This is a genomic window from Agrobacterium albertimagni AOL15 (assembly GCF_000300855.1).
In the GTDB taxonomy this organism is placed as follows: Bacteria; Pseudomonadota; Alphaproteobacteria; order Rhizobiales; family Rhizobiaceae; genus Allorhizobium; species Allorhizobium albertimagni.
In genome coordinates this window covers 444,930-500,793 of sequence record NZ_ALJF01000013.1, presented here as the reverse complement: position 1 = coordinate 500,793, position 55,864 = coordinate 444,930, and the positions used below count along the sequence as shown (strand labels likewise).

The following is a 55,864-nucleotide window of genomic DNA, read 5'->3' as shown; positions in this document are numbered from 1 at the left end:
CTTACAGCGAGGCGGGCAAGGCGGGCGACGCGCTTGACGGTGGCGAGGTCAACAGACATGGCATTCTCCGGATAAGCTGTTTTCTTCGCTATAATGGCCGTCAAGCGCTGAGGCAACGGGGTTTGTCAGACCTCGACGGCCGTGCCGGCCTGCGGGGTCGCCACACGGGTGCGGGTTCCATCCATGCCGGCGACGAATTTCTCCGGCGTCTGGTCGATGATCGGGAAGGAGCCGTAGTGGCAGGGGATCGCCGTCTTGAAGTCGAAGAAGCGCTGGCAGGCGAGTGCTGCCACCGCACCGCCCATGGTAAAGCGGTCGCCGATCGGAACGATGCCGACATCGGGCTGATGCAATTCGTGGATCAGCTTCATGTCGGAGAAGATGTCCGTGTCGCCCATATGAAGCACCGAGGCTTCGTCGTCGAAATGCAACATCAGGCCGTTGGCATTGCCAAGTGCGTGCGACACGCCGTCTTCGGTGATCTGGGCGGAGGAATGCAGCGCATTGGTGAATGTCACCGTGAAGCCCTCGAAACGGATGGTGCCGCCGGTGTTGCCCATTTCCAGCTTGTCGACGCCCTTGCTGCCGAGCCAGGCGGCGAGATCGGCATTGGCAAGCACCGTCGCGCCAGTTTCCTGCGCGAGCTGCACCGTATCGCCGACATGGTCGCCATGCCCATGAGTGAGCAGGATGTGCGTCACACCCTTGGTCATGTCCTTGCGGTCGAGACCGGCAAAGCCCGGATTATGGGTGAGGAAGGGATCGATGAGGATCGAGGCCTTGGCCGAGTCGAGACGGAAGGCGGCGTGGCCGAGCCAGGTGATTTTCATGCGTTGAGTCTCCGGTCCTTGAATATCGTTCGCAATATATGGCGGGGCGCTCCATCGGCAACAGTCGCGCCGAGTTGCTTCTATGCCCATGCTGGTCTAAGCGACCAGCATGACAGCCGTAGCGCCGAGCGCAAGAAAGGAACCACCATGGCCGATGACGACTACGTGTATGACGAGGCGACCGGCGAATGGCGTCCGGCGTCCGAAGTTGCAGCAGCGGCCGCCGCCAAGCCCATCGCCCGCGACGCCTCCGGCACCGAACTTGCCGACGGCGATTCGGTCGTGCTGATCAAGGATCTCAAGGTGAAGGGTGCCGGCCAGACGCTGAAGCAGGGCACGGTTATCCGCTCGATCAGGCTGACGGATGACCCCGAGGAAATCGACTGCCGCTTTGACGGGATCAAGGGTCTGGTGCTCAGAACCGAATTCGTACGCAAGCGTTGATCGGCGAGACAAGATGGCCACGCTGACGATCGAGGAACTGGCTGAACGGTTGAAACCCGGTGAAGCCATTGCCGGGCTTGACCTCGGCACAAAGACGATCGGGCTTTCGGCGTCCGATCTCGGCCGGCGCTTTGCCACCCCTCGCCCTGTCATCAAGCGGGTGAAATTCACGCAGGATGCCGAGGTTCTGCTCGCCTTTGCGGCGAAGGAGAAGATTGCCGCCTTCGTCATCGGCCTGCCGGTCAACATGGATGGCTCGTCGGGTCCTCGCGTCCAGGCGACACGCGCCTTCGTGCGCTCGATGTCGGAGAAAACCGACATACCCTTCATATACTGGGACGAGCGGCTGTCGACGGTCGCTGCCGAAAGAGCGCTTCTGGAAATGGATGTCTCTAGAGCCAAGCGCAGCGAGCGGATCGATTCCGCCGCTGCGAGCTTCATTCTTCAGGGAGCGCTCGACAGGCTCTCAGGGCTTGCCCGCACCTCGGACAATTCCGCCGACTTCGCCTGACGGGCGGCCCACCAGGCCTTGATCTGCTTGCGGCGGCGAAAGCCGATGATCGCAAACAGGATCAGGCTGTCAACGACGATCGCCCGCGCGACCAGAGGCGGGATCGTTTCGGGCGCAATGCCCAGGACGTTGCCATAGATCTGGAAGACCAGATCGTGCGCGTCCCGCGTCAGCATGAAAATGCCGAAGCTCATGTCGTAGTAGGACAGACCGTACCAGGCGCCCAGGATCGTGATGGGCAAAGCCCACAAGAGCAGAAGTGTCTTCATGCCGTTTCCGCCTTTCGATCGAACGACAAGTCATTTGTCGCCGGCCAGTTTTCCACCAGCCATTTCAGGGAAGCCATGACGGTCAGCACGGCAGCCGGGAAGGCGATATCGAGCGCCAGCCCCGAGAAAAATACCATCATCATGATGGTTGCCACCGGTCGTGCAACAAGCGCGTCCGTCACCACTTCGCCCTTTAACGTCTGTCCCGTGCAAAAGGTGGCCTGTTCGGCACGAACACGCAACGTAAACCCTTTGTTAAGGTTAACAGCGCCTGTGGATGAGCAGTTACAGCCACTTGGCCGAAAATGTCGTCGGGACAAGATTTTCGATTGAAAGCAGGGGTTGCCGGGTCTACCCCTCCCCTGCCCGCCATCCAGGACCCGCCATGCTCATCATATTCGAAAGCATTCTGCCGATCTTCCTGCTCGTGATTCTCGGCGTCGTGTTGAAACGCACCACGCTCATCAACGAGAGCTTCTGGAGCGGGCTCGAGCAGTTCGGCTATTTCGTTTTGTTTCCGGCGCTGCTCTTCCAGACACTGTCGACCACGAACTTCTCGGCACTCGACAGCGGCAGCGTCGGCCTCGTCTCTCTGCTCGCGGTCGGGGTGATGACTGCTCTTGTTCTTGCCATATGGCCGCTTCTCAAGGCGCGCGGCATGGGCGGGCCCTCTTACACCTCGGTTTTTCAGACATCGACGCGCTGGAACGGCTTCATGGCGCTCGCCATTGCCGAGAAACTGACAGGACAGACGGGCCTATCCGTTATCGCCATCATCATGGCATCGATCATCATACCGCTCAATCTCATCAATGTCGGGGTGATGGTATGGTTCTCCGGCAAGAGTCGGGGTCTGAAGACCTTTGTCTTCAGGATCATCACCAATCCGATCATCATCGGTGCCTTGCTGGGTGTGCTCGTGAACTTTGCGGGGATTTCGATCTATGCGCCTGTCATGACCGCGGTCGACCTGATTGCCAGCGCTTCGCTCGGCCTGGGTCTCGTGACCGTCGGCGCAGGTCTGCGTGTCGCGGATGCCCTGAAGCCGCAGCCGAGCGTGTTGATGACGGTCGTGCTGAAGCTCCTGGTCTTCCCGGCTGTCGCGGTGCTGCTCGCGCTTGCCTTCGGTCTCTCAGGCGAAATCCTTGTGATGATTGCATTGGGCGCCGCAGTGCCGACCGCGATGAACGGCTACGTGCTCGCCAAGCAGATGGGTGGCGACGCCGATCTCTATGCGGCAGCGGCCACCGTGCAAACGGTCGCCGCCTTCTTCACCATCCCCGTCGTGCTCTATCTCGCCGCTCAGGCAGCCGGCGGATAGAGGAGATCCAGCACGTAGCGCGAATCGAATCGCGCATCGAGCACGCCATAGGTATGGCGCCAGCCACCCGCGAGGCGTGATTCGAGGAAGGCATCGGCGATCTTGCCTGCCCCCAGACGATAGAGTTCGGCGGCACCGGCCGCGAGCGCGAGCTGCTCGATGAGCAGGCGACCGGCGGCTTCGTCACGTTCGGCAAGCGCTGTTGCAGCACGCAAGACTTCGACAGTCTTCTTGCCGGACGGGCCGAGATCCCGCTCAAGCCCGGCAAACAGAGTCTCGAAGAGATCCTTGCCACGGCTCAGCACACGCAGGACATCCAGCGCCATGACATTGCCGGAGCCTTCCCAGATCGCGTTGACCGGAGCTTCGCGGTAATGGCGGGCGATCGGCCGCTCCTCGACATAACCGCTGCCGCCGATGCATTCCATGGCCTCGTAGATGAGGGACGGGGCGATCTTGCAGACCCAGTATTTGGCAACGGGGGTCATGACACGGGCATAGGCCGCGTCGATCGGGCTTTCGCGCGCCTTGTCGAAGCTGTCGGCGAGACGGAAGGCGAGTGCAGTCGCTGCCGCAACATCGAGCGCCATGTCGGCGAGCACGCGGGTCATCATCGGCTGGTCAATAAGGTTCTTGCCAAAAACCATGCGGCCGCGCACGTGATGGACGGCCTCGGCCATGGAGGCGCGCATCATGCCGGCGGAGGACAGCGCGCAGTCGAGGCGCGTCAGCGTCACCATGTCGAGGATGGTGCGCACGCCGTCCCCCGGCGTGCCGAGCAGGAAGCCGAAGGTTTCGGAGAACTCGACTTCGGAAGAGGCGTTCGACCGGTTACCGAGTTTGTCCTTCAGGCGCTGGAATTCCAGGCCGTTGGCGGAACCATCCTCAAGGAGACGCGGCACGAGGAAGCAGCCCATACCGTCCTTGGTCTGGGCGAGCATCACGAAGGCGTCGCTCATCGGAGCCGACATGAACCATTTGTGGCCGGAAAGGCGGTAGATCCCCTCACCCACCCGCTCGCCCATGGTGGTGTTGGCGCGGACATCCGTGCCGCCCTGCTTTTCGGTCATGCCCATGCCGATGGTGACGGCACTCTTCTGCATCGGCGGCTTGTTGCTGCTGTCGTATTTGCGCGACAGGATCCGCGGAGTCCATTCCTTCTGGACGGCCGGAGATGCGACGAGGGCGGCGACCGAGGCACTGGTCATGGTGAGCGGGCAGAGATGGCCCGATTCGAGCTGGGCCGTCAGGAAAAAGCGGACGGCACGGGCCTTGTGCTCGTGGCCACGGGCTTCCGGCGCATTTTCCCAGACGGAGGAATGCAGGCCCGAGGCCATCGAACGGCGCATCAGGGCATGCCAGGCGGGGTGGAATTCGACGACATCGAGGCGCTCGCCGCGCACGCCATGGGTCCTAAGCTGCGGCGGGCTGGCATTGGCCATGCGCGCCAGTTCCTGTGCTTCCGGCGAGGTCACGTATTTGCCGATGACGTCGTATTCCTCGCGTAGCGGACGCGACAGTGAGGATGTCAGATCAACAAGCAGCGGATCGGCGCGGTAGGCATTGATGCCGGACCAGGGCTTGGGCTGGTTGAGCGCTGCGAGTTTTTCTTCCGTCCGGTTCATCAATCCTGCCGATCTTGTGGGAGACGCAGGTTGGCCAACCAACGCTTCGTCTTCGTCATCCATTGCGGTTGGAGCATCCAGGGCGAAACCGCCGGTGTTCCCTACCGTGCATTCGCTCCTATTACATGGGGACCGTGCGTCAATCCACCTAGCATGTGCTTGCCCGGCCCGATCCCACACTTTATAGACCGCGTGACATCTCAGGAGGACGTCCATGGTCTTCTTTCCCCATCGCCATCTCATCGGCATCAAGGGCCTTACCGAGCAGGACATCACGTTCCTGTTGGACAAGGCAGACGAAGCCGTCAAAATCAGCCGCCAGCGGGAGAAGAAGACTTCCACGCTGAGGGGCCTCACCCAGATCAACCTCTTCTTCGAAGCCTCGACGCGGACGCAAGCCTCGTTCGAGCTTGCGGGCAAACGCCTCGGCGCCGACGTGATGAACATGTCGGTCGGCAATTCCTCCGTGAAGAAGGGCGAAACGCTGATCGACACGGCGATGACGCTGAACGCCATGCGCCCGGACGTGCTGGTCGTGCGTCACTCCTCCGCCGGTGCTGCTGCCCTGCTTGCGCAAAAGGTTGCCTGCTCCGTGGTCAATGCCGGTGACGGACAGCATGAGCATCCGACCCAGGCGCTTCTCGATGCGCTGACCATCCGCCGCGCCAAGGGCAAGCTGTCGCGGATTATCGTCGCGATCTGCGGCGATGTGCTGCATTCGCGCGTGGCGCGCTCCAATATCCTGCTGCTCAACGCCATGGGCGCCCGCGTCCGCGTCGTCGCACCGGCGACGCTGCTGCCGGCCGGCATCGCCGACATGGGCTGCGAGGTCTTCCACGACATGAAGGAAGGCCTGAAGGATGCGGATGTCGTGATGATGCTGCGCCTGCAGCGCGAGCGCATGTCCGGCTCCTTCGTGCCGTCGGTTCGTGAGTACTTCCACTTCTATGGCTTGGATGCCGAAAAGCTGAAGGCCGCCAAGGAGGATGCGCTCGTCATGCATCCGGGCCCGATGAACCGCGGCGTGGAGATCGCCTCCGAGGTCGCAGACGGCCCGCAGAGCGTGATCGAGAGCCAGGTCGAGATGGGGGTTGCGGTTCGCATGGCCGTCATGGAAACTCTGCTTGTCTCGCAGAACCAGGGACCGCGTTCGGAGGGGATGGGCGCATGAGAAAACCTCTGGTTCTCAAGAATGCTCGCATCGTCGATCCCTCGCGCAAGCGCGACGAAATCGGCACCATCATTGTCGGTGCCGACGGCAAGATCCTCGCCTCAGGTGCCGATGCGCAAAACCAGGGCACGCCCGAGGGTGCCGAAATCCGTGACTGCAGAGGCCTCACCGCCATCCCAGGTCTCGTCGATGCCCGCGTCTTTGTCGGCGAACCGGGTTCGGAACATCGCGAGACGATAGCATCCGCCAGCCGGGCGGCTGCGGCCGGCGGCATTACCTCCTTCATCATGATGCCGGAGACCGATCCCGTCATCGACGACATCGCGCTCGTCGAGTTCGTCAAGAAGACGGCCCGTGATACGGCCGATGTCCGCGTCTATCCGGCAGCGGCCCTGACCAAGGGCATGATCAGTGCCGAGATGACCGAGATGGGCCTTCTGCAGCAGGCCGGTGCGGTTGCCTTCACCAATGGTCGCCACGGGCTGAACGATACGCAGGTCCTGCGCCGGGCCATGACTTACGCCCGCGAATTCGGCGCCGTGATCGCGCTGGAAACGCGGGAGAAGTATATCGCTGCCAATGGCGTGATGAACGAGGGACTGCTCGCAAGCTGGCTTGGGCTCGGCGGCATCCCGCGTGAAACCGAGCTCATTCCGCTGGAGCGGGACCTCAGGATCGCGGCGCTGACGCGGGCCAAGTATCACGCCTCGCAGATCTCCATTCCAGAATCGGTCGAGGCGATCGAACTAGGCCGCAAGCGCGGTGCCAAGGTCACCTGCGGCATCTCGATCAATCACCTGAGCCTCAACGAAAACGACATCGGCGAATACAGGACCTTCTTCAAGCTCTATCCGCCGCTGCGCTCGGAAGACGATCGCATGGCGATGGTCGATGCGCTGGCCAAGGGCCAGATCGACATCATCGTTTCCTCGCATGATCCGCAGGACGTCGACACCAAGCGCCTGCCCTTCGGCGAGGCTGCCGATGGCGCAATCGGCCTCGAAACCATGCTGTCGGCAGCCCTTCGCCTTCACCATGCCGGCCAGGTTTCGCTGATGCGGCTGATCGATGCCATGTCGACGAGGCCGGCCGAAATCTTTGGCCTTCCCGGTGGCACGCTGAAGCCGGGTGCTCACGGCGACATCACGCTCGTCGATCTCGACGAGCCGTGGCTCGTGTCGCGCGACAGTCTTCTTGCACGCTCGAAGAACACGCCTTTCGAAGATGCGCGCTTCTCGGGCCGGGCCGTTGCAACCTATGTTGCAGGCCAGTGCGTCCACTCGCTCTAGACCACAGGGGACAGGGATACACATGATCGACATTTCCGCCCTCGGCTGGGGCAACCTCGCCATCGTCCTCCTGTTCGGTTACCTGCTCGGCTCCATCCCCTTCGGACTGGTGCTGACCAAGATGGCTGGCCTCGGCGACCTGCGCTCGATCGGCTCGGGCAATATCGGCGCGACAAACGTGCTGCGCACCGGCAACAAGAAGCTCGCGGCCGCCACCCTCCTCCTCGATGCGCTGAAGGCCACGGCTGCTGCGCTGATCGCGCATGCGGTCTTCGGACAGAACGCTGCTCTCTTCGGCGGCTTCGCAGCCTTTATTGGCCACCTCTTCCCGGTCTGGCTCGGCTTCAAGGGCGGCAAGGGTGTCGCAACCTATATCGGAACGCTGCTCGGGGTTGAGCCTCGGATGGTGCTGGTGTTTGCCATCGTCTGGCTCGCGGTCGCCTTCATCACCCGCTACTCTTCGTTGTCCGCGCTCGTCGCAACACTTGTCATCCCGGTTGTATTGTGGATACTTGGGGTTGAAGAGGCTGCGGTCGTGACGGCCGTCATGACAGTCATCACTTACTGGCGTCACAAAGAGAATATCGGGCGGCTGATCGCGGGAACCGAGAGCAAGATCGGCAAAAAGGGCTAGAGGAGAGCCATGGGGTCAGGCGGCGCAAGACGAAAAGGGATTGCGCTGACGGACCGCCAGAGGATCGCCTGGCTGAGGCTGATCCGCAGCGATAATGTCGGTCCAGCCACTTTCCGGGACCTGATCAACCACTTCGGCTCGGCCGAGACGGCGATCGAGGCTCTTCCGGAGCTTTCGCGGCGCGGCGGATCGACCCGCAGCATTCGCATCGCAACCATTGGTGATGCCGAGCGCGAAATCGAGACTGCCACGCGTTTCGGCGCCCGCTTCATCGGCATCGGCGAGCCCGACTATCCGGCCGCACTCCGACAGATCGATGCCGCCCCTCCCCTGGTCGCAGCCAAGGGCGACCTCGAGGTCGCGAGCCTTCCGGCCGTCGGCATCGTCGGATCGCGCAACGCCTCGATCAGCGGTGCGAAATTCGCGGCGATGATGGCGCGGGAGATCGGACGTGCCGGCTATACGATCGTGTCCGGCCTTGCACGCGGCATTGACGCCTCAGCCCATCGGGCCAGCCTCGACACCGGCACAATTGCAGCCATGGCCGGCGGCCTCGACCAGCCCTACCCTCCCGAGAATATCGATCTTCTGGACCAGATCTGCGGCGGTCGCGGTCTCGCCATTTCCGAGATGCCCTTCGGCTGGGAACCGCGGGCGCGCGATTTTCCCCGACGCAACCGGCTGATCGCTGGTGTGGCTCTGGGCGTGGTGGTCATTGAGGCGGCAGCGCGCTCGGGTTCGCTGATCACCGCAAGGCTCGCGGGAGAATTCGGTCGACAGGTCTTTGCGGTTCCCGGCTCCCCCCTCGATCCGCGCTGCGAGGGCACAAACGGCTTGCTCAAGGACGGTGCGACCGTCACCACCAGACCACAGGATGTGCTGCAGGCGCTGGCGCCGATTTCCGAACTCGATCTCTTCGGTCCGACCGAGGCAGACGAGCCTGCCGACGAGGCGGGAGACAGACCGCTTGCTCCTCCGCCGAATGATGACGAACGGCTCGTAATCGTGCAGGCGCTCGGCCCGACACCCGTCGAGATCGATGACATCATCCGCCACACGGCCCTGCCGGCGTCCTCGGTCTATCTGGTTTTGCTGGAACTTGATATCGCCGGGCGCCTAGAGCGGCATGCGGGAGGGTTTGTCTCGCTGAGCATGATGGATTGAGAGCGCACGGCGGCCGGACTGGACATCGCCGGCTTCGACATAGGCCATCTCGATCAGATAACAGAGCATCTCGGCGCCTTCATTTTCGGCAACCAGCCGCAACTCGGCGAGCATCTGGCGGATGTAGGCGATGTTTTCCATCGTGCGGGTTCCGCGACCGTTCATGTCGACTGTGTCTCGTGCCATCGCTCTTGTCCGTCTTCTGAAAAGGCCGTCACTACCCGGCCTCGCCATCCCCTGTGAAATACAATAGATCATTTATCTAGGATTGCAATCTACCTATGATCCCCCTCAGGTTGCATATATCCATAGGTCGGAAAATAGGCCGCGCCTCTTGACCGCAGCCGTTTCGCCCTCCATGTCGGAAAACCGTGTTCCGAAGACTGTGGTGCGGTGCCGCTGATCGGATGCGTTGAAGGTATAGCTGTCCAATGAACGTCGTAGTCGTAGAATCCCCGGCCAAGGCCAAGACGATCAACAAGTATCTGGGTCCCGGATACAAGGTGCTCGCCTCGTTCGGCCATGTGCGCGATCTGCCGGCCAAGGATGGCTCCGTTCTGCCAGACCAGGATTTCGAGATGTTCTGGGAGGTCGATACGGCCTCGCAGAAACGCATGAGGGACATTGCCGATGCGGTAAAATCCTCTGACGGCCTGTTTCTCGCAACCGACCCCGATCGCGAAGGGGAAGCGATTTCGTGGCACGTGCTCGACCTTCTGAAGAAGAAGAAGGTGATTGGTGACAAGCCGGTGAAGCGCGTGGTCTTCAACGCCATCACCAAGAAGGCCGTGCTCGATGCCATGGCCAATCCGCGTGATATCGATACGCCGCTGGTTGACGCCTATCTCGCCCGCCGTGCGCTCGACTATCTCGTCGGCTTCAATCTGTCGCCGGTTCTCTGGCGGAAGCTGCCGGGGGCCCGCTCGGCCGGCCGCGTGCAGTCGGTGGCGCTGCGCCTCGTCTGCGACCGCGAGACCGAGATCGAACGTTTTGTCGCCGAGGAATACTGGAACATCTCCGCCCTTCTGAAGACGCCGCGTGGCGACGAGTTCGAGGCGAGGCTCGTTTCGCATCAGGGCAAGCGCATGCAGCGCAACTCGGTCACCAATGGTGATCAGGCAGCCGGCATCAAGGCCCTGCTCGAAGGTGCAGCCTTTGCTGTCGACAGCGTCGAGGCGAAGCCGGTCAAGCGCAATCCGGGACCGCCCTTCACCACATCCACCCTGCAGCAAGCCGCATCCTCGAAGCTCGGCTTCTCGGCATCGCGCACCATGCAGATCGCCCAGAAGCTCTATGAAGGCATCGACATCGGCGGCGAAACCGTTGGCCTCATTACTTATATGCGTACCGATGGCGTGCAGATGGCACCGGAGGCGATCGAGGCGGCGCGTGCCGCGGTGCTCGACCAGTTCGGCCCGCGCTACGTGCCCGAAAAGGCGCGCCTCTATTCGACCAAGGCGAAGAACGCCCAGGAAGCCCACGAAGCCATTCGTCCGACCGATTTCAACCGCTCGCCCGACAAGCTGCGCCGCTTCCTCGACAGCGACCAGATGCGGCTCTACGACCTGATCTGGAAGCGCGGGATCGCGAGCCAGATGGCGTCTGCCGAAATCGAGCGTACGACGGTCGAGATCCTGGCTGACAACAACGGCGAGAAGGCAGGCCTGCGTGCAGTCGGCTCCGTCATTCGCTTCGACGGCTTCATCGCCGCTTATACGGACCAGCGCGAGGAAGGCGAAGCACCTGAAGATGGTGACGACGAGGATGGTCGCCTGCCCGAGATCAATGCGCGTGAGGCTTTGGCCAAGCAAAAGGTGAATGCCAGCCAGCATTTCACCGAGCCGCCGCCGCGTTACTCGGAAGCATCGCTGATCAAGAAGATGGAAGAACTCGGCATCGGCCGGCCTTCGACCTATGCCGCGACGCTGAAGACGCTGAGCGACCGCGAATACGTGGTCATGGACAAGCGAAAGCTCATCCCGCATTCGAAGGGTCGGCTGGTCACGGCCTTCCTTGAGAACTTCTTCAACAAGTATGTCGAATACGACTTCACCGCCGATCTGGAAGAGAAGCTCGACAAGATCTCGGCCGGCGAGCTGAACTGGAAGGACGTGCTGCGCGCCTTCTGGCAGGACTTCTTCGCCCAGATCGAAGACACCAAGGAACTGCGCGTCACCAATGTGCTCGACGCGCTGAACGAGGCGCTGGCGCCACTCGTCTTCCCGAAGCGCGAGGATGGGTCCGATCCGCGCATCTGCCAGGTGTGCGGCACCGGCAATCTCTCGCTGAAGCTCGGCAAATACGGCGCTTTCGTCGGCTGTTCGAATTATCCGGAATGCAACTTCACCCGCCAGCTGACCAGCGAGGGCGGTGCCGAAGCCGAAGCCGGCGGCAATGAGCCGCGGGCACTCGGCAAGGATCCGGTCACCGAGGAAGAGATCACGCTGCGTTCGGGACGTTTCGGACCCTATGTCCAGCGCGGTGAGGGCAAGGAAGCCAAGCGCTCCTCGCTGCCGAAGGGATGGGCGCCGGCGGATATCGATTTCGAAAAGGCGCTGTCGCTTCTGTCGCTGCCGCGCGACGTGGGCGCGCATCCCGAAACCGGCAAGATGATTTCGGCCGGTCTCGGACGCTACGGGCCTTTCGTGCTGCATGACGGCACCTATGCCAATCTCGAGGGTATCGAGGACGTGCTCTCGATCGGCCTCAACCGCGCCGTGACCGTGCTCGCCGAAAAGAAGGCCAATCCGGGCGGCCGTGGCCGCACGGCGGCAGTTGCGCTGAAGGAGCTCGGAGAGCATCCTGATGGTGGCGCGATGACGGTCCGCGAAGGTCGTTTCGGTCCCTATGTCAATTGGGGCAAGGTGAATGCCACCCTGCCGAAGGGCAAGGATCCGCAAAGCGTGACCGTCGAGGAAGCCCTCGTGCTGATCGCCGAGCGCGCGGCCAAGGACGGCGGCGGCAAGAGCAAGGCCAAGAAGGCTCCGGCCAAGTCTGCCAAGGCAAAGTCGGAAGACGGTGCGGCGGCAAAGCCGAAGAAGACGGCCGCGAAGCCGAAGGCCGCTGCCGCCAAGAAGGCGCCGGCAAAGACCGCGACGAAAGCAAAGACAACGAAGAAGAGTGCGACTTGAGCAAGAGATACCGCGACCCCTCCGAGACACCCGGCTCCGGCAACCGCAAGAGCCGGCGGGCGGAAGGCGCGGCCAAGGCGAGGAGCGAAAACCCCACCGCCCTCATCCACGGGGAAGTGCCTCCCCGTGACGTGCTCATGCAGTTCATCACCGACAATCCGGATCGCGCCTCGAAGCGCGAGATCGCCAAGGCCTTTGGGTTGAAGGGCGAGCAGCGCGTCGAGTTGAAGCAGGCGCTGAAGGATCTCGAAGAAGACGGCCTCGTGCAAAAGAGCCGCAAGTCCCTGACACGACCCGGCGCCCTACCCCCGGTCACAGTTCTCGATATCACCACGCGCGACAAGGACGGCGAGTTGATCGGCCGACCGGCGGAGTGGCCCGAAGAGGCAGGCGCGGCACCGGCCGTTCTGATCCGCCAGTCGAGCTCCGACCGCTCCAAGGGCAAGGCGGCCGTCGGCGGCCTCGGCGACCGTGTGCTCGCCAAGATCTTCGCCAACAAGGACCGCTCCGGCCCGGCCTATACCGCCCGCGTGATCAAGATCCTCGATCGCCATGTCGGCGCCGTCATGGGCGTTGTCAGGAAGATGCCTGACGGTGGCGCACGCCTGATGCCGATCGACCGGCGCGGCGAGGAAATGCAGATTGATGCCACTGATATTGGCGAGGCCAAGGATGGCGACCTCGTCGAGGTGGAGGTCGGCCGCAGCGCCCGCTTCGGCCTGGCGCGGGCCAAGGTGCTCAACGTCGTCGGATCGGTTGCCTCGGAAAAGGCGATCTCGATGATCGCGATCCATGCGCATGGCATCCCGCATATCTTCCCGCAGTCGGTGATCTCGGAGGCCGAGGAAGCCAAGCCCGCCTCGATGTCGCATCGGGAAGACTGGCGCGACCTGCCGCTCATCACCATCGATCCGCATGATGCCAAGGACCATGACGACGCCGTCTATGCCGAGCTCGATACGTCGCCGGACAATCCGGATGGCGTGATCGTCACTGTCGCTATTGCCGACGTCTCCTACTACATCCGGCCGAAATCGGCGCTGGATCGCGAAGCCTTGAAGCGCGGCAATTCCGTGTATTTCCCCGATCGTGTCGTGCCGATGCTGCCCGAGCGGATCTCGAACGATCTCTGCTCGCTGCGCGAGGGCGTCGACCGGCCGGCGCTCGCCGTGCGCATGGTCTTCTCGCATGAGGGCCGCAAAGCGAGCCACACCTTCCATCGCATCATGATGAAGAGCGCGGCCAAGCTGTCCTACCAACAGGCGCAGGCCGCCATCGACGGCAAGCCCGACGACAAGACAGGCCCGTTGCTGGAGCCGATCCTGAAGCCCCTGTGGCATGCCTATGCGGTGATGAAACGCGGCCGTGACCGTCGCCAGCCGCTCGAGCTCGACATGCCCGAGCGCAAGATCATCCTCAAGGAAGACGGTACGGTCGATCGCGTGCATGTGCCCGAGAGGCTCGACGCCCACAAGCTGATCGAAGAAATGATGATCCAGGCGAACGTCGCGGCTGCCGAGACGCTGGAGAAAAAGCGCCAGCCGCTGATCTACCGCATCCATGACGCACCGACACTCGCCAAGCAGGAAGTGCTGCGGGAATTCCTCGCCACGCTCGGCATGTCCTTGGTGAAGGGCGGCAACATGCGCTCCAACTCCTTCAACGGCATTCTGGCGAAAGCCGAAGACACGCCACATCAGGTGATCGTCAACGAGATGGTGCTGCGCAGCCAGAGCCAGGCGATCTACAGCCCTGACAATATCGGCCATTTCGGCCTCAACCTGATGAAATATGCCCATTTCACCTCGCCGATCCGCCGTTACGCCGACCTCATTGTTCACCGGGCTCTGGTGGGTTCGCTGGGTCTGGGCGAAGGTGGGATCACGAAAGAAGAGGAAGCGAGCCTCGAGGATATCGCCGCTGAAATCTCGACCTTCGAGCGCCGCGCGATGGCGGCCGAGCGCGACACGGTCAACCGCCTGATCGCGCATCATCTTGCTGGGCGCATCGGCGATGAGTTCGAAGGACAGATCAGGGGCGTCACAAAGTCCGGTCTGTTCGTTGCCCTGCCGCAATTTGGCGCAGATGGCTTTATCCCGGTTTCAACACTGGGCCGGGACTACTATATCTACGACGAAGCGCATCAGGCCCTGACGGGCGAGAAGTCCGGGCTCGGCTATCAGCTCGGCGACGTCGTCGAGGTCAAGCTTGTGGAAGCGGTCCCGCTGGCCGGCGCGCTGCGCTTCGAGATGCTGAGCGAGGGACGCAAGATGCCGGTGGCGACGCGTTCCTTCCACAAGGCCGGACGACGGAACGGGCGCAAGCAGCCCGGCACACGTCCGCCGCGCTCGCGACGTTGACACTTTCGCCCCGGAGGCAGCACATGAGCGGCAATCAGACCCAGGCAACGATCCAATATGGTGACGGCGAGAAGGCCGATCGTCCGCTGGGGCGCTCGATCAAGCGAGGCATGCTCAATCAATGTCCGTCCTGCGGCTCGGGCAAGCTCTTCCGCAGCTATCTCAAGGTGGTGGACAATTGCGAGGCCTGCGGAGAGGACTATCATCACCATCGGGCCGACGACCTGCCGGCCTATCTCGTCATTCTCATCCTAGGCCACGTTCTCGTCGGCGGCTTCATGGCCACCGATCTTGTCTTCGTCTTGCCGGCCTGGGTGCATTTTGCCATCTGGGCACCGATCGGCGTCGTCACGTCCCTCCTGTGCCTGCAGCCGATCAAGGGCGGCGTGGTTGGCCTGCAATGGGCGCTGCGCATGCACGGTTTCGGCGGGCATGACGAGCAGCCGGACGCCTTTGGCGACAGCCGCGATTAAGTCATAGACCCGTCACGTGACTGTGGCGGTTTGTCGTTAAACGTCGCCCAGAGGCGCAGTCTTGATTCGGACAGAGAGATCAGAAGCGCTTGACAGGCGCGCGGTTTCCAGTCTGAACATGCCGCGCCGATCGACTATGCCCGGGAGCTGGTACGCGCCGATGCCATCACAGATTTCGACACCTGCGCGCCTGCGGTCATGCCTCAGGCAGGAACGCGACATGAACGACCGGGTGTCCGATGTCTGAGACCAATGGCGGCCTGAACGGCGACCGCGAGGACATCCACTGGCCCTCGCTCTTCGCGGCAATCTCGGCGATCTCCGCCGTGGGCATTGCGATCGGCCTCGGCCTGCCGCTGCTCAGCATCATTCTGGAAAAGCGCGGCATCTCCTCGACACTGATCGGCCTCAATTCGGCGATGGCCGGGATCGCCGCAATGGCGGCTGCTCCCGTGACCACCAAACTCGCCCACAAGCTCGGCGTCGTGCCGACAATGCTTTGGGCGGTTGTTCTCTCGGCGATCAGCGCGATCGGCTTCTACTATGCCGAACAGTTCTGGATGTGGTTTCCGCTGCGCATCGTATTTCACGGTGCGACCACGACACTCTTCATCCTCTCCGAATTCTGGATCAATGCGGCTGCCCCTTCGCGCAGACGCGGCCTGGTGATGGGCATCTATGCGACGATGCTCGCCGTCGGGTTTGCTTGCGGTCCCCTGCTCTTCTCCGTACTCGGAAGCGACGGGCTCCTGCCCTTTGCGGTCGGCGCCATCGCGATCCTTGCGGCGGCCATCCCGATCTACATCGCCCGCAACGAAAGCCCGGTGCTGAGCGAAAAACCGGAGATGCATTTCTTCCGCTACATCTTCCTGGTGCCGACGGCGACAGTGGCAGTTTTCGTCTTCGGGGCGGTGGAAGCCGGTGGCCTCTCCCTCTTCCCGATCTATGCCACCCGCAGCGGCTTTACAGAGACGCAGGCAGCGCTTCTCCTGACCGTCATGGGTGTCGGCAACATGATCTTCCAGATCCCGCTGGGGCTGCTCTCCGACCGCATGCGTGACCGGCGCCTGCTTCTGTCGATTCTTGCCATTGTCGGACTTGCCGGTTCGCTGACGCTGCCGTGGCTGTCCGGCCATTGGCAACTGATGGCAGTGGTTCTGCTATTCTGGGGCGGCTGCGTCTCTGGTCTTTATACCGTGGGCTTGAGCCATCTCGGATCGCGACTCACCGGCGCCGATCTGGCGGCTGCCAATGCGGCCTTCATTTTCTGCTATGCAGTCGGCACGGTCGCGGGTCCGCAGGCCATAGGCGCTGCCATCGACATCACCGGCAATGACGGATTTGCCTGGGGAATTGCAGGCTTCTTCGCGCTCTATGTGGTGCTTTCCCTGGGACGCCTGCTTTTTAAGCCGAAACGCACTTGACTTTTCGGGCGCGATTTGTAGTTTCGCGCCAGATTTGCCGTGGGCCTCGTTCGGTCGTCCACGGCTTCGTTTATTAGAGGCAGGACGACCATGGCTAAGGCTACAACCATCAAGATCAAGCTTCTGTCGACGGCTGACACGGGTTTCTTCTACGTGACCACGAAGAACAGCCGCACGATGACGGAAAAAATGACGAAGACCAAGTACGACCCGGTTGCTAAGAAGCATGTCGAGTTCAAGGAAACCAAGATCAAGTAAGACTTGATCGAGGGCTTCTCAAAAAGGCGTGTCGCTTTTAGCGACGCGCCTTTTTCTTTTTCAGCGATCCTCGCCTGCCCGGACACTGACGCCAAACGAAAAACACCGGCTTCCTTGCGGAAACCGGTGTTCGATTAGGGGGTCGGTCGGCACACAACACGGCACGAGGAACCGTTTTTGACGTTGCATACCAACCGACCGACCCCACGACCCAGGAGATGCGGCGGACCTGAGCATCATGGGGTATTGATGACCTCCGAAGGGGTCTTGTCCGATGGCTGCAAGTTCTCTCAAGTAGAGACAAAAATCAACAGTTTATTAACTGCTTAGCGGAACCTCACTGCTTTATGGTTAAATTAGGCTCAGATGAACTTACGATTCACGCGGGATAGTCAGTTCTACACACATTGAGACTTGAGAATACCGGTGAGACATTTCGGATCTTCTCAAGCTTAGTTTGAAAAGATCACAGAGACTGACTTGTCCGGGTGAGATCAGCCAGCTGCAGCGGAACCTAATATTCAATTAAATACAAAATCGAGTAAGCACATTCCCGATCCTGTCGGACGCCATCGGCAGGATCAGCATCAATACTATTCTGGTGACTGAAAATAAGTCGTTTTGTAACTGCTCAAAAAGTCAGCAAGATTACCCGGCATGCCAAGGATGGCGGCAATTGAAAAAGCTGTGAAAATCTTTCCGGAGGCCCGCTGAATGGGGAGGCGGTGGCGCCCCATGCCTTTAATTCACGCGGCAGCGGCGACGACGCGGTTGCGACCGGAGTTCTTCGCTTCATAGAGGGCGCGGTCGGCCTGCTTCAGAAGCTGCTCGGGCGTTTCAACGCCTGGGCCGATCGTGGCGATGCCCATGGATGCCGTCAGCATCAGCGGGCTCTCACCAGAACGAAGCTGGAAGGGACGTGCCTCGATCATACCGCGTAACCGCTCGGCCACCGTTGCCGCGACTTCCGCCGGCGTATCCGGCATGACGACCACGAACTCCTCACCACCGAACCGGCAGGCAAGATCGGCACCGCGCACGGTGGAGCGAATGCGGCCAGCAAATTCCTTCAGCACTTCGTCGCCGGCATCATGGCCGTAGACATCGTTTACCTGCTTGAAGCGGTCGATGTCGGTGATGCATAGCGTCAGCGGCCGGCCACGTACCTTGGCACGGGCAAACAAGGTGCGCAGATGTGTGTCGAGATAGCGGCGATTGTGGAGACCCGTCAGGCCGTCGGTGACGGCAAGCTCGATCGTCTGGCGGACGCTGTTGCGCAGGCGGTCGTTGTAGCGCTTGCGGCGGACCTGGGTCAGCGTTCGCGCAATCATTTCATTCGGATCGAGCGGTCGGACAATGTAGTCGTTCACGCCGAGATCGAGCGCCCGGATGATCATCTGCTCATCCCCCTGCTCGGTGATCAGCAGGATCGGGATGAAGCGGGTGCGCTCCAGCGACCGGATCTGCGAGCAGAGACGCAAGGGGTCGTAGTCCTCGAGATTGCTGTTGACGATGACCAGGTCGAAGGGGTTTTCAGCCGCCTCGAACACCGCAGCCTGCGGATCGGACATGGCGCTGACTTCGGCAATCGACTTCAACGCCTTGATGATGCGTTCCTGGGAAGCACCGCGGCTGTCGACGAGCAGAACCTGCGCCTGCTCTTCGAGGCGGCCCTCCTGCAGCCTCAAGATATCACCGATGCCGGCCTCGCGGGTGGTGTCATGGCGGATACGCAGCTCGTCCGTCAGCGTCTTCAAGCGCACGAGGCTCTTTACCCGCGAGATGAGCTGCAAGTCGTTGACCGGCTTCGTCAGGAAATCATCGGCCCCGGCCTGCAGACCGCGGACGCGATCGGAGGGCTGGTCGAGGGCGGTGACCATGACCACCGGGATATGCGCCGTACGCGGGTTGGACTTCAGCCTTTCGCAGACTTCGAAGCCGTCCATTTCCGGCATCATGATGTCGAGGAGAATGACGTCGACCTGGGTGCGATCGCAAATGTCGAGTGCGTCGCGGCCATTGCTTGCCGTCAGCACGTCGAAATAATCCGCTATCAGCCGTGCTTCGAGCAGCTTCACGTTGGCAGGAATATCGTCGACGACCAGAATACGCGCAGTCATGGCTTTCAGTCCTCACGCATCTCCGAGATAGGTCTTGATCGTCTCAATAAACTTGGGGACCGAGATGGGTTTGGAGACATAGGCTTCACAGCCACCCTGGCGGATTCGTTCCTCGTCGCCCTTCATGGCGAAAGCTGTTACAGCGATTACCGGGATCACGTGGAGATCGGGATCGTCCTTCAGCCATTTGGTCACTTCGAGCCCTGAGACCTCGGGCAACTGGATATCCATGAGGATCAGATCCGGGCGGTGGCGCCGGGCGAGATCCATGGCTTCCATGCCGTTGCGGGTCTGCACTGTCTCATAGCCGGATGCCTCGATCAGATCGCGGAAGAGCTTCATGTTGAGCTCGTTGTCTTCGACAATCATCACTTTTTTCGGCATTCACCCGGTCCTTTGTCTCGCGCATTCACTCAGTCCGGAACACCGGACCCAGCGCGAGTTGCGTCTTCCGTCTTCGAGCATGCTAGTGCTATTTGGTTTCGAAATCGGTAATTTGCCAGGGCGAGAGGAAAAGACTTTATGAAAAACAGAGATATACCTGCCGATGCCGAAGCCACTGCAGTTGCCGTGCTCGGCTGGCTGGCAAACGAACCGGAGATGCTGTCGCGTTTCCTCGCGCTGTCTGGCGTGCAGCCGACACAGTTGCGCCGGGCCGTCGGCGACCCGGCCTTTCTCGCTGGCATGCTGGAGTTTCTGATGCAGCACGAACCGACGCTGATGGAATTCTGCACAGCGACGGACACCAAGCCTGAAACCGTGGTCGAGGCCTATCACCGCTACGCCGGTCCGAGCTTCGATTCGGCCGATTTCTGATGCTGACGGATCTGGACCACATCCGCCTGACGGACAGGCCCTTGATCGTGTGCGACGTCGATGATGTCGTCCTGCAGTTCGCCGCTCCGTTCGAAAGCTTCCTGCAGACCCGCGGCCACAGGCTTCTCCCGCGCTCCTTCAAGCTGACCGGAAACATCGTCAGTGGCGCCGACGAGAGCGTAATCGAAGCGCTAGCCGTCAAGGCGCTGATCGATGACTTCTTCGTCGAGCAGGAGCGTTGGCAGACGCCGTTTGCCGATGCGGTCGATACCATCCACGCTCTTGGCCAGGATGCCGATCTGGTGTTCCTCACCGCCATGCCGCCTCGCCACGCCGAGGTGCGGCGACGCCTGCTCGACCAGTTGACGCTCACCTTCCCGATGATTGCAACGGAAGAGGCCAAGGGGCCGATGGTGGCAGCCTTGCTGGGAAATAGGCCCCTTCCCGTCGCCTTCGTCGACGACATGGTGCACAATCTGCACTCTGTGGGCCAACACGTGCCGGACTGCCTGTTGATCTACCTTCCGCCACCGCTCGAAATCTTCCGCTTCGCGCCCGAGCCACCCGAAACCGTCCGGCGTGTCGGCACCTGGGCAGAGGCGTCCGAGCTGATCCGATCGCATTTTGCTGGCTAATCTGGCGGCGAGCCCCCTTCCCGGCATTGCCGCACTTGCCTGCGTTCAAAGGGCGGCCTATGGTCGCCTTGTTCAACCTTTGTTCTGGCCATGACGCGCGCTGCTCCTGATCATTCCGGCTTTTGTCGTGACTGCCTGACCGGGCAGGCCGATGGTGCGCGGCGTTGCCGCTCCTGCGGCAGCCCGAGGCTCGTCTACCATTCCGAACTCTACGATCTGTCGATCGCCCATATCGATTGTGATGCCTTCTACGCCTCGGTGGAGAAGCGCGACAATCCGGAGCTGATCGACAAGCCGGTGATCATCGGCGGCGGCAAGCGCGGGGTCGTCTCGACCGCCTGCTACGTGGCGCGCATTCACGGGGTGCGGTCTGCCATGCCGATGTTTAAGGCGCTGGAGGCCTGTCCGCAGGCCGTGGTCATCAAGCCCGACATGGAGAAGTATTCGCGCGTCGGCCGCGAAATCCGGGCGATGATGGAGGAGCTGACCCCGCTCGTGCAGCCGATCTCGATCGACGAGGCCTTTCTGGATTTGCGCGGTACCGAACTGCTGCATCACGATCCGCCGGCGCGGGTGCTGGCGAGGCTTGCCCGACGCATCGAGCAGGAGATCGGCATTACCGTTTCCGTTGGCCTTTCCTACTGCAAGTTCCTCGCCAAGGTCGCCTCCGACCTGCAGAAGCCACGCGGGTTCTCTGTCATCGGTGAGGCCGAGGCTCTGACCTTCCTCGCCGACAAGCCTGTGACGATGATCTGGGGTGTCGGCAAGGCCTTTGCCACGACGCTACAGGCCGACGGCATCCGGACCATCGGCCAGCTGCAGGTGAAGGACGAGAGCGATCTCATGCGCCGCTACGGCTCGATGGGGCAGCGTCTGGCGCGCCTGTCCCGGGGAGTTGACGAGCGTACGGTACACCCGAACGACCCGGCCAAAAGCGTCTCTGCCGAAACGACCTTCTTCGACGACATTCACCGGCTCGACGATCTCGTGGTGCATCTGCGAGCCCTGTCCGAAAAGGTCGCATGGCGGCTGAAACGACACGAGATCGCCGGGCAGACCGTCGTCCTGAAACTGAAGACGGCCGATTTCAAGCTCAGGACACGCAACCGGCGGCTCGACGACCCCACCCAGCTCGCCGACCGGATCTTCCGCACCGGCATGTCGCTCCTGGAGAAGGAGGCGGATGGAACGCGCTTCCGGCTGATCGGGATCGGTGTCAGCGATCTGCAGGATCCGGCGATTGCCGATCCGCCGGACCTTGTCGATGTCCAGGCTGCACGGCGGGCAGCGGCAGAGGCCGCCATGGACAAATTGCGCGACAAGTTCGGCAAGGGTACGGTTCAGACGGGTTATACATTCCCGTCAAAGCGATAGGCGATTCCGTGACGCAAGCACCCTCCATCAACAAGGATCAGAGCCGGCGCACGGGCGGCCAGGGTGCCCAGATGCGGCTCTTGCGGATTGCTGCTGCCCATCGCCGCACGCGCCGAAACGACCTCATGCTCGGTGCCATCCTCGCCTTCGTCGCTGGCGCGATGAATGCCGGCGGTTTTCTTGCCATCGGCCACTACACATCGCATATGACCGGCATCGTCTCGGCGATCGCCGACAATCTGGCACTCGGTCTTTTCGGTTTGGTCGGCGCTGGCATCGCCCTTCTCGCAAGCTTCACTCTGGGCGCTGCCTGCTCGGCCATTCTCATTAACTGGGCCCGGCGCCATGCGCGGCGACAGCAATATGCCTATCCGCTGGCGCTCGAATCCGGCCTGCTGATCGCCTTTGCCGGGATCGGTGCCGTGGTACCAGCGGCTTCGGCCGCGCCGATGACCGCCCTTCTTCTCTGCTTCGTGATGGGCCTGCAGAACGCGACGATCACCAAGATTTCCGGCGCCCGCATCCGCACCACTCATTTGACCGGCATGATCACCGATGTCGGCATCGAGCTGGGCAAGCTCGCCTATGGCCGCATCGGCCGGCTCCTGGATCATCCGCCACTTGCACCGGACAGCCGCAAGCTCGGCATTCTCCTGCCCATTGTCGGCATGTTCTTCTTCGGCGGGCTCGTCGGCGCACTCGGGTTCAAGCATATTGGCCATGCCTTTTCCCTGCCGCTGGCCGCCCTACTGCTGGCCGTTGCCTCGCCGCAACTGAGACCACGCCCGTCGCCTGCCCCGTGAGCAGGGTAACTGCTCGTGGCATCTGTGGACAGACGATCACAGCCGCGTGAGTGGTGCATCGAGGTCTTTTCGCGAAACTTTTCTTAAACATCGTCGCTTAGACTGCGACCGGTTGTGTATTGCGTTTCGAATGGTCGATCATGTTTCAGCGTTTCGCCCTCGCCATCAGCCTGTCATTGCTCTCCAGCACGGCGCTTGCTGCCGATGGGCCCCTGCAGATCTATATCTCGAAGGCGGAACAGACGCTGACCGTTTATGACGGGGACGAGGTTGTTGCGACGACGAAGGTCTCGACCGGCAAGCCCGGGCACACGACGCCATCGGGGATCTTCTCGATCCTAGAGAAACGCAAGTATCACGAGTCCAACCTCTATTCGAACGCGCCGATGCCCTTCATGCAGCGCCTGACATGGTCGGGCATTGCCCTGCACGAGGGCAAGCTGCCCGGCTATCCCGCCTCGCATGGCTGCGTGCGCCTGCCGAACGGCTTTGCCAAGACGCTGTTTTCCATGACCAAGCGTGGCGCGCATGTGATCATCACCGACGATCCCGTCGCCCCGACGCCAATCACCCATGCCAATCTATTCACGCCGCGCCTGCCGGTTGACGACGGTGGGCTGCTCTCGGACGTGGAACTCAGGCCCGCTCGCGTCGAGGCGGGGCTGGCGCCCGTCGAAGTGGCGATGAACGCGGTTCCGCCGCGCAGCGGCGCCGAGACAAAGGTGACGATCGCGGAACCGCCTCCGCTGCGTATTCTGATTACACGACGCACCCAGCGCGATGTCGTATCCGACGTCCAGCGGCTTCTTGGCACGCTCGGCTTCGATGCCGGCATTTCCGACGGGTTGCTCGGCAGCCGGACCATTGCGGCGATCAAGGCGTTCAAGGAGAAGAACGGCATCGAAAAGGACGCCCAGATCCTGTCCGAGACTTTTCTCGGGGCGCTCTATGCGCAGGCCGGCGAGGACCACCCGCCGACGGGCCAGTTGATGATCCGGCAGAAATTCGCGCCACTCTTTTCGGCCCCTGTCGACATCCGGGAGCCAGAAAAGGCACTTGGCACCCATTTCATCGAGGCGACCGCTGTCGATCGCTACAAGCGCAAGGCGGAATGGCGCGGCGTGACGCTCGATGACCACCTGCCTGCATCGACACAGAAGCGTCTCGGCATCGTCACCCCGGCGGACGACAAGTCGATTTTCTCCGCCGAAGCCGCGCTTTCCCGCATCGACATCCCGGATGAGGTGCGCGCCCGCATCGAAACCATGCTGAGCGAGGGATCCTCGATCACCATCTCGGATACCGGCATCGGCCCGGAGACCGGCGACGGTACAGACTTCATCACCGTCACCAGGGCCAAACCGCGGGGCTGAGCATCAGCTAGTGAAGCTGGCGATCAAGTCCCCAAACCCGGTCGCGCAATTCATCTGCTTGTGCGATCGCGCGGTTTATATCGTCCGTGCCCAGCTTTTCGACAAGCGTTGGCATGTTCGAGCGCAGGTCCACTCCAAGTGCCGCCCGGCGATCCGGTATAGAGAAGCCCACGGCCGCAAGGATTGTCGGAAACAGATCAATTGTGCTCGCAGGCTTGCTCACTGTGTCGCGGTGTTCGGTGCCCAGAACCATGAACATGTTGCGGCGATCGGAAGCTTGGAGGTCTCCGTAGACCTCGTTTCGCATGGCGAGATGGTCACTCTGGATGACCACCACCGTGTTTTCGAGCAGGCCATCACGCTCCAGGCGATCAACAAAGCGTTCAACGAGCCAATTGGTGCAGGCAAAGGCCTTGAGGGTATCGTTGGGTTGACGAGTGACGAGTGGAAGTGCTTCGCAGGATGGGGATATGAGGCCTGTCGGCGCATGGCCACCCAGCGTTGTCAGCATCAGACTGTATGGCGCGCCTTGCATTTCAAGTTCGGAAATCTGCTCATATGCAACCTGAAGCATGTCTTCGTCATGCAGCCCCCAATGATTGACGCGCCCGGGGAAACGGTCATGAAGTTCATCGAAACCGAGCAGGCGTTGATAGCCGTGATTGGCAGCGAAACCCCGCGTGCCGGCAAAATCGAGGCTCGCCCCTTTCAAGAAGACATTTGTGTAGCCATTCCGTTCGAGAATATCGCCCAGGCATTCCGCTCCCGGCACAATTTCGTCCACGAGATCGAAGGAATTTCGATGGATGACACCCAAGGACAACAGCGGCACGCCGCAGGTCGATGCCACATGTCCGGCAAGCGTCCAACCGGTCAGGTCCACTTGCTCGACGTTCTCAGCGGACCAAGCCTTGGCGGAAAGGTTCTTCAACGGGCGAGCGACATCTCCGAAACGCTCTTCGTCCCAAAAGGTGAGTTCCGCACTTTCAACGAATATGTGCAGTAGATTTTTCGTCGGACCGGAGGGCACGAAGTCCGTCTCAGGGTCCTTGAAGGCCAAGCTCAAGTCCATTGGCGGCGGCGCGGCAGAGGCCAAGGCGCTGGAGGCACCGAGCCAAGTGAGCGGATTGAGCGCCAGGAGGGCGACTGGAAGGCATCGGTTGAGGAAGGCCATGCCGCGAGACATGCCGGCCAGTTGCCACCAACTGATCATGGCCAGGACAAAGGGAATGATTGCGACCAGAGACTGCTTGAAAGCCTGATCTTGAACGGCTTCCGACCCGACGTCGTAGTTCAGGTGAAACAGAATAGCCTGCACGTCGACGGCGCCGAAAAGCGAGTACAAGATGTACCAGACAGCGAGAAGCAGCGTCGCAGCATAGGTCCAACGCAGTGTTACACGTTGCTGCTCGGGATATACCTTCGAGAAGACATACAGGAACAAGAAAATCGCGGTAAACAGCATGGGACGCCACGAAGGCATCAGTTCAACGCTGACATCGATGATTGACGTCACCGCCCAGGCGAAAACGGCTGCCCACAGAATGGCTCGAACTGCCTGATTTTTGAAACTTTCGAGCGTCCGAGACGAAAATGACATACAGCAACCTCCGATTCGAGGTTCAATCTATAGCTGCATGCCACTTTCGTTTAGCTTAATCTGAATGATAAAATTCGATGGAGTGATCCTACCCTTACATCAAACCAGTTCGACGTCGAGGACGCCGGGGGTCGAGCGCATGGCGGCAGCGATCTCGGGGGAGATGCGGAAGCGTTCAGTCAGTTCCACCTCGATTTCGCGCTGGCCTTCGTCCTTGATCACGATGAAGGAGACGAGCCCGTCGCCCCTTGCGTTCAGATGTGCAGCGACGGCGCGCAAGGGACCGGAATCCCGGACGAAGACGCGCATCGCCTTCTGCATGCGGATCGACTGTTCTTCGAGCGACTGCGCCGTCTGGATGCGCAATCCGATGCCCTCGGGCCGCTCCTCCGCCTGTACAGTGAGGACCAGCGATTTACCCGCTTCCAGAAGGTCGCGATACTGGTTCAGGCCTTCGGAGAAGAGAACCGCTTCATACTGGCCGGAGGCATCCGAAAAGGTGACGATGCCCATCTTGTTGCCGGTGCGGGTCTTGCGCTCCTGGCGCGAGATGACGGTGCCGGCGAGACGGCCGGCGGATGCGCCCTGTTTCACGGCCACCGAGAAATCCGCGAAATTCTGGACCCGCAGCTTGTCGAGCAGGTCTCTGTAAGCGTCGAGCGGGTGGGCAGAGAGGTAGAAGCCAAGCACCTGGAATTCGCGCATCAGCTTTTCCGAGGAAAGCCAGGGCGTATAAGGTGCAAAGGCAATCCGCTCGGGGCCGCTTGCGCCGCCGGTGCCGAACATGTCGGATTGACCGCTGACGGCATTTTCCTGGGCGCGCTGGGCATAGCCCATGATGCGATCGATGCTGCCGACGAGTTCGGCGCGGTCGCGACCGAAGCAGTCGAAGGCGCCTGCGGCGATCAGGCTTTCGAACACACGTCGGTTGATCTGCTTCGGGTCGATCCTGAGGCAGAAATCCTCGATGCTGTCGAAGGGCTTGTCGCCGCGCACCTCGACGATGTGATCGACGGCACCTTCACCGACACCCTTGAGGGCGGCCAGCGCGTAATAGATGCGGTTCGGACCGGTCTGGAAGTGACGGTAGGACGTCTGGACAGAAGGCGGCACGACTTGGATGCCGAGGCGGCCGGCATCCTGGCGGAAGTCGACGAGCTTTTCGGTGTTCGACATGTCGAGCGTCATCGATGCGGCGAGGAACTCGACCGGATAATGCGCCTTCATGTAGGCCGTCTGATAGGAGACGATGGCGTAGGCCGCTGCGTGTGACTTGTTGAAGCCGTAGTTGGCGAATTTGGCCAGCAGTTCGAAGATGTTGTTCGCCTGCGGCTTCGAGACACCGTTCTTCATTGCGCCATCAACGAAACGGACCGACTGCTGGTCCATCTCCGCCTTGATCTTCTTACCCATGGCGCGGCGCAGAAGGTCGGCTTCGCCGAGCGAATAGCCAGACAGGACCTGCGCGATCTGCATGACCTGTTCCTGGTAGACGATAACGCCCTGGGTTTCCTTCAAAAGGTAGTCGATCTTCGGATGGATCGAGGCGATCTCTTCCTCGCCATGCTTGCGGGCATTGTAGACGGGGATGTTTTCCATCGGGCCCGGGCGATAAAGGGCCACGAGCGCGATGATGTCCTCGATGCAGTCGGGGCGCATGCCGATCAGCGCCTTGCGCATGCCGGCACTTTCCACCTGGAAGACGCCCACCGTTTCACCGCGCGAGAGCATCTCGTAGGTCAAGGTGTCATCCAGCGGGATGGCGGCGAGGTCGACCTTGATACCGCGCTGCTCCTCGACGAAGTCGACGGCCGTCTTCAGGACCGTCAGCGTTTTCAGGCCGAGGAAGTCGAACTTCACGAGGCCGGCCTGTTCGACCCATTTCATATTGAACTGGGTGACCGGCATGTCGGAGCGTGGATCGCGATACATCGGCACAAGCTTAGACAGCGGGCGGTCACCGATGACGATACCGGCGGCATGCGTCGAGGCGTGGCGGTAGAGCCCCTCGATCTTCTGGGCGATCTCCAGCAGGCGCGCGACGACAGGCTCTTCTTCGGCGGCCTCCTGGAGCTTGGGCTCCTCCTCGATCGCCTTGGAGAGCGGCGTCGGATTGGCCGGATTGTTCGGGACCAGCTTGCAGATCTTGTCGACCTGGCCATAGGGCATTTCCAGCACGCGGCCAACGTCGCGGAGCGCTGCACGCGCCTGTAGCGATCCGAAGGTGATGATCTGGCCCACCTGCTCGCGACCATATTTGCGCTGCACGTAGCGGATGACCTCTTCGCGGCGCTCCTGGCAGAAGTCGATGTCGAAGTCGGGCATCGAGACGCGTTCCGGATTGAGGAAGCGTTCGAAGAGCAGCGAGAAACGCAAGGGATCGACGTCGGTAATGGTCAGCGCATAGGCAACGAGCGAGCCCGCACCCGAACCACGGCCCGGGCCGACCGGGATGTCATGCTGCTTCGCCCATTTGATGAAGTCCGAAACGATCAGGAAGTAGCCGGGGAACTTCATGCGTTCGATGACCGAGAGCTCGAATTCCAGCCGGTCGCGGTACTCCTTTTCCTCGTAACCCGGCGCCATGCCGAGGGCTGCCAGACGCTGGTCAAGACCCTCCACCGCCTGACGGCGCAGTTCGAGTGCTTCTTCCCGTTCGGCTTCCTCCGGATCGTCGCTGCCACCGGTGAAGCGCGGCAGGATGGGCTTTCGGGTATCAAGCACGAAAGAGCAGCGGCGGGCGATCTCGACGGAATTCTGGAGCGCCTCCGGCAGGTCGGCGAAGAGCTTCATCATGTCCGCCCGGCTCTTCAGATAATGGTCAGGGGTGAGGCGGAAGCGGTCGTCGTTCGATACGATGGCATTGTGGGCCACAGCCATCAGCGCATCATGGGCATCGTAGTCGTCGCGGGCCGGGAAGAAGGCCTCGTTGGTCGCAACCAGCGGCAGGTCATGCTCATAGGCGAGCTGGACCATGCGCCGCTCATGCGTGCGATCATACTCACCATGCCGCTGCAATTCGACATAGAGGCGATCGCCGAACAGACGCTTCAAGGCAAGCAGACGGCTCTCGGCCTGGGCCTTGTGACCATCCTTCAGGATACGATCGACTGGCCCGCCACCGGCGCCGGTCAACAGGATCAGGCCTTCGGTCCCGCTCTCTTCGAGCCAGGAGAGCTTTACATGGGTCGGCTGACCCGCGTCGCCGCCGAGATAGGCCCGGCTGACGAGATCAACGAGGCGCTCATAGCCCTCCGCATCCGATGCCAGAACGACGACGGCCGGCAGATCGGGCATATGACCGTTGCCGCCGCGCTTCTCGCCGGTCGAATCCTCCATGTCGATCGACAGCTGGCAGCCGATGATCGGCTGGATGCCATCACCGAGCGCCTTTTGCGAGAACTCGAGCGCGACGAAGAGATTGTTGGTGTCGGTGATCGCGATCGCCGGCTGGTCGTCGGCGACAGCCTTGCCGAGGATCTTCTTCAGCGGCAGCGCGCCCTCAAGCAGCGAATAAGCCGAATGCACGCGCAGATGCACGAAACCCGGACCGTCACCCACTCCACCGGACGCCTGTCTGTCGACGCTGTCCTCGCCCATACCGCTTCATTCCCTGATTTCTGAATCGGTCGGGATTTTCGGCTTTCAGGCTCACGAAGTCCAGAAGTAAGTCGGGCGGCAAGGCCTTGGTCACCAGCTTTGCCGCCCCAAAATGTCAGAGCGCCATCATCAGCAAAGCCATGCTGGATACGAAAACCGCCATCGAGGCAAATGCAGCAACGTCACGAAGAATTTCGGTCATTTCTGTCTCCTTGTCCCTTTATGTTTTTATTTTGTTCTGCTCTTGTTCCAATGTCAACCTAAAAAAACCGCAGCCTCGGCGGAACAAATTCCACCGAGGCGCAGGGACGTCAGAAAAAAGGAGAAGAAAGCGGGCTGAGATCAGACGACGAGTTCGACGACCTTGCCGTCGACCAAGGTGACGCAGCGGTCCATCCGGCGGGCAATGTCGTGGTTGTGGGTCGCGATCATGGCCGAGAGACCGGACTGACGGACCAGCGCTTCGAGCGCCGAGAAGACATAGCTTGCAGTTTCGGGATCGAGGTTGCCGGTCGGTTCGTCGGCAAGAAGCACCAGCGGAGCGTTGGCGACCGCGCGGGCAATTGCCACGCGCTGCTGTTCGCCGCCGGAAAGTTCGGCCGGGCGGTGATCGGCGCGATGACCGACACGCATATAGTCGAGAAGCTGTTTGGCGCGTTCGGCGGCCTCTGGCTTGGTGAGCCCGGCGATCAGCTGCGGCATCATCACGTTTTCCAGCGCGGAGAATTCCGGCAGCAGATGATGGAACTGGTAGACGAAGCCGATCGACTTCCGGCGGATGGCCGTGCGCTGCTCGTCGCCCAGTTCCTGACAGGCAACGCCGCCAACGGTCACTTCGCCGCCGTCGGGATGCTCCAGAAGTCCGGCAACATGCAGAAGCGTCGACTTGCCCGTACCCGACGGGGCGACCAGCGCCACGGTCTCACCCGTGCGCAAGGTGAAGTCCGCGCCTTTCAGGATCGAGAGTACGGTTTCGCCCTGGCCATAATGGCGATCGATGCCGGCAAGCGAGAGAACCACGTCTTTTGCCATTGATTTCGGCATCCTCATTCGTAACGCAGAGCCTGGACGGGATCCAGGCGCGAGGCCCGCCAGGCCGGGAAGATGGTGGCCATGAAGGACAGGCTGAGCGCCATGATGATAACCGAGATGGTCTCACTGGCGTTCATGTCCGCGGGCAGCTGGCTCAGGAAATAGAGTTCGGGGTCGAAGAGCATCGTTCCGGAGACCCAGGAGAAGAACTGGCGGATGCTTTCGATGTTCAGACAGACGATCACGCCGAGCACGACACCTGCCAGAGTTCCTGCCGTGCCGATCGCGGCACCCGTCATGAAGAAGATGCGCATGATGGCACCGGATGTCGCGCCCATGGTGCGGAGGATTGCGATATCGCTCGCCTTATCCTTCACCAGCATGATCAGACCGGAAATGATGTTCAGCGCCGCGACAAGCACGATCAGCGTCAGGATCATGAACATGACGTTCCGCTCGACCTGAAGGGCCGAGAAGAAGGTCTGGTTGCGCTGGCGCCAGTCGGTGAGGAAGATCTGGCGGCCGGCGGCCTCCTCGATCAATGGACGCAGCTCGTCCACGGCATCCGGATTGGAGATGAAGAGCTCGATCGACTGAACGATGCCTTCGACATTGAAATAGATCTGCGATTCCTCGAGCGGCATATAGATGATCGAGGCATCATATTCAGACATGCCGATTTCGAAGATGGCCGAGACCGGATAGGACTTCACCCGCGGATTGACGCCGAGCGGAGTCACGTCGCCTTCGGGAGAGACCAGGGTGATTGTATCTCCCGCTGAAAGCCCCAGCTGGGCTGCCATGCGCGAGCCAATGAGAACACCCTCCCCGGTGGCAAAACCAACCAGATCGCCGGAGCGGATGTTGGATGAAACGACCGACAGCTTCGTCAGATCATCGGGGCGGATGCCGCGTACCAGGGCGCCTGTGCCGGCACCCTCACGTCCCGAAGCCAGCGTCTGCCCTTCGACCAGCGGCAGTGCCATGGTGACGCCCGGAACCGCTGCGAACCGCTCGGCCAATCCAGCATAGTCGCTCAGCGGCTGGTCGACAGCCTGAACGATCATGTGGCCGTTGATGCCGAGAATGCGCGAGACGAGCTCGGTGCGGAAGCCGTTCATCACGGCCATGACAATGATCAGCGTCGCCACGCCAAGCATGATGCCGATGAAGGAGAAGCCGGCAATGACGGAAATGAAGGCTTCCTTGCGCCGGGCACGCAGATAGCGCCAGGCCACCATGCGTTCAAAGCCGGAAAAGGCGCGCGCAGTTGCGGCCTTGTCCGTGTCCACCGTCTCGTTGCCAACGGCCGTCGTCGCCATGGTTTCTCCTTGCCTCGGGATCAAGTCTCAAGACCCGACCTTGGTTCGGCGTAAGGCTTTTGCCTTAGGCCGTCAGCTTGTTGATCGCCGCTTCGATCGTCAGTGTCTCGCGGGCACCGGTCTTGCGGTCCTTGAGCTCGACTTCGCCGGCAGCAACGGCACGAGGACCCGCAATGACCTGGACCGGCACGCCAATCAGATCGGCAGTGGCGAACTTGGTGCCGGCACGATCGTCGGTGTCGTCATAAAGCACGTCCTTGCCGGCATTCTGCAGCGCGACATAGAGGCGATCGCAGGTGGTGTCGCAAGCCTCGTCACCCGGCTTCATGTTGATGACAACGGCATCGAAAGGCGCGACCGAAGCCGGCCAGATGATTCCGTTCTCGTCATGCGAGGCTTCGATGATGGCCGGAACAAGGCGCGTCGGGCCGATACCATAGGAGCCCATGTGGACAAGGTGTTCCTTGCCATCGGGACCCTGCACCTTGGCGCCCATCGGCTCGGAATATTTGGTGCCGAAATAGAAGATGTGGCCGACCTCGATGCCGCGCGCGGAGAGGCGGTCGCCTTCCGGGATCGTACCGAAAGCGGCTTCGTCATGCATTTCCGACGTCGCGGCGTAAACCGAGGTCCACTTATCGAAAACCGACTGCAGGCCGTCGACGCTGTCGAAATCGGTGTCGGCGGCGGGGATGTCGAAATCGACGAAGCTCTTGTGGCAGTAGACTTCCGACTCACCGGTGTCGGCGAGAATGATGAATTCGTGGCTGTGATTGCCGCCGATCGGGCCGGTATCGGCGCGCATCGGGATGGCGCGCAGGCCGAGGCGATCGAAGGTGCGCAGGTAAGCGACGAACATCTTGTTGTAGGAATGGATCGCGTCGGCCTGGGTCAAGTCGAAGGAATAGGCATCCTTCATCAGGAATTCGCGCGAACGCATGGTGCCGAAGCGCGGACGGATCTCGTCACGGAACTTCAGCTGGATGTGGTAGAGGTTGAGCGGCAGGCTCTTGTAGGACTTGACCGACGAGCGGAAGATGTCGGTGATCATCTCCTCATTGGTCGGACCATAGAGCATCGGACGGTCCTGCCGGTCGCGAATGCGCAGCATTTCCTTGCCATAGTCCTCGTAGCGGCCGCTTTCCTGCCAGAGCTCGGCCGACTGCAGTGTCGGCATGGAAAGCTCGATGGCGCCGGCGCGGTTCTGCTCTTCGCGGATGATGGCGTTGACCTTGTCGAGCACGCGCTTGCCGAGCGGCAACCAGGAATAAATGCCCTGGCTCTGCTGGCGGATCATGCCCGTCCGCAACATCAGGCGGTGAGAGACGATCTCGGCTTCCTTGGGGTTTTCCTTCAGGATCGGCATGAAGTAGCGCGACAGACGCATAACGAATTCCAGATGGTTGTCGATGCCGCCAAAGCGGCGGAATCAGCGATTGAAACGGGATGTCAGGAAGCGTTCATAGCCGGTTGGACTGGAGAAGAAAACCCGCAAGCGCCGTTCGCTCGCCTCGCCCACAGCCGGCACCACAAGCGCCCCATTCGGATGCGCAGGCGGCAAGACAATGTTCCGTCAAAAGCTGCAAATCAGGTCATTGCATGACCCTTATGCGACAAAGCGGCATGATTAAATTTTTTTTGGATGAGTGTAACAAATCTGCAAGATTCAGGGGTGACAAGGACCAATGATTGGGCTAGGTTCAGCCCATAAAAGAGGCAGGGAGTACAAATCTTTGCCACACTCGCGGTCAAGTCTTGGGAGGATCAGATCTAGGCGCGCCCGTTCGCAGCCCCTTAATTGGTGAAGGATCACGCGAAGCTTCGAACAAGGTCTTTTGACCTTGTTTTTTTTTGCCCTGTTGACGGAATGGAGCGAGCCGAGTGGCGCTGGTCAGCCTCGCGGCTCAAGCCCCGGCATGATGACGGGCAGATCGTTGAAGCCGATGTCGAAATAGGTGCCGGCAACATACCAGGCGCCGTAGATCAGCGCCGAGACCACGGTCGTCGTCAGGAAGATGCGCGCCGCACGGAAGCGGGTCGGCGCACTGGCCACGGTGCCCGGCACGACCTCCTGGTCCTCGTCCTGCGTGCGAAGGCCGATCGGCAGCACGGCAAACAGCACAAGCCACCAGATCACGAAATAGACCGCCAGTCCCGACAGGATCGCCATGATGTTTCGCTCCAGACTTAGCTGGCGCCAGACGTCCCGCCTGCGCCGCTCGCCCCCCTATAATCGCGGAAGCGGCCCGGCACAAAGACAAAAGCGTCGCAGCCCTGATCGAGCCGCGATCAACAAGACTTCATCGCGTCGTGAATGCGCCTCAGACCTGCTCGAGTTCGATCAGGGTGCCGAAGAAGTCCTTCGGATGCAGAAACAGGACCGGCTTGCCATGCGCGCCGATCTTTGGATCGCCACTGCCGAGAACCCGGGCACCTGAGGCCGACAACTGGTCGCGGGCGGCCAGGATATCGGCGACCTCGTAACAGATGTGATGCATGCCGCCCGAGGGATTCTTTTCCAGGAAGGCTGCGATCGGCGAGGCGTCGCCGAGCGGCTCCAGGAGTTCGACCTTGGTGTTTTCGAGTTCGACGAAGACGACGGTCACGCCATGCTCGGGAAGCGCCTGGGCCTGGGACACCTTGGCGCCGAGCGTATCACGATAGCTCGCGGTGGCAGCGGTGAGGTCCGGAACGGCGATGGCGATGTGATTGACGCGGCCGAGCATGTCTTCCTCCAGTCGTTGCGGGCAAAGATTAGGTCATCCCTGCCCGCCTCGTCCCTCAGACTTTGGTCAGGAACACCGTGACGATCGGCTTCTTGCCCCAGACTTCGTTTGCAGTCGAGCGCACCGCGCGGCGGATGGATTCGCGAACGGTGTCGAGATCCTTGCGACGGCTGCGGGGAATGCTTTCGACGGCGCCGAGAACGGCGTCGTAAAGCGTATCCTCCATCAATTCCCCCTCATGGTCGACTTCGGGCAGGCCGAAAGCCACCACATCGGGATCACCAAGGAAATCGAAGCGGCTGTCGAGAAGCACACTGACGGCAACATGGCCGACATAGGAGAGCTTCTTGCGGTCGGCGATGCCCATTTCTTCGATGTCGCCGACGAGCTTGCCGTCCTTGTAGACGCGGCCGAAGGGAGCCTGAGCGATAACTTCGGCAGGACCCGGTGCCACGCGCAGCATGTCGCCATTGCGGACACGCGGAACGTTCGGGATGCCGGCCTGAAGCGCCAATTCCTTCTGGGCGACCAGATGGGCGGCCTCACCATGCACCGGCACGAGGAACTGCGGACGAACCCACTCGTACATCTTCAGGAGTTCATTGCGGCGCGGATGGCCCGAAACGTGGACCAGCGCGTCGTTGTCGGTGATGATGTGGACGCCCTGCTCGATGAGGCCGTTCTTGATCTCGAGGATCGCCTTCTCGTTACCCGGGATGGCACGCGAGGAGAAGACGACCGTGTCGCCCTTCGTCAGCGCCACATTGCGCATCTCGTCGCGCGAGAGCTTGGCGAGCGCTGCACGCGCTTCGCCCTGACTGCCAGTCAGGATGATGACGACCTTGTCACGCGGTATGAAGCCGAATTCGTCTTCGGCGAGGAAGGGCTTGATGCCCTCCATGATGCCGATGTCCTGAGCAACGTTCGTGACGCGCTTCAGCGAACTGCCAAGCAGCAGGACTTCACGCCCGGCCGCTTCCGCTGCCTGGGCAATCGAACGGATACGCCCGACATTCGAGGAGAAGGTGGTGATCGCAACACGGCCTTCCGCCGCTTCGATGATCTTCTGCAAGCCTGCAGAGACTTCCTCTTCGGAAGGCGAGACACCATCACGCATGGCATTGGTCGAATCGCAGAACATCGCCAGCACGCCCTCGTCGCCGACGGCACGGAAGCGGTCCTCGTCGGTCAGCGGGCCGAGCGACGGATTGTGGTCGATCTTCCAGTCACCCGTATGGATGAGATTGCCGAGCGGCGTGCGGATGACGAGCGACATCGGCTCGGGGATAGAATGGTTGACGCCGATCGCCTCGATCTCGAACGGGCCGACATTGATCCGGTCGCCCTGCTTGAAAGGCGTGATTGGAATCTCGGCGCGCGAGCCTTCATAGTCGCGCTTGGCTTCCAGCATGCCGGCGGTGAAGCGCGAGGCGTAGACGGGTACGTTGAGGCCCGGCCAGAGGTCGTTCAGCGCACCGTAGTGATCTTCGTGGGCATGGGTGATGATGATGCCCTTGAGATTCTTCTTCTGCTTCTTGATGAAGCTGATATCGGGCAGTACGAGATCCACGCCCGGCAGGTCCGGACCGGCGAAAGTCACGCCGCAGTCGACCATGATCCACTGGCGATTGGACGGCGGGCCATAGCCGTACAATGCGAGGTTCATGCCGATTTCTCCCACGCCGCCCAGCGGCAGGAAAACCAGTTCGTCGTTATTGGCCATTCTCAGTTCCGATCCAGTCTACCCGAAAAACACGTCTCCGGCGGCAACCGACATCATTCCGTCGGAGCCCCGGTCGAGCAACAAAATTCCCTTATCATCGATTCCGGAAAAGATACCGGAAATCGAGCGGTCCGGGAGATTCACAGTTATTTTCTCGCCGATGCCACAGGCGACGCGACGCCAGCGTCGCACGATCTCGGCGATCCCCCTGCCCTCGTCCCACACACCAAGCACTTGCGCCATCTCGGCGAAAAGATGGGCGAAGAATTCCGGCGGCGAGGTCGGTACGCCCTGATCGGCGAGCGAGGTCACCGGATAGAGCGTCAGGTTGGGTCGGTGCGCGATATTGATGCCGATCCCGATGGCAAGTGCCATGCGGCCATCTGCCATGCGTTCCGCCTCCAGCAAGATACCCGACGTCTTCTTCCGACCGATCAGCACATCGTTCGGCCATTTGATCTCGACGGGTTCGCCACCCGGCGGCATCACCGTTTGCACGGCGGCATGAACGGCGAGTGCCACGGCGAGTGGCAGCGATCCCAGCTGATCTGCCGGAGCCGGGTCGATCAGCAGCAGGGTCGAATAGAGATTGCCGCGTTCCGACACCCAGGGGCGACCCCGACGGCCGCGGCCGCCGGTCTGGCGCTCGGCCGTCAACCACAGAAAACCGGAATCGCCCGCGCGAGCGCGGGCGAATGCTTCCGTATTGGTGGACGAAACTTCGTCGAGGGCTTCGTGCCGGAAATCGTCGAGCGAAATCCGGCGCGGTCTACCGAGGCTGGTCAATTAAACAACGTCTTTGCAGCAGCTTCAGCGGCAGTGCCGAGCGGACCACCAATCAGGACATAACCGACGACGAAAAGGCCGGAGAGACCGAAGACGAGGCGGAGTTCAACCGCCGTGCGGGCAAACTCGCCCTTGGCTTCGTCGAACCACATCACCTTGATGATGCGCAGGTAGTAGTAGGCACCGATGACCGAGGCCAGAACGCCGATGATGGCCAGCGCATAGAGCTTGGCTTCGATTGCAGCGACGAAGACGAAGTACTTGGCGAAGAAGCCGGCGAGCGGCGGGATGCCTGCGAGCGAAAACATCAGAGCCGTCAGAACGAAGGCCATGAAGGGACGCGTGGTCGACAGGCCGGCGAGATCGTCAATGTTCTCGACATTGCCGCCTTCCTTCTGGCGCATGGCCATGATGCAGGCGAAGGTGCCGAGCGTCATCACCAGATAGATCAGCATGTAGAGCAGGACGCCGGCGACGCCGGTGTCCGTGCCGGCGGCAAGACCGACCAGCGCATAGCCCATGTGACCGATGGAGGAATAGGCCATCAGTCGCTTGATGTTCCTCTGACCAATCGCGGCAACCGAGCCGAGGACCATAGAAGCGATCGAGATGAAGACGACGATCTGCTGCCATTCGGCGAAGATCGGCAGGAAGGCGTCGATGACGATGCGGACGAGGATCGCCATGGCACCGATCTTCGGGGCAGCGGCGAGGAAAGCGGTGACCGGGGTCGGCGCGCCTTCGTAAACGTCCGGTGTCCACATGTGGAACGGAACGGCCGAGATCTTGAAGGCTAGACCGGCCAGCACAAAGACGAGGCCGAAGATCAAGCCGAGCGAAGGTTCGCCTGCCGAGAGAACGGTCGCAATTTCGTTGAAGCCGGTATTGCCGGTGAAACCGTAGACCAGCGACATGCCGTAGAGCAGCATACCCGAGGAGAGCGCACCGAGGACGAAATACTTGAGGCCGGCTTCGGTCGAACGCAGGCTGTCGCGGTTGATGGCTGCGACGACATACAGTGCGAGCGACTGCAGTTCCAGCGCCATATAGAGCGTGATCAAATCGTTGGCCGAGATCATCAGCATGATGCCGAGGGTCGCCAGCACGAGAAGGACCGGGAATTCGAACTTGTCGAGGTGGTCGTATCGGGCGTGGCCGACCGCCATGATCATCGCCGTCACCGAACCGATGAGGGCGAGGATCTTCATGAACTTGGCATAGCCATCGGCGAGATAGGCGCCGTTGAAGGCTTCACCCTCCTGCCCGGCGAAAATGAGCCAGGCACCGGAGAAGATCAAAAGCGCGATCGCAAGCCCCGTGACGACACTGTTCGACCGATCGCCCGAAAACACACCGATCATGAGCAGCACCATGGCGCCCACGGCCAGGATCAATTCCGGCGTGACCAGATGCAGGCTAGCAATGAGAGTTTCAACGGTCATGTCCAAAGGATCCTGTCGTCAGTTCGCAATCAGCGCCAGAGACTGGGCTGCTTGCAAGGCTGCGGAGTAGTTGTTCACCAGATTGTCGACGGAGGCGGCGGTCGCATCGAGGATGGGAGCCGGATAGACGCCGAAGAAGATGGTGAGGGCGATCAGCGGATAAAGGGTCAGCTTTTCGCGGGTCGAAAGGTCGAGCATGCTCTTCAGGCTCTCCTTCTCGAGCGCACCGAAGACGACCCGGCGATAGAGCCAGAGCGCATAGGCTGCCGAAAGGATGACGCCTGTGGCGGCAAAGAGCGCAACCCAGGTGTTGACGCGGAAGACGCCGATCAGGGTCAGGAACTCGCCGACGAAACCGGAGGTGCCGGGCAGGCCGACATTCGCCATGGTGAAGACCATGAAGGCGAGCGCATATTTCGGCATGTTGTTGACCAGACCACCATAGGCCGCGATCTCGCGGGTATGGAGACGGTCGTAGATCACGCCGACGCAGAGGAAGAGCGCGCCCGATACGAAGCCGTGGCTGATCATCTGGAAGATCGCACCCTGCACACCCTGCTGGTTCGCAGCAAAGATACCCATGGTCACGTAACCCATGTGGGCGACCGAGGAATAGGCGATCAGCTTCTTCATGTCGTCCTGCATCAGGGCGACCAGCGAGGTGTATATGATCGCGATGACCGACAGCGTGAAGACGAAGGGCGCAAAGAAATCCGACGCCAGCGGGAACATCGGCAGCGAGAAGCGCAGGAAGCCGTAGCCGCCAAGCTTCAGGAGGATGCCCGCCAGGATGACGGAACCGGCGGTCGGCGCCTGAACGTGCGCGTCGGGCAGCCAGGTGTGAACCGGCCACATCGGCATCTTCACCGCGAACGACGCGAAGAAGGCGAGCCATAGCCAGGTCTGCATCTGCGGCGGGAAGTCGTGCTGTAGAAGCGCTGCGATGTCGGTCGTGCCGGCATCCCAGTACATTGCCATGATGGCAAGCAGCATCAGCACCGAGCCGAGCAGCGTGTAGAGGAAGAACTTGTAGGACGCGTAGACGCGGTCCTTGCCACCCCAGACACCGATGATGATGAACATCGGGATGAGGCCGGCCTCGAAGAACACATAGAAGAGCACGATGTCGAGCGAGACGAACACGCCGATCATCAGGGTCTCGAGGATCAGGAAGGCGATCATGTATTCCTTCAGGCGCTTCTCGACCGAGGTCCAGCTCGCGAGAATGCAGAAGGGCATGAGCAGCGTCGTCAGGATGACGAAGAGCATCGAAATGCCGTCGACGCCGACATGGTAGGAGATGCCGGTGCCGAGCCAGCCATGCTTCTCCACCATCTGGAAACCGGTGTTCGAATTGTCGAAGTTGATCCAGATGAAGAGCGACACGACGAAGGTGAAGACCGTCGTCAGCAGCGAGACGTTCAGGATGTTGCGGCGGCCGAGAGAGGTGTCACCACGGGTCAGCAGCAGCAGCGCCACGCCGACCAGAGGAAGGAAGGTGACCGTCGAGAGAATGGGCCAATCGGTCATCAGAGGGAGCTCCCGAGCATCATCCAGGTAACGAGGGCCGCAATGCCAATGAGCATCGCGAAGGCATAGTGGTAGAGGTAACCCGACTGCAGGCGGACGACCTTCTGGGTCAGGCCGCCGACGGCCGAGGCAACGCCGTTCGGGCCATAGGCGTCGATGGTGGCAACGTCACCCTTCTTCCAGAGGAAGCGGCCGAGCGCCTTCGAGGACCGAACGAAGAGGAAGTCGTAGAGCTCGTCGAAGTACCACTTGTTGAGCAGGAACTGGTAGAGCATCCACTGCTGTTCAGCGAGCTTCTTCGGCGCCGACGGGTTCTTGATATACATGTACCAGGCGGTGACGAAGCCGAGGGCCATGGCGACGAACGGGCTCCACTTCACCCACTTCGGCACTTCATGGAACTCTTCGAGGACCGTGTTGGTGGGCAGCGTGAAAAGCGCACCCTTCCAGAATTCGGCATAGTGATGGCCGAAGAAGTAATCGTGGAAGATCACGCCTGCGACGACGGCACCGATGCCGAGCAGAAGAAGCGGCAGCAGCATGACCATCGGCGACTCATGGACGTGGTGCATGACGTCAGCGGAAGCGCGCGGCTTGCCGAAGAAGGTCATGAAGGCCAGACGCCACGAGTAGAAGCTGGTGAAGAGGGCCGCAATCACGAGCAGGGTGAAGGCGAAGACGCCGACCGAGCTGTGCGAGGCGAAGGCGGATTCGATGATGGCATCCTTGGAGAAGAAGCCGGCAAAGCCGATGATCGTGCCCGGGATACCGACGCCGGTCAGCGCCAGCGTACCGATCGTCATCGCCCAGAAGGTGTAGGGGATGTGCTTGCGCAGACCACCCATGTAACGCATGTCCTGCTCGCCATCGACGGCGTGGATGACGGAACCGGCACCCAAGAACAGCAGCGCCTTGAAGAAGGCGTGCGTGAAAAGGTGGAAGACGGCCGCACCGTAGGCGCCGACGCCGAGCGCCACGAACATGTAACCGAGCTGCGAGCAGGTCGAATAGGCGATGACACGCTTGATGTCGTTCTGCACGAGGCCGACGGTCGCGGCAAAGAAGGCCGTGATCGCGCCGACGATCGTGACGATCATCAGGGCATCGGGCGACAATTCGAAGATCGGCGACATGCGGGCGACGAGGAAGACGCCTGCGGTGACCATGGTTGCGGCGTGAATCAGCGCCGAAACCGGGGTCGGGCCTTCCATCGCGTCCGGCAGCCAGGTGTGCAGCAGGAACTGCGCCGACTTACCCATCGCACCCATGAACAGCAGCAGGCAGGCGCCGGTCAGCGCATGGCTGCGGTCGAGCTGCAGGCCGAAGAGGTTCAGGACCACTTCCGGCGATGCGGCGGGATCCGCCGGCAGATAGGACTGGGCCGAAGCGAAGATCGTCTCGAAGTTGACCGAGCCGAACATCACGAAGAGCGCCGAGATGCCGAGGATGAAGCCGAAGTCACCGACGCGGTTGACGATGAAGGCCTTCATGGCAGCAGCCGAAGCGGACGGCTTCTTGTACCAGAAGCCGATCAGCAGATAGGACGCCAGACCCACACCTTCCCAGCCGAAGAACATCTGCAGCAGGTTGTCCGACGTGATGAGCATCAGCATCGCGAAGGTGAAGAGCGACAGATAGGCAAAGAAGCGCGGCCGATGCGGATCGTGATGCATGTAGCCGATCGAGTAGAGGTGCACGAGGCACGACACCGAGTTGACGACGACGAACATGACCGCCGTCAGCGTGTCGACGCGGAAGGCCCATTCGACATCGATGCCGCCGGACTGGATCCAGCGCAGCACGGGCACCTTGATGACCTCGTGGGCCTCATGGCTCATGGCGACGTTGAAGAAGACAACCCAGGACAGAAGCGCCACGATGATCATCAGACCGGTCGTGATGTATTCCGAGGCCTTGGCGCCGATCTGACGGCCGAGCAGGCCGGCGATCAGAAAGCCGATCAGGGGGAGAAAGACGATAGCCTTGTAGATCATGACCCGATCAGCCCTTCATCATGTTGACGTCTTCGACGGCGATGGAGCCGCGATTACGGTAGAAGACCACCAGGATCGCGAGACCAATGGCCGCTTCTGCGGCCGCGACCGTCAGGATAAACAGCGCGAAGACCTGGCCGACGAGGTCGCCGAGGAAGGTCGAAAAGGCCACCATGTTGATGTTGACCGCGAGCAGGATGAGCTCGACCGACATCAGGATGACGATGACGTTCTTGCGGTTCAGGAAGATGCCGAAGACCCCGAGGGTGAAGAGGATGGCACTGACCGTGAGGTAGTGGGAAAGACCGATTTCCATAATTCTGTTCCTTGACCTCTTGCTCGGCTCAGACGCCCTGGCCCGGCTTGACCTTGACCACCTTGACGGAGGTCTCGGGCGCGCGGGCAACCTGGGCGGAGATGTCCTGGCGCTTGATGTTGGTGCGGTGGCGCAGCGTCAGCACGATCGCGCCGATCATGGCAACGAAGAGCACCAGGCCCGCAATCTGGAAGAAGAAGACGTAGTCCGTGTAGAGCACGTCACCGAGCGCCTGGGTATTCTGACGTTCCGCAATTGCCGGGATCGGCTGGGTGATCGCGTTCATCGCTTCCGGGCTGATCGTGGTGCCGCCGATGACAACCACGAGCTCGACCGCAACGATGAGGCCGATGAGCGCGCCGATGGGTGCGTATTTCGCAGCGCCGGCACGAAGCTCGGTGAAGTCAATGTCGAGCATCATGACGACGAAGAGGAAGAGAACCGCGACCGCGCCGACATAGACGACCAGCAGGATCATCGCCAGGAATTCAGCTCCGGTGAGAAGCAGAAGACCCGCTGCGTTGATGAAGGTCAGAATGAGGAACAGGACCGAATGGACCGGGTTCCGAGCCGATATCACCATGAAGGCCGAAGCCACCGCGACAAAGGCGAAGAGATAGAAAAAGAGAGCCTGAAGACCCATGTTGGTGCCTTTTCATCTTCCCCCGGACGAGGGCCCTGCCCCGCCGCCCGATTAGGCGTGACCGATATCCCCATCGGCACGCCCGTTACAAATTTCATCATGTGCCCCGGCGAAGCCCCGCGCTCCGCCTTAGGCGATCGATCCCGAGGGATCAGCGGTAAGGAGAGTCCATCGCGATGTTGCGCGCGATTTCCCGTTCCCAGCGGTCGCCGTTGTCGAGCAGGCGCGCCTTGTCGAAATAGAGTTCTTCGCGGGTCTCGGTGGCGAACTCGAAGTTCGGTCCCTCAACGATCGCATCGACCGGGCAGGCTTCCTGGCAGAAACCGCAATAGATGCACTTCACCATGTCGATGTCGTAGCGCACCGTCCGGCGGGTGCCGTCGTTGCGGCGCGGACCAGCTTCGATGGTGATGGCCTGGGCAGGACAGATCGCCTCGCAGAGCTTGCAGGCGATACAGCGCTCTTCGCCGTTCGGATAGCGGCGCAGCGCATGCTCGCCACGGAAGCGCGGCGAGACAGGCCCCTTTTCGAACGGGTAGTTGATCGTCGCCTTCTGCTTAAAGAAGTAGCGCATCGACAGGAAGAAAGCGCCGACGAACTCCTTCAGGAAGAGCGAATTGATAGCTTGTGCAATTGCCATCTTATTCTCCAATGCAGCTGAGGTTACGGCCGGGCGTCATCACGCCCAACCCATCAGCTTCAGCACGAATGCCGTGATTATGACCATGGCGAGCGAGATCGGAAGGAAGACCTTCCAGCCAAGACGCATCAGCTGGTCATAGCGGTAGCGCGGAACGAATGCCTTCACCATGGCGAACATGAAGAAGACCATCGACGCCTTCAGCACGAACCAGATGATGCCAGGAACCCAGTTGAGGAACCAGACGTCGACCGGTGGCAGCCAGCCCCCGAGGAAGAGGATCGTGGTCAGCGAGCACATCAGCACGATAGCTGCATATTCGCCGAGCATGAACATCATGTAGGGGGTGGAGCCGTACTCGACCATGAAGCCGGCGACGAGTTCGGATTCTGCTTCCGGAAGGTCGAAAGGCGGACGGTTGGTTTCTGCCAATGCCGAGATGAAGAAGATCACGAACATCGGGAAGAGCGCCAGCCAGTGCCAGTCGAGGAAGGAGGCGGGCAGACCCATCATAGTGCCGAGACCGTTGTTCTGGGCAAGCACGATATCGGTCAGGTTCAGCGAGCCGACGCAGAGCAGGACGGTGACGATAACGAAGCCCATCGAGACTTCGTAGGACACCATCTGCGCTGCCGAGCGAAGTGCACCGAGGAACGGGTACTTCGAGTTCGAAGCCCAGCCACCCATGATGATGCCATAGACTTCGAGCGACGAGACCGCAAAGACGAAGAGGATGCCGACATTGATGTTGGCGATCACCCATCCGGCGTTGACCGGGATGACGGCCCAGGTCGCAAGCGCCAGCGTCACGGCAACGAGCGGAGCGAGCAGGAAGACGCCCTTGTTCGCGCCGGCCGGGATGACCGGTTCCTTGAAGACGAACTTCAGAAGGTCGGCGAAGGACTGGAAGAGACCCCAGGGGCCGACGACGTTCGGACCACGGCGCAGCTGGACGGCCGCCCAGATCTTGCGGTCTGCGAGCAGGATGTAGGCAATGAAGACCAAGAGGCAGACGAGCAGCAGAAGGGACTGCCCGATCATGATGGCCGCCGGCCACACATAGGTGGAAACGAAATTATCCATGGTCCCCTGCCCTTACTCTGCCGCGGCCTTGAAATTGTTGCGGGCCAATGCCGAGCACTCTGCCATGACGGCCGAAGCGCGTGCGATCGGGTTCGTCAAATAGAAGTCTTTGACCGGCGACGCAAACAGAGACTTGCCCATCTTCCCGGGTTTTTTCGCCAGTGCAGCAATATCGGCCGAAGAGCCTGGCGCGATCTCGTCGATCTCGGCGAAATGCGGGTAAGCTTCATAGAGCTGGCCGCGCAGCTGCGACAGCGAATCACACGGCAGCTTCTTGCCGAGCACGTCGGAGAGTGCACGCAGGATCGCCCAATCTTCGCGGGCCTCGCCCGGCGCGAAGCCGGCACGGTTGCCCATCTGGACGCGGCCTTCGGTGTTGACCCAGGTGCCCGACTTTTCGGTGTAAGTCGCACCCGGCAGGATGACGTCGGCATAGTGTGCGCCGTTGTCGCCATGGCTGCCGATATAGACGACGCACTTTGCGGTTTTGGTGGAGAAATCCAGTTCGTCGGCGCCGAGCAGGAAGACGACGTCGAGCGACGAAAGCATGTCACCGGCGGCAACCGCACCTTCGCCCGGCACGAAGCCAAGGTCGAGCGCGCCAACGCGGGCAGCTGCGGTGTGCAGCACGGCAAAACCATTCCACTCGTCGGAGAGCGCACCGACATCGGCTGCAAGCTTGGCAGCGTTTGCCAGAACCGCCTTGCCGTCGGCGCCCGCGAGCGCACCCTGGCCGATGATAACAAGCGGGTTCTTCGCGGCCTTCAGCGTTTCGGCAAAATTGTTCTTGCCCGAGACGAGTTCGCTGAGCGTTTCGGTGCCCGCGCCGAGATATTCGTAAGGATAACGCAGCTCGCCGCCTTCACCGATCACGCCGATCGGCAGGCCGCCACGACGCCAGCGCTTGCGAATGCGGGCGTTGAGCACAGCTGCTTCATAGCGCGGATTGGCGCCAACGATCAGGATTGCGTCAGCGGCTTCAATGCCTTCGATGCCGGCGTTGAAGAGGTAGGTCGAGCGACCGAGCGACGGATCGAGTGCCGTCCCATCCTGGCGACAGTCGGTATTCGACGATCCCAGTGCGTTGACCAGCGACTTCAGTGCGAAGATTTCTTCGACCGAAGCGAGGTCACCGGCGACAGCACCGATCTTGTCGGCGGAGGTCGAAGCCACAGCCGCCTTGATCGTTGCGAAGGCTTCGCCCCAGGTGGCGGGCTGCAGGCGGCCGTCCTTCTTGACGTAGGGGCGGTCGAGACGCTGGGTCTTCAGACCATCCCAGACGAAGCGGCTCTTGTCGGAGATCCACTCTTCGTTGATCTGCTCGTTGACGCGCGGCATGATGCGCATGACTTCGCGGCCGCGGGTATCGACGCGGATCGCAGAGCCGAGGGCGTCCATGACGTCGACCGATTCGGTCTTGTTCAGTTCCCACGGACGAGCGGTGAAGGCGAAAGGTTTGGAGGTCAGCGCGCCGACTGGGCAGAGGTCGACGACATTGCCCTGCAGCTCCGACGTCATCGCCTGCTCCAGATAGGTCGTGATTTCGGCGTCTTCACCACGGCCGATTAGGCCAAGTTCGGCAATGCCGGCGACTTCGGTGGTGAAGCGGACGCAGCGCGTGCAGTGAATGCAGCGGTTCATCACGGTCTTGACCAGCGGTCCGATATACTTGTCTTCGACGGCGCGCTTGTTCTCGGTGTAGCGCGAGCTATCGATACCAAAGGCCATGGCCTGGTCCTGCAGATCGCATTCGCCACCCTGGTCGCAGATCGGGCAATCCAGCGGATGGTTGATCAGCAGGAATTCCATCACGCCTTCGCGGGCCTTCTTGACCATCGGCGTGTTGGTGAAGACTTCCGGCAGTTCGCCGTTCGGTCCGCCACGGATGTCGCGCACGCCCATGGCGCAGGAGGCGGCCGGCTTCGGCGGGCCACCCTTCACCTCGACAAGGCACATACGGCAATTGCCGGCGACCGACAGCCGTTCATGGAAACAAAAGCGCGGAACCTCGGCGCCGGCTTCCTCGCACGCCTGCAACAGCGTGAAATGATCCGGAACCTCGATCTCTTTTCCGTCGATCTTCAGCTTAGTCATATTCGCCTTCCTGCCTCACGCTTCCGCGCATCCTGCCGGGGCATTGCTGCCGCGACTGACAGTCTTCGTCCGCAGCGGATGAAAACTGCCGGTTTTATCCCTCAAGTCCGGCGCATCGCCCCCGCGCGGCCGAACCTTAATCTCACCTGCCTGACCGAGCCTTGCCGCCCGCCAACCGGCGCGCCTGGCCTGCCCAGTCGTCTCGCAGCACGCGGCCGTCGAGACCCAATTCCTTGTCCAGCGCGACAAGCGCCTTCTCATCCATCTCAGCGAGGTCCTTGAGGCGGGTCACTCCCCTGCCCTTCAGAACCTGCTCGACCTTCGGGCCGACGCCATCGATCTTCTTCAGATCGTCGGCCTTGCCGGAGGCCTTTTTCGGCTTCGCGGCCGGCGCGGCGGGCTCGACCTTCGCACTCGGCTGAGCCTTCGCTTTCGGCGCGGCCTTCACCTTCGTTGGAGCGGTCGGCTTTGCAGCGACCTTGGCCTTCGGCGCCGGCTTCGGCTTTTCAGCCTTGGCTGGTGCCGGCTTCACCGGGGCTTCGGCCTTGGCCTTAACCTTCGGCGTGACCGGCTTCTTCGCCTTGACCTCTGCCGGGACCGGTTGAGGCTCGGGCGTCTCGGCGGGCGCCTCTACCTTGCTTTCGGGCTCGGTCGTCTGCTTGGCTTCCGCCGCCTTGCGTTCGTCCTCGAGTTGCCGCGCAATCTGGCCGGCCACTTCCATGGCGCCCTGGATAGAGCCGAGGAAGAGCTTGCTCATCTGCGCCGCCACGCCGAAGCCGAAGGCGGTTGCGGCGGCCATGGCGGCCGCCGGATTGGTCATCAGGTCGTCGAGACCTTCGGGAGCACGAGCATCCGAAGCCTTCTCGTCCGGCCCCTTCTTCCCGCCCTTGTCCGAAGAGCTCGTCATCCCTTTTGTCCCTTACTCTGCCGCTTCCATGACCACCCCGTGGGCGATCGCGTTGCGGGTGTATTGGTCGATGCGCTTTTCCATCTCCGGACGGAAATGCTTGATCAGGCCCTGGATCGGCCAGGCGGCCGCGTCACCCAGCGCACAGATCGTGTGGCCTTCGACCTGCTTCGTCACCTGGAAGAGCATGTCGATTTCCCGCTTCTGGGCATTGCCCTTCACCATGCGTTCCATGACGCGCATCATCCAGCCCGTGCCTTCGCGGCACGGCGTGCACTGACCGCAGCTCTCGTGCTTATAGAATGCCGAGAGGCGCCAGATGGCCTTCACGATGTCGGTCGACTTGTCCATGACGATGACCGCGGCGGTGCCGAGGCCGGAGCCCAGTTCGCGCAGACCGTCATAGTCCATGATGGCGTCCTTCATCTGGGCGCCCGGCACGCAAGGCACCGAGGAGCCGCCCGGGATGACGGCGAGCAGGTTGTCCCAGCCGCCGCGGATGCCGCCACAGTGCTTTTCGATCAGCTCCTGGAAGGTGATCGACATGGCTTCTTCGACCGTGCACGGCTTGTTGACGTGGCCGGAGATCGAAAAGAGCTTGGTGCCGGCATTGTTCGGACGGCCGAAGCTCGAATACCAGGACGCACCGCGACGCAGGATGGTCGGGGCAACGGCAATCGACTCGACGTTGTTGACCGTGGTCGGGCAGCCGTAGAGACCCATGTTGGCCGGGAACGGTGGCTTCAGACGCGGCTGGCCCTTCTTGCCCTCGAGACTTTCGAGAAGTGCTGTTTCTTCACCGCAGATATAGGCGCCGGCGCCATGGTGCACGACGATGTCGATGTCATAGCCGAGCTTGTTGTTCTTGCCGAGCAGACCGTAGTCGTAGCACTCGTCGATCGCTGCCTGCAGGGCTTCACGCTCGCGCATGAACTCGCCGCGGACATAGATGAAGGCATGATGCGCGCCCATGGCGAAGGACGCGATGACGCAGCCTTCGATCAGTGTGTGCGGATCATGGCGCATGATCTCGCGGTCCTTGCAGGTGCCGGGCTCCGACTCGTCGGCATTGACGACGAGGTAGTGCGGACGGCCATCCGATTCCTTCGGCATGAAGGACCACTTGAGACCGGTCGGGAAGCCTGCGCCGCCGCGACCACGAAGACCGGAGGCCTTCATCTCGTTGATGATCCAGTCACGGCCCTTTTCGAGGATTTGCTTGGTGCCATCCCAGTGGCCGCGCGACATCGCGCCCTTCAGGGACTTGTCCTTGAGGCCGTAGATATTGGTAAAGATGCGATCCTGATCTCTCAACATAACCTAACCTCTCAGCGCGGCTTCTTGCCGAAGACCTTGATGTATTCCGCTTCGCCGCCCTTGGCGAGCGCCTTGGCCTGCTTGACCCAGTCGTCCCGCTCGATGCGGCCGGAGAACTTGAGATAGGTATCCACCCACTCGCGCTCTGCCTTCTTCCACTTGGCGATCTGCTCGAACTTGTAAATGCCAAGGCCGTTCAATGTTGCTTCGATCTTCGGACCGACGCCGGAGATCATCTTCAGATCATCAGGCGTTTCCGGACGCTCGATGCCGGCCGGACGGTTCTTCTCGTCCATGACCGACGCAGGAGCCGGCGCGACGTCCTTCTCGACCGGACGGGCCGTGTCGGCGCTGTCGCCCTTCAGCTTGACGTTTTCGGCAGCAGCCTTCTTGGCGGTCGCCGGGGTCTTCAGCTTCGTGTCCGTTTCGGGCGCATCCGTCACGGGCTTTGCAGCATTGGCCGGAGGCACGGCGGCCTCTTCGGTCTTTGCCGGCGCCGGCGTGTCGGTGAAGCGGATCGGCTGGATGTCGTCGGTCAGTGTGGTCGGACCGCCGACCGGTGCCGAGAAGATACGATCGACCTGCGGGCCCGGCTTGATGTCCGCACCCTTGCCCGCCGCAAAGCGATCGATGATGTGCTCGAGCTGGGTGACCGTCAGGTCTTCATAGGCATCCTTGAAGATCATCACCATCGGCGCGTTGACGCAGGCGCCCTGACACTCGACTTCTTCCCAGGACAAGGTGCCGTCTGCGTTGCGTTCGAAGGGCTCCGGATGGATCTTCGACTTGCACACGTGAATGAGGTCTTCCGCACCGCGCAGCATGCAGGGCGTCGTGCCGCAGACCTGGATATGGGCGCGTGTGCCGACCGGCTTCAGCTGGAACTGCGTGTAGAAGGTCGCGACTTCGAGGACGCGGATATAGGGCATGTCGAGCTTTTCAGCGACATACTCGATCGCAGCCTTGGTCACCCAGCCTTCCTGTTCCTGCGCGCGCATCAGAAGCGGGATGACCGCCGATTGCTGGCGGCCCGCCGGATACTTGCGAATGGTGGCCTCAGCCCAAGTGGCATTCTCCGCATTGAATGCGAATGCTTCTGGCTGGAATTGCTCTTCGGCTAGTCGACGAACGGACATACTTCCTCACGCCTTGTCTCAGTTTATGGAACCACACCGCGTATTCGTCACATTGGCGAATTCGCAGGCATAGGCCGAATTGTCTTTCTGAAGGAATACGAAGAGCTTCGAGCCGGTCCAACTGGAGCTCTTGATCTCGTATCCATCCCGGATCAGCTTGGCCATCGACACTGTTTCCCTCGACGAGACAGCACTGTTCTCCTGGGCCACCGCCTGGGTGGCGCCGAGACAGATCAGCACTGCTGCAAGGGTCTTCAGCATCAGCGGTCTACTTCTCCGAAAACGATGTCGAGCGAGCCGAGGATCGCCGAGACGTCGGCCAGCTGGTGGCCGCGGCACAGGAAATCCATGGCCTGCAGATGTGCATAACCCGGGGCGCGGATCTTGCAGCGATACGGCTTGTTGGTGCCGTCGGAAACGAGGAAGACGCCGAACTCGCCCTTCGGGGCTTCAACAGCGGCATAAACCTCACCGGCCGGCACGTGATAGCCTTCGGTGTAGAGCTTGAAGTGGTGGATCAGGCCTTCCATTGAGCGCTTCATCTCGCCGCGCTTCGGCGGAACGACCTTGCCGTCCAGCGACGAGACCGGGCCGGTCTTCGCGTCACCCAGCAGGCGGTTGACGCACTGCTTCATGATCTTCACCGACTCGCGCATTTCGAACATGCGGATTAGATAGCGATCGTAGCAGTCACCGTTCTTGCCGACCATGATGTCGAAGTCGAGGTCGGAATAGCACTCGTAAGGCTGCGACTTGCGCAGATCCCAGGCAGCGCCCGAACCGCGGACCATGACGCCCGAGAAGCCCCAGGCCCAGCAATCGTCGAGGCTGACGACGCCGATATCGACGTTGCGCTGCTTGAAGATACGGTTTCCGGTCAGGAGGTCGTCGATGTCGTCCAGCTTTTCCGGGAACTGATCACACCATTTGCCGATATCCTCGACCAGCTGATGCGGCAGATCCTGGTGGACGCCACCGGGACGGAAATACGCGGAGTGCATGCGGGCGCCGGAAGCGCGCTCATAAAACACCATCAGCTTTTCGCGCTCTTCAAAGCCCCAGAGCGGCGGCGTCAGCGCGCCGACGTCCATGGCCTGCGTGGTGACGTTGAGGAGGTGCGAGAGGATACGGCCGATTTCCGAGTAAAGAACACGGATCAGCTGACCACGGATCGGGATCTGGATGTCGAGCAACTTTTCGACGGCCAGCGAATAGGCATGTTCCTGGTTCATCGGCGCGACATAGTCGAGACGATCGAAATATGGCAGCGCCTGCAGATAGGTCTTGGTCTCGATCAGCTTCTCGGTGCCACGATGGAGCAGGCCGATATGCGGATCGACGCGCTCGACGATTTCACCGTCCAGCTCGAGCACGAGGCGAAGAACGCCGTGCGCCGCCGGATGCTGCGGGCCGAAGTTGATGTTGAAGTTGCGGACGTTGTGTTCGTTCATCAATGCGCTCCGCGCCTTGGGGCCAATAGCCAATAGGCAGTAGGCAGTAGGGCTTTTTTACGTGGTTCGACCATTGCGTTCTTCCTGCAAGCTGCGGATCAGCGATCTCAACATTTTTCCGATTTCCTCACTTGTTGCCATGACGACGTGAATTCTGTCTTTCGACACGAAGCCAAGGCGGGAACTCAGAATGAAATGTGTCTCCAACTCCTTGAGAGAACCCTGGGCTATTTTCAAATGCTGGACGTAAGAGCCCGTAGCATTTCGACCATGACCCTCCGCGATATTGGCTGGGACTGAACTTGCGGCCCGCCTTATCTGCGAGATGAGGCCATACACCTCTTCTCGCGGAAAGTCCTTCGTAACCTCATAGCTCTCCACCGCAAGATCCATCGCGCGTTGCCACACCTTCAGATCTTGGTAGGAATTGATCGTCGTCTGCGTGCTCCTTCTCGTCTACTGGCTATTGCCTATTGCCCAAATCCTATTTCGCCGCTTTTTCATCGCCGGGCAGCACGTAGTCCGTGCCTTCCCAGGGCGAGAGGAAGTCGAAATTGCGGAATTCCTGCTTGAGCTCGACGGGCTCATAGACGACGCGCTTGGCGCTATCGTCGTAGCGAACCTCGACGAAGCCGGTCGTGGGGAAGTCCTTGCGCAGCGGATGGCCTTCAAAACCATAATCCGTCAGGATGCGGCGCAGATCCGGGTGATCGGTGAAGAGAATGCCGTACATATCCCAGGCTTCGCGCTCGAACCAGTCGGCACCGGGGAAAACCGGGCAGGCCGACGGGACCGGCTTGAACTCGCCGGTTGCGACCTTGATGCGGATGCGCAGGTTCTGACGCGGCGACAGCAGGTGGTAGACCACGTCGAAGCGGTCTTCGCGCTTCGGGTAATCGACGCCGCAGATGTCGATCAGATTGACGAAGCCGCACTGGACGTCGTCACGCAGGAAGGTCAGGAGCGGGATTAGGTTTTCCGACTTCGCCGTCAGCGTCAGTTCGCCGAAGCGGATCTCGCTCGACGAAATCAGCGCACCGCGGACCTCTGCGAGGTAGGAAGCGAGCTCGTTCAGGGCTTCACTCATGTTTTCAGTCCCTTCGCCTTACCGCTCGATCGTGCCCGTGCGCCGGATCTTCTTCTGCAGGAGCATCACGCCATAGAGCAGAGCTTCTGCCGTGGGGGGACAGCCCGGCACGTAGATATCGACCGGCACGACGCGATCGCAGCCGCGCACGACGGAATAAGAATAATGGTAGTAGCCGCCGCCATTCGCGCACGAGCCCATCGAGATCACGTAACGCGGCTCCGGCATCTGGTCATAGACCTTGCGGAGTGCGGGCGCCATCTTGTTGGTCAGCGTGCCGGCGACGATCATGACGTCGGACTGGCGCGGTGAAGCGCGCGGCGCAAAGCCGAAGCGCTCGGCGTCGTAACGCGGCATCGACAGCTGCATCATTTCGACAGCGCAGCAGGCGAGACCGAAGGTCATCCACATCAGCGAGCCGGTACGGGCCCAGTTGATCAGCTCGTCGGTCGAGGTGACGAGGAAGCCCTTGTCGGCGAGCTCATTGTTGATCTCGCCAAAGAAGCGGTCATCGGCGCCAACAGGCTTGCCGGTGTTGGGATCGATGATACCCTTCGCCTGCGGCGCGATCATCGTCGTATCGGACTGGATCACTCCCATTCGAGCGCCCCCTTCTTCCATTCATAGATAAAGCCGACGGTGAGAACACCGAGGAAAACCATCATCGACCAGAAGCCGAACCAGCCGATTTCACCGAAAGACACTGCCCAGGGGAACAGGAAGGCGACTTCGAGGTCGAAGATGATGAAAAGGATCGATACCAGATAGAACCGGATGTCGAACTTCATGCGGGCATCGTCGAACGCGTTGAAGCCGCACTCGTAGGCCGACAGCTTCTCCGAATCGGGCGCCTTGTAGGCGACGGCAAAAGGCGCCACCAGGAGCGCAATACCGATGATCAAGGATATGCCGATGAAGATGGCGATCGGAAGGTAAGAACCGAGCAGTTCAGTCATCATATCACCCTGCTTGTCTCGCATGCCATGAGGCATCTAGGGCGGAGTCGACAAGCCGTAAAGAGAGTTGCAACGCGCCGTGGTTAGCGCAGGCAGCCAGCCAGCGCAAGTCCAACCAAAGCCTTTTCACCCGATACCGGAGAGCACCTTACCAGCGGGTAAAATGCCTGTCTCGCGCAATCGCGCGTGCAGTGCAAAAAGACGCAGGCTTACCGTGCTGACAAAGGCGAACTGGATGAGAACTTGATCCGGAGATAAGAAGTGGCGCGAGTGACGGGGCTCGAACCCGCGACCTCCGGCGTGACAGGCCGGCACTCTAACCAACTGAGCTACACCCGCGCATTTCCAAATCGGGGTTCAAGGCGATCCCCGTCGAGCGGCTTGCCGTTCGATGAGCGGCTCTCTACGGGGTTCATCTGGAGGTGTCAAGCAGGTTTCAAGACAAAACCGTGACCGCCCGATTTTTTCCCTCGCCCCTCCCCCAGGCTCGCCGGAGGCTCCCTGCTCGCGACAACGCGCCGCAGGCGCAAAACAAGGATTCTGCTGACTTTTCCACATGGCCCGATCGACCGCATGACAAAAAAACAAAAAATCTGCACAAACACTCTTGCGGATTTTCCGCGATCCGCATAGATCACGGCCACCGACGCGGCAGACATGATCCGCCAAGCGTACGGGCGATTAGCTCAGTTGGTAGAGCGCTTCGTTTACACCGAAGATGTCGGGAGTTCGAGTCTCTCATCGCCCACCATCTTTCCCCTTGGTTTATCTTGGTGATTTTCGCTTGACACGCATGGCGTTGCCCGCCTGCTTGAGCTCGAACGCTCCTGTCATGCGCAGGATATTGCTGAGTTTGCCCGAACCATATTTTCGTGGATCAAACGTGATTTGAGTTTTAGACAACTGGCTTCCGAGGTCTGCGAGGGAAACCCAGCCATCCTCACTTTTCATTCGCGACAATATTTCCTCCAGAATACGGATTGCATCCGTCGCGGCCGAGGAAACCCTGACGACCTCCTGGTTCGGCGGGGAAGGCATATCTGTCACGAATCGCTCTGTGAGGGTGAATTCAGCGCAGGCGAGACGGAAGCATTCAGGCGCCCGCCGCTCACCAAATCCGTGAACATATAACCCCTCCTCACGGATCCGGGTTGCAAGGCGGGTAAAGTCACCGTCAGAGGCAACAAGGCAGAATCCGTCGGAGGCGACCACTCCACAGCAAGTCCATCGCGTCAATCACGAGAGCGATGTCCGTGAAGTTCTTTCCGGGAGAGTAGGCGAATTGCTGGTGCGGAACGATGGCGTGTCTTGTCAGCGTGTCGGCCCACCCTTTGGTGCGTGAGCTGGAAAAATCGCCGTATATGCGCCTGACGCTCGCTTCGCCAAGGCGTGCCACGTACTCGAACAATCCATCCGCGATCTTGCTCGACGTGTTGTCGGCGTCGATCAGGACTGCAAGGCGTCGGGAGCGATTGTCGGCTGCCATGGTTTCTTCCTGTTGTTCTCGGACCCCGTTGACAGACCCAAGTGGAGAATTCCTCAGGCTACAACCTAGCATCGCTTGTTTGACAAAGAGTCACCGCCGGCAGAACGTCCAAAAGCCCGCCGGATCACTCCAGCGGGCCTTTTGTGAAACTCACTCAGACGTCTCTTAAGGCTTACTTCCCGCCAATCGGCCGGGTCGCTGCGGCCTTCTCGACCATGGCCGCCACTTCCGCACGGCGGGCGCCTTCCAGCGGCATGCGGGGCATGCGGACGCGCTCGGAGCCACGGCCCATGATCTGTTCGGCGAGCTTGATCGACTGGACGAGGTCATGTTCGGCATCGAGATGCAGAAGCGGCATGAACCAGCGGTAGATGCGGCGGGCTTCCATCCAGTCGCCACGGTCGGCGGCAGCGACGAGCGCCACCGATTCGGCCGGGAAAGCGCTGGTGAGGCCGGAGACCCAGCCCTTGGCGCCGAGCATCAGGCCTTCGAGTGCAACGTCGTCGAGGCCCGCGAAAATGTCGTAGCGGTCACCGAAGGCGTTGATCAGGTCGGTGAAGCGGCGCGGGTCGGGCGCGCTTTCCTTGACGGCCTTGATGTTCTTCACGCCGTCGAGCGCTTCCAGCACTTCCGCGCCGATGTTGACGCGGTAGGCCGGCGGATTGTTGTAGAGCATGATCGGCAAGCCCGTTGCTTCGGCAACGGTCTTGAAATGGGCAACCAGTTCATGCGGCTTCGGCACATAGACCATGGCCGGCAGGAGCATCAGGCCGTCTGCGCCGATCTTTTCGGCATCACGTGCATAGGCTGAAGCGCGGCGGGTGTCGAATTCCGACACGCCGGTGACGATCGGCACGCGGCCATTCACCACCTCGACGGTGGCCTTCAAGATGGTGCGCTTTTCTTCCGGATCGAGCGAGTTGTTCTCGCCGCAGGTGCCCATGACGATCAGGCCGTTGACGCCATCG

55 protein-coding genes and 2 tRNA genes (2 of these 57 only partly in view) are annotated in these 55,864 nt (G+C 61.1%); 19 read left to right on the top strand and 38 right to left on the bottom strand.

What is annotated here, in order from left to right:
* Positions 1-59, bottom strand: partial view of an Asp-tRNA(Asn)/Glu-tRNA(Gln) amidotransferase subunit GatC gene (gene gatC / locus QWE_RS18085; protein WP_006727617.1) — the start only. The gene continues 229 nt to the left of window position 1, outside the view; only the first 59 of its 288 coding nucleotides appear in the window; it begins with the start codon at positions 57-59; its stop codon lies beyond the left edge, outside the window.
* A gap of 66 nt (positions 60-125) precedes the next feature.
* Complete coding sequence (locus QWE_RS18080) at positions 126-830, bottom strand: metal-dependent hydrolase (RefSeq protein WP_006727616.1); 705 nt, start codon at positions 828-830, stop codon at positions 126-128.
* A 147-nt stretch (positions 831-977) separates the two neighbouring features.
* Here QWE_RS18080 and QWE_RS18075 point away from each other — a divergent pair, with 147 nt between their 5' ends.
* Together QWE_RS18075 and ruvX are read left to right on the top strand one after the other, a co-directional pair.
* Positions 978-1,274 carry an alkylphosphonate utilization protein gene (locus QWE_RS18075; RefSeq protein ID WP_006727615.1) on the top strand — a complete coding sequence of 99 codons (297 nt, stop codon included), beginning with the start codon at positions 978-980 and terminating at the stop codon, positions 1,272-1,274.
* Between the two features lie 13 nt (positions 1,275-1,287).
* Positions 1,288-1,785: a Holliday junction resolvase RuvX gene (ruvX, locus tag QWE_RS18070; RefSeq protein ID WP_006727614.1), complete on the top strand. Its 498-nt coding sequence runs from the start codon at positions 1,288-1,290 to the stop codon at positions 1,783-1,785.
* Here ruvX and QWE_RS18065 read toward each other — a convergent pair.
* Both QWE_RS18065 and QWE_RS18060 read right to left on the bottom strand, forming a co-directional pair.
* Complete coding sequence (locus QWE_RS18065; RefSeq protein WP_006727613.1) at positions 1,719-2,054, bottom strand: DUF6105 family protein; 336 nt, start codon at positions 2,052-2,054, stop codon at positions 1,719-1,721. The genes ruvX and QWE_RS18065 overlap by 67 nt on opposite strands.
* Complete coding sequence (locus QWE_RS18060; RefSeq protein ID WP_006727612.1) at positions 2,051-2,296, bottom strand: hypothetical protein; 246 nt, start codon at positions 2,294-2,296, stop codon at positions 2,051-2,053. The genes QWE_RS18065 and QWE_RS18060 overlap by 4 nt, the downstream gene beginning before the upstream one ends.
* Positions 2,297-2,439: 143 nt before the next feature.
* On the opposite strand from QWE_RS18060, the gene QWE_RS18055 reads away from it, so the two are divergent.
* Positions 2,440-3,375, top strand: a complete 936-nt coding sequence (locus tag QWE_RS18055) for an AEC family transporter (RefSeq protein ID WP_006727611.1) — start codon at positions 2,440-2,442, stop codon at positions 3,373-3,375.
* Here the strand turns inward: QWE_RS18055 and QWE_RS18050 are convergent.
* A complete protein-coding gene (locus tag QWE_RS18050; protein ID WP_006727610.1) occupies positions 3,357-5,000 on the bottom strand; it encodes an acyl-CoA dehydrogenase family protein in 1,644 nt (547 codons plus the stop codon). The genes QWE_RS18055 and QWE_RS18050 overlap by 19 nt on opposite strands.
* 214 nt (positions 5,001-5,214) lie before the next feature.
* Here QWE_RS18050 and QWE_RS18045 point away from each other — a divergent pair, with 214 nt between their 5' ends.
* From QWE_RS18045 to dprA, 4 genes are read left to right on the top strand one after another with little or no spacing between them, the layout of a single operon-like run.
* Positions 5,215-6,171 carry an aspartate carbamoyltransferase catalytic subunit gene (locus QWE_RS18045; protein WP_006727609.1) on the top strand — a complete coding sequence of 319 codons (957 nt, stop codon included), beginning with the start codon at positions 5,215-5,217 and terminating at the stop codon, positions 6,169-6,171.
* Complete coding sequence (locus QWE_RS18040; protein WP_006727608.1) at positions 6,168-7,460, top strand: dihydroorotase; 1,293 nt, start codon at positions 6,168-6,170, stop codon at positions 7,458-7,460. The genes QWE_RS18045 and QWE_RS18040 overlap by 4 nt, the downstream gene beginning before the upstream one ends.
* Positions 7,461-7,482: 22 nt before the next feature.
* Positions 7,483-8,094 carry a glycerol-3-phosphate 1-O-acyltransferase PlsY gene (gene plsY, locus QWE_RS18035; protein ID WP_006727607.1) on the top strand — a complete coding sequence of 204 codons (612 nt, stop codon included), beginning with the start codon at positions 7,483-7,485 and terminating at the stop codon, positions 8,092-8,094.
* Positions 8,095-8,103: 9 nt separating this feature from the next.
* The gene (gene dprA, locus QWE_RS18030) at positions 8,104-9,258 is read left to right on the top strand and encodes a DNA-processing protein DprA (protein WP_006727606.1); all 1,155 of its coding nucleotides are present in this window, start codon (positions 8,104-8,106) and stop codon (positions 9,256-9,258) included.
* Here the strand turns inward: dprA and QWE_RS18025 are convergent.
* The gene (locus tag QWE_RS18025; protein WP_006727605.1) at positions 9,211-9,444 is read right to left on the bottom strand and encodes a hypothetical protein; all 234 of its coding nucleotides are present in this window, start codon (positions 9,442-9,444) and stop codon (positions 9,211-9,213) included. The genes dprA and QWE_RS18025 overlap by 48 nt on opposite strands.
* A gap of 245 nt (positions 9,445-9,689) precedes the next feature.
* Between QWE_RS18025 and topA the strand changes: the two genes are divergently transcribed.
* The 5 genes from topA (at position 9,690) to rpmG (ending at position 16,904) form a co-directional block, all read left to right on the top strand.
* The gene (gene topA, locus QWE_RS18020) at positions 9,690-12,389 is read left to right on the top strand and encodes a type I DNA topoisomerase (protein WP_006727604.1); all 2,700 of its coding nucleotides are present in this window, start codon (positions 9,690-9,692) and stop codon (positions 12,387-12,389) included.
* Between the two features lie 137 nt (positions 12,390-12,526).
* Positions 12,527-14,749 carry a ribonuclease R gene (gene rnr, locus QWE_RS18015; protein ID WP_083872955.1) on the top strand — a complete coding sequence of 741 codons (2,223 nt, stop codon included), beginning with the start codon at positions 12,527-12,529 and terminating at the stop codon, positions 14,747-14,749.
* Between the two features lie 23 nt (positions 14,750-14,772).
* Positions 14,773-15,222: a DUF983 domain-containing protein gene (locus tag QWE_RS18010; protein ID WP_006727602.1), complete on the top strand. Its 450-nt coding sequence runs from the start codon at positions 14,773-14,775 to the stop codon at positions 15,220-15,222.
* Positions 15,223-15,461: 239 nt separating this feature from the next.
* Positions 15,462-16,646, top strand: a complete 1,185-nt coding sequence (locus QWE_RS18005; protein ID WP_006727601.1) for an MFS transporter — start codon at positions 15,462-15,464, stop codon at positions 16,644-16,646.
* A gap of 90 nt (positions 16,647-16,736) precedes the next feature.
* On the top strand, positions 16,737-16,904 hold the full coding sequence (rpmG, locus tag QWE_RS18000; protein ID WP_006727600.1) for a 50S ribosomal protein L33: 168 nt from the start codon (positions 16,737-16,739) through the stop codon (positions 16,902-16,904).
* Positions 16,905-17,650: 746 nt separating this feature from the next.
* Here rpmG and QWE_RS17995 read toward each other — a convergent pair.
* Both QWE_RS17995 and QWE_RS17990 read right to left on the bottom strand, forming a co-directional pair.
* Positions 17,651-19,024 (bottom strand): PleD family two-component system response regulator, encoded by a 1,374-nt coding sequence (locus QWE_RS17995; protein ID WP_006727599.1) that lies wholly within the window; start codon positions 19,022-19,024, stop codon positions 17,651-17,653.
* Positions 19,025-19,036: 12 nt separating this feature from the next.
* On the bottom strand, positions 19,037-19,408 hold the full coding sequence (locus tag QWE_RS17990; RefSeq protein ID WP_006727598.1) for a response regulator: 372 nt from the start codon (positions 19,406-19,408) through the stop codon (positions 19,037-19,039).
* Positions 19,409-19,546: 138 nt separating this feature from the next.
* Here QWE_RS17990 and QWE_RS17985 point away from each other — a divergent pair, with 138 nt between their 5' ends.
* The 5 genes from QWE_RS17985 (at position 19,547) to QWE_RS17965 (ending at position 24,025) form a co-directional block, all read left to right on the top strand.
* The gene (locus QWE_RS17985; protein WP_006727597.1) at positions 19,547-19,840 is read left to right on the top strand and encodes a DUF3572 domain-containing protein; all 294 of its coding nucleotides are present in this window, start codon (positions 19,547-19,549) and stop codon (positions 19,838-19,840) included.
* Positions 19,840-20,475, top strand: coding sequence for a hypothetical protein (locus QWE_RS17980; protein WP_006727596.1), 636 nt, complete (start codon positions 19,840-19,842; stop codon positions 20,473-20,475). The genes QWE_RS17985 and QWE_RS17980 overlap by 1 nt, the downstream gene beginning before the upstream one ends.
* Positions 20,476-20,565: 90 nt before the next feature.
* Complete coding sequence (locus QWE_RS17975; protein ID WP_006727595.1) at positions 20,566-21,849, top strand: DNA polymerase IV; 1,284 nt, start codon at positions 20,566-20,568, stop codon at positions 21,847-21,849.
* Positions 21,850-21,857: 8 nt separating this feature from the next.
* Complete coding sequence (locus tag QWE_RS17970; protein ID WP_006727594.1) at positions 21,858-22,652, top strand: YoaK family protein; 795 nt, start codon at positions 21,858-21,860, stop codon at positions 22,650-22,652.
* A 140-nt stretch (positions 22,653-22,792) separates the two neighbouring features.
* Positions 22,793-24,025, top strand: coding sequence for a L,D-transpeptidase family protein (locus tag QWE_RS17965; protein ID WP_006727593.1), 1,233 nt, complete (start codon positions 22,793-22,795; stop codon positions 24,023-24,025).
* A gap of 7 nt (positions 24,026-24,032) precedes the next feature.
* Here QWE_RS17965 and QWE_RS24490 read toward each other — a convergent pair whose 3' ends face one another.
* From QWE_RS24490 to proS, 5 genes are all read right to left on the bottom strand, one after another.
* Positions 24,033-25,625, bottom strand: a complete 1,593-nt coding sequence (locus QWE_RS24490; RefSeq protein WP_006727592.1) for a sulfatase-like hydrolase/transferase — start codon at positions 25,623-25,625, stop codon at positions 24,033-24,035.
* A gap of 99 nt (positions 25,626-25,724) precedes the next feature.
* Positions 25,725-29,225: a DNA polymerase III subunit alpha gene (gene dnaE, locus QWE_RS17955; protein WP_006727591.1), complete on the bottom strand. Its 3,501-nt coding sequence runs from the start codon at positions 29,223-29,225 to the stop codon at positions 25,725-25,727.
* Positions 29,226-29,567: 342 nt separating this feature from the next.
* Positions 29,568-30,257 carry an ABC transporter ATP-binding protein gene (locus QWE_RS17950; RefSeq protein ID WP_006727590.1) on the bottom strand — a complete coding sequence of 230 codons (690 nt, stop codon included), beginning with the start codon at positions 30,255-30,257 and terminating at the stop codon, positions 29,568-29,570.
* A 14-nt stretch (positions 30,258-30,271) separates the two neighbouring features.
* Positions 30,272-31,579: a lipoprotein-releasing ABC transporter permease subunit gene (locus tag QWE_RS17945; protein WP_006727589.1), complete on the bottom strand. Its 1,308-nt coding sequence runs from the start codon at positions 31,577-31,579 to the stop codon at positions 30,272-30,274.
* Positions 31,580-31,643: 64 nt separating this feature from the next.
* Positions 31,644-32,966, bottom strand: a complete 1,323-nt coding sequence (gene proS, locus QWE_RS17940) for a proline--tRNA ligase (RefSeq protein ID WP_006727588.1) — start codon at positions 32,964-32,966, stop codon at positions 31,644-31,646.
* 12 nt (positions 32,967-32,978) lie between these two features.
* Here proS and QWE_RS25325 point away from each other — a divergent pair, with 12 nt between their 5' ends.
* The gene (locus QWE_RS25325; protein ID WP_157790730.1) at positions 32,979-33,182 is read left to right on the top strand and encodes a hypothetical protein; all 204 of its coding nucleotides are present in this window, start codon (positions 32,979-32,981) and stop codon (positions 33,180-33,182) included.
* A 288-nt stretch (positions 33,183-33,470) separates the two neighbouring features.
* On the opposite strand, the gene QWE_RS17935 is transcribed toward QWE_RS25325, so the two are convergent.
* The 22 genes from QWE_RS17935 to QWE_RS17830 all read right to left on the bottom strand — a co-directional run bounded on the left by QWE_RS17935 (position 33,471) and on the right by QWE_RS17830 (position 53,749).
* Positions 33,471-33,749, bottom strand: a complete 279-nt coding sequence (locus QWE_RS17935; protein ID WP_006727587.1) for a DUF1467 family protein — start codon at positions 33,747-33,749, stop codon at positions 33,471-33,473.
* A 151-nt stretch (positions 33,750-33,900) separates the two neighbouring features.
* Positions 33,901-34,305, bottom strand: a complete 405-nt coding sequence (gene mce / locus QWE_RS17930) for a methylmalonyl-CoA epimerase (protein WP_006727586.1) — start codon at positions 34,303-34,305, stop codon at positions 33,901-33,903.
* 55 nt (positions 34,306-34,360) lie between these two features.
* Positions 34,361-36,028: a ribonuclease J gene (locus QWE_RS17925; RefSeq protein ID WP_006727585.1), complete on the bottom strand. Its 1,668-nt coding sequence runs from the start codon at positions 36,026-36,028 to the stop codon at positions 34,361-34,363.
* An 18-nt stretch (positions 36,029-36,046) separates the two neighbouring features.
* The gene (locus tag QWE_RS17920) at positions 36,047-36,814 is read right to left on the bottom strand and encodes a biotin--[acetyl-CoA-carboxylase] ligase (RefSeq protein WP_006727584.1); all 768 of its coding nucleotides are present in this window, start codon (positions 36,812-36,814) and stop codon (positions 36,047-36,049) included.
* Positions 36,811-38,256 (bottom strand): NADH-quinone oxidoreductase subunit NuoN, encoded by a 1,446-nt coding sequence (nuoN, locus tag QWE_RS17915; RefSeq protein WP_006727583.1) that lies wholly within the window; start codon positions 38,254-38,256, stop codon positions 36,811-36,813. Before nuoN ends, QWE_RS17920 begins: the two co-directional genes overlap by 4 nt.
* A gap of 18 nt (positions 38,257-38,274) precedes the next feature.
* Entirely contained in the window at positions 38,275-39,786 is a 1,512-nt protein-coding gene (locus tag QWE_RS17910) for an NADH-quinone oxidoreductase subunit M (protein ID WP_006727582.1), read from the bottom strand.
* Positions 39,786-41,780, bottom strand: a complete 1,995-nt coding sequence (gene nuoL, locus QWE_RS17905) for an NADH-quinone oxidoreductase subunit L (RefSeq protein ID WP_006727581.1) — start codon at positions 41,778-41,780, stop codon at positions 39,786-39,788. The genes QWE_RS17910 and nuoL overlap by 1 nt, the downstream gene beginning before the upstream one ends.
* 7 nt (positions 41,781-41,787) lie before the next feature.
* Complete coding sequence (gene nuoK, locus QWE_RS17900) at positions 41,788-42,096, bottom strand: NADH-quinone oxidoreductase subunit NuoK (RefSeq protein WP_006727580.1); 309 nt, start codon at positions 42,094-42,096, stop codon at positions 41,788-41,790.
* A 28-nt stretch (positions 42,097-42,124) separates the two neighbouring features.
* Positions 42,125-42,739, bottom strand: a complete 615-nt coding sequence (locus tag QWE_RS17895; protein ID WP_006727579.1) for an NADH-quinone oxidoreductase subunit J — start codon at positions 42,737-42,739, stop codon at positions 42,125-42,127.
* A gap of 151 nt (positions 42,740-42,890) precedes the next feature.
* Complete coding sequence (gene nuoI / locus QWE_RS17890) at positions 42,891-43,379, bottom strand: NADH-quinone oxidoreductase subunit NuoI (protein ID WP_006727578.1); 489 nt, start codon at positions 43,377-43,379, stop codon at positions 42,891-42,893.
* A gap of 39 nt (positions 43,380-43,418) precedes the next feature.
* Positions 43,419-44,462 carry an NADH-quinone oxidoreductase subunit NuoH gene (gene nuoH / locus QWE_RS17885; protein ID WP_006727577.1) on the bottom strand — a complete coding sequence of 348 codons (1,044 nt, stop codon included), beginning with the start codon at positions 44,460-44,462 and terminating at the stop codon, positions 43,419-43,421.
* Between the two features lie 12 nt (positions 44,463-44,474).
* Positions 44,475-46,556, bottom strand: a complete 2,082-nt coding sequence (gene nuoG, locus QWE_RS17880; protein WP_006727576.1) for an NADH-quinone oxidoreductase subunit NuoG — start codon at positions 46,554-46,556, stop codon at positions 44,475-44,477.
* Between the two features lie 142 nt (positions 46,557-46,698).
* Positions 46,699-47,463: a hypothetical protein gene (locus tag QWE_RS17875; RefSeq protein ID WP_006727575.1), complete on the bottom strand. Its 765-nt coding sequence runs from the start codon at positions 47,461-47,463 to the stop codon at positions 46,699-46,701.
* Between the two features lie 12 nt (positions 47,464-47,475).
* Complete coding sequence (gene nuoF, locus QWE_RS17870) at positions 47,476-48,780, bottom strand: NADH-quinone oxidoreductase subunit NuoF (protein WP_006727574.1); 1,305 nt, start codon at positions 48,778-48,780, stop codon at positions 47,476-47,478.
* A gap of 11 nt (positions 48,781-48,791) precedes the next feature.
* On the bottom strand, positions 48,792-49,916 hold the full coding sequence (nuoE, locus tag QWE_RS17865) for an NADH-quinone oxidoreductase subunit NuoE (RefSeq protein WP_006727573.1): 1,125 nt from the start codon (positions 49,914-49,916) through the stop codon (positions 48,792-48,794).
* An 18-nt stretch (positions 49,917-49,934) separates the two neighbouring features.
* Entirely contained in the window at positions 49,935-50,177 is a 243-nt protein-coding gene (locus tag QWE_RS17860) for a hypothetical protein (RefSeq protein WP_006727572.1), read from the bottom strand.
* On the bottom strand, positions 50,177-51,367 hold the full coding sequence (locus QWE_RS17855) for an NADH-quinone oxidoreductase subunit D (RefSeq protein WP_006727571.1): 1,191 nt from the start codon (positions 51,365-51,367) through the stop codon (positions 50,177-50,179). Before QWE_RS17855 ends, QWE_RS17860 begins: the two co-directional genes overlap by 1 nt.
* 57 nt (positions 51,368-51,424) lie before the next feature.
* Positions 51,425-51,799, bottom strand: coding sequence for a four helix bundle protein (locus QWE_RS17850; protein ID WP_040300470.1), 375 nt, complete (start codon positions 51,797-51,799; stop codon positions 51,425-51,427).
* Positions 51,800-51,851: 52 nt separating this feature from the next.
* The gene (locus QWE_RS17845; protein WP_006727569.1) at positions 51,852-52,454 is read right to left on the bottom strand and encodes an NADH-quinone oxidoreductase subunit C; all 603 of its coding nucleotides are present in this window, start codon (positions 52,452-52,454) and stop codon (positions 51,852-51,854) included.
* 18 nt (positions 52,455-52,472) lie between these two features.
* Complete coding sequence (locus QWE_RS17840; RefSeq protein WP_006727568.1) at positions 52,473-53,054, bottom strand: NuoB/complex I 20 kDa subunit family protein; 582 nt, start codon at positions 53,052-53,054, stop codon at positions 52,473-52,475.
* A complete protein-coding gene (locus tag QWE_RS17835) occupies positions 53,045-53,410 on the bottom strand; it encodes an NADH-quinone oxidoreductase subunit A (protein ID WP_006727567.1) in 366 nt (121 codons plus the stop codon). Before QWE_RS17835 ends, QWE_RS17840 begins: the two co-directional genes overlap by 10 nt.
* A gap of 262 nt (positions 53,411-53,672) precedes the next feature.
* Positions 53,673-53,749 (bottom strand) — tRNA-Asp (locus tag QWE_RS17830).
* Between the two features lie 336 nt (positions 53,750-54,085).
* Between QWE_RS17830 and QWE_RS17825 the strand changes: the two genes are divergently transcribed.
* Positions 54,086-54,161: transfer RNA gene (locus tag QWE_RS17825), tRNA-Val, on the top strand.
* Positions 54,162-54,175: 14 nt separating this feature from the next.
* On the opposite strand, the gene QWE_RS25940 is transcribed toward QWE_RS17825, so the two are convergent.
* The 3 genes from QWE_RS25940 to QWE_RS17815 all read right to left on the bottom strand — a co-directional run.
* A complete protein-coding gene (locus QWE_RS25940) occupies positions 54,176-54,622 on the bottom strand; it encodes an NYN domain-containing protein (RefSeq protein WP_276307001.1) in 447 nt (148 codons plus the stop codon).
* Positions 54,585-54,896, bottom strand: a complete 312-nt coding sequence (locus tag QWE_RS25810) for an NYN domain-containing protein (protein WP_276307000.1) — start codon at positions 54,894-54,896, stop codon at positions 54,585-54,587. The genes QWE_RS25940 and QWE_RS25810 overlap by 38 nt, the downstream gene beginning before the upstream one ends.
* Positions 54,897-55,068: 172 nt before the next feature.
* Positions 55,069-55,864, bottom strand: partial view of a dihydrodipicolinate synthase family protein gene (locus tag QWE_RS17815; protein WP_006727566.1) — the 3' portion only. Its footprint extends 107 nt past the window's final position; the window shows 796 of its 903 coding nt (coding positions 108-903); the start codon falls outside the window, past its right edge; the stop codon is at positions 55,069-55,071.

What these genes read in the sequence shown, in the direction of transcription:
- QWE_RS18080 (WP_006727616.1), bottom strand. Translation starts at nt 830, where the DNA reads ATGAAAATCACCTGGCTCGGCCACGCCGCCTTCCGTCTCGACTCGGCC.
- QWE_RS18075 (WP_006727615.1), top strand. Translation starts at nt 978, where the DNA reads ATGGCCGATGACGACTACGTGTATGACGAGGCGACCGGCGAATGGCGT.
- ruvX (WP_006727614.1), top strand. Translation starts at nt 1,288, where the DNA reads ATGGCCACGCTGACGATCGAGGAACTGGCTGAACGGTTGAAACCCGGT.
- QWE_RS18065 (WP_006727613.1), bottom strand. Translation starts at nt 2,054, where the DNA reads ATGAAGACACTTCTGCTCTTGTGGGCTTTGCCCATCACGATCCTGGGC.
- QWE_RS18055 (WP_006727611.1), top strand. Translation starts at nt 2,440, where the DNA reads ATGCTCATCATATTCGAAAGCATTCTGCCGATCTTCCTGCTCGTGATT.
- QWE_RS18050 (WP_006727610.1), bottom strand. Translation starts at nt 5,000, where the DNA reads ATGAACCGGACGGAAGAAAAACTCGCAGCGCTCAACCAGCCCAAGCCC.
- QWE_RS18045 (WP_006727609.1), top strand. Translation starts at nt 5,215, where the DNA reads ATGGTCTTCTTTCCCCATCGCCATCTCATCGGCATCAAGGGCCTTACC.
- QWE_RS18040 (WP_006727608.1), top strand. Translation starts at nt 6,168, where the DNA reads ATGAGAAAACCTCTGGTTCTCAAGAATGCTCGCATCGTCGATCCCTCG.
- plsY (WP_006727607.1), top strand. Translation starts at nt 7,483, where the DNA reads ATGATCGACATTTCCGCCCTCGGCTGGGGCAACCTCGCCATCGTCCTC.
- dprA (WP_006727606.1), top strand. Translation starts at nt 8,104, where the DNA reads ATGGGGTCAGGCGGCGCAAGACGAAAAGGGATTGCGCTGACGGACCGC.
- QWE_RS18025 (WP_006727605.1), bottom strand. Translation starts at nt 9,444, where the DNA reads ATGGCACGAGACACAGTCGACATGAACGGTCGCGGAACCCGCACGATG.
- topA (WP_006727604.1), top strand. Translation starts at nt 9,690, where the DNA reads ATGAACGTCGTAGTCGTAGAATCCCCGGCCAAGGCCAAGACGATCAAC.
- rnr (WP_083872955.1), top strand. Translation starts at nt 12,527, where the DNA reads ATGCAGTTCATCACCGACAATCCGGATCGCGCCTCGAAGCGCGAGATC.
- QWE_RS18010 (WP_006727602.1), top strand. Translation starts at nt 14,773, where the DNA reads ATGAGCGGCAATCAGACCCAGGCAACGATCCAATATGGTGACGGCGAG.
- QWE_RS18005 (WP_006727601.1), top strand. Translation starts at nt 15,462, where the DNA reads ATGTCTGAGACCAATGGCGGCCTGAACGGCGACCGCGAGGACATCCAC.
- rpmG (WP_006727600.1), top strand. Translation starts at nt 16,737, where the DNA reads ATGGCTAAGGCTACAACCATCAAGATCAAGCTTCTGTCGACGGCTGAC.
- QWE_RS17995 (WP_006727599.1), bottom strand. Translation starts at nt 19,024, where the DNA reads ATGACTGCGCGTATTCTGGTCGTCGACGATATTCCTGCCAACGTGAAG.
- QWE_RS17990 (WP_006727598.1), bottom strand. Translation starts at nt 19,408, where the DNA reads ATGCCGAAAAAAGTGATGATTGTCGAAGACAACGAGCTCAACATGAAG.
- QWE_RS17985 (WP_006727597.1), top strand. Translation starts at nt 19,547, where the DNA reads ATGAAAAACAGAGATATACCTGCCGATGCCGAAGCCACTGCAGTTGCC.
- QWE_RS17980 (WP_006727596.1), top strand. Translation starts at nt 19,840, where the DNA reads ATGCTGACGGATCTGGACCACATCCGCCTGACGGACAGGCCCTTGATC.
- QWE_RS17975 (WP_006727595.1), top strand. Translation starts at nt 20,566, where the DNA reads ATGACGCGCGCTGCTCCTGATCATTCCGGCTTTTGTCGTGACTGCCTG.
- QWE_RS17965 (WP_006727593.1), top strand. Translation starts at nt 22,793, where the DNA reads ATGTTTCAGCGTTTCGCCCTCGCCATCAGCCTGTCATTGCTCTCCAGC.
- QWE_RS24490 (WP_006727592.1), bottom strand. Translation starts at nt 25,625, where the DNA reads ATGTCATTTTCGTCTCGGACGCTCGAAAGTTTCAAAAATCAGGCAGTT.
- dnaE (WP_006727591.1), bottom strand. Translation starts at nt 29,225, where the DNA reads ATGGGCGAGGACAGCGTCGACAGACAGGCGTCCGGTGGAGTGGGTGAC.
- QWE_RS17950 (WP_006727590.1), bottom strand. Translation starts at nt 30,257, where the DNA reads ATGGCAAAAGACGTGGTTCTCTCGCTTGCCGGCATCGATCGCCATTAT.
- QWE_RS17945 (WP_006727589.1), bottom strand. Translation starts at nt 31,579, where the DNA reads ATGGCGACGACGGCCGTTGGCAACGAGACGGTGGACACGGACAAGGCC.
- proS (WP_006727588.1), bottom strand. Translation starts at nt 32,966, where the DNA reads ATGCGTCTGTCGCGCTACTTCATGCCGATCCTGAAGGAAAACCCCAAG.
- QWE_RS25325 (WP_157790730.1), top strand. Translation starts at nt 32,979, where the DNA reads ATGGTTGTCGATGCCGCCAAAGCGGCGGAATCAGCGATTGAAACGGGA.
- QWE_RS17935 (WP_006727587.1), bottom strand. Translation starts at nt 33,749, where the DNA reads ATGGCGATCCTGTCGGGACTGGCGGTCTATTTCGTGATCTGGTGGCTT.
- mce (WP_006727586.1), bottom strand. Translation starts at nt 34,305, where the DNA reads ATGCTCGGCCGCGTCAATCACATCGCCATCGCCGTTCCGGACCTCACC.
- QWE_RS17925 (WP_006727585.1), bottom strand. Translation starts at nt 36,028, where the DNA reads ATGGCCAATAACGACGAACTGGTTTTCCTGCCGCTGGGCGGCGTGGGA.
- nuoN (WP_006727583.1), bottom strand. Translation starts at nt 38,256, where the DNA reads ATGACCGTTGAAACTCTCATTGCTAGCCTGCATCTGGTCACGCCGGAA.
- QWE_RS17910 (WP_006727582.1), bottom strand. Translation starts at nt 39,786, where the DNA reads ATGACCGATTGGCCCATTCTCTCGACGGTCACCTTCCTTCCTCTGGTC.
- nuoL (WP_006727581.1), bottom strand. Translation starts at nt 41,780, where the DNA reads ATGATCTACAAGGCTATCGTCTTTCTCCCCCTGATCGGCTTTCTGATC.
- nuoK (WP_006727580.1), bottom strand. Translation starts at nt 42,096, where the DNA reads ATGGAAATCGGTCTTTCCCACTACCTCACGGTCAGTGCCATCCTCTTC.
- QWE_RS17895 (WP_006727579.1), bottom strand. Translation starts at nt 42,739, where the DNA reads ATGGGTCTTCAGGCTCTCTTTTTCTATCTCTTCGCCTTTGTCGCGGTG.
- nuoI (WP_006727578.1), bottom strand. Translation starts at nt 43,379, where the DNA reads ATGGCAATTGCACAAGCTATCAATTCGCTCTTCCTGAAGGAGTTCGTC.
- nuoH (WP_006727577.1), bottom strand. Translation starts at nt 44,462, where the DNA reads ATGGATAATTTCGTTTCCACCTATGTGTGGCCGGCGGCCATCATGATC.
- nuoG (WP_006727576.1), bottom strand. Translation starts at nt 46,556, where the DNA reads ATGACTAAGCTGAAGATCGACGGAAAAGAGATCGAGGTTCCGGATCAT.
- QWE_RS17875 (WP_006727575.1), bottom strand. Translation starts at nt 47,463, where the DNA reads ATGACGAGCTCTTCGGACAAGGGCGGGAAGAAGGGGCCGGACGAGAAG.
- nuoF (WP_006727574.1), bottom strand. Translation starts at nt 48,780, where the DNA reads ATGTTGAGAGATCAGGATCGCATCTTTACCAATATCTACGGCCTCAAG.
- nuoE (WP_006727573.1), bottom strand. Translation starts at nt 49,916, where the DNA reads ATGTCCGTTCGTCGACTAGCCGAAGAGCAATTCCAGCCAGAAGCATTC.
- QWE_RS17860 (WP_006727572.1), bottom strand. Translation starts at nt 50,177, where the DNA reads ATGCTGAAGACCCTTGCAGCAGTGCTGATCTGTCTCGGCGCCACCCAG.
- QWE_RS17855 (WP_006727571.1), bottom strand. Translation starts at nt 51,367, where the DNA reads ATGAACGAACACAACGTCCGCAACTTCAACATCAACTTCGGCCCGCAG.
- QWE_RS17845 (WP_006727569.1), bottom strand. Translation starts at nt 52,454, where the DNA reads ATGAGTGAAGCCCTGAACGAGCTCGCTTCCTACCTCGCAGAGGTCCGC.
- QWE_RS17840 (WP_006727568.1), bottom strand. Translation starts at nt 53,054, where the DNA reads ATGGGAGTGATCCAGTCCGATACGACGATGATCGCGCCGCAGGCGAAG.
- QWE_RS17835 (WP_006727567.1), bottom strand. Translation starts at nt 53,410, where the DNA reads ATGACTGAACTGCTCGGTTCTTACCTTCCGATCGCCATCTTCATCGGC.
- QWE_RS25810 (WP_276307000.1), bottom strand. Translation starts at nt 54,896, where the DNA reads ATGGCAGCCGACAATCGCTCCCGACGCCTTGCAGTCCTGATCGACGCC.